Annotated in this window: 36 protein-coding genes; 2 read left to right on the forward strand and 34 right to left on the reverse strand. The window is 32.7% G+C overall.

Annotated features, from left to right (window positions below; genetic code table 11):
* The first annotated feature begins 4 nt into the window (after positions 1 to 4).
* Positions 5 to 85: a hypothetical protein gene (locus E3U55_RS18015; RefSeq protein ID WP_407644108.1), complete on the forward strand. Its 81-nt coding sequence runs from the start codon at positions 5 to 7 to the stop codon at positions 83 to 85.
* Positions 86 to 285: 200 nt separating this feature from the next.
* On the opposite strand, the gene E3U55_RS15680 is transcribed toward E3U55_RS18015, so the two are convergent.
* The 15 genes from E3U55_RS15680 to E3U55_RS15745 all read right to left on the reverse strand — a co-directional run bounded on the left by E3U55_RS15680 (position 286) and on the right by E3U55_RS15745 (position 20,917).
* The gene (locus E3U55_RS15680) at positions 286 to 1,395 is read right to left on the reverse strand and encodes a GGDEF domain-containing protein (protein WP_134341434.1); all 1,110 of its coding nucleotides are present in this window, start codon (positions 1,393 to 1,395) and stop codon (positions 286 to 288) included.
* 165 nt (positions 1,396 to 1,560) lie between these two features.
* On the reverse strand, positions 1,561 to 2,643 hold the full coding sequence (locus E3U55_RS15685) for an EcsC family protein (protein WP_134341435.1): 1,083 nt from the start codon (positions 2,641 to 2,643) through the stop codon (positions 1,561 to 1,563).
* 250 nt (positions 2,644 to 2,893) lie between these two features.
* Positions 2,894 to 5,572 (reverse strand): DEAD/DEAH box helicase, encoded by a 2,679-nt coding sequence (locus tag E3U55_RS15690; protein ID WP_134341436.1) that lies wholly within the window; start codon positions 5,570 to 5,572, stop codon positions 2,894 to 2,896.
* A gap of 12 nt (positions 5,573 to 5,584) precedes the next feature.
* Positions 5,585 to 6,772, reverse strand: a complete 1,188-nt coding sequence (locus E3U55_RS15695; RefSeq protein ID WP_194840953.1) for an EH signature domain-containing protein — start codon at positions 6,770 to 6,772, stop codon at positions 5,585 to 5,587.
* The gene (locus tag E3U55_RS15700) at positions 6,762 to 7,472 is read right to left on the reverse strand and encodes an OmpA family protein (protein WP_134341438.1); all 711 of its coding nucleotides are present in this window, start codon (positions 7,470 to 7,472) and stop codon (positions 6,762 to 6,764) included. Before E3U55_RS15700 ends, E3U55_RS15695 begins: the two co-directional genes overlap by 11 nt.
* Positions 7,473 to 7,485: 13 nt before the next feature.
* Positions 7,486 to 9,342 carry an anti-phage ZorAB system protein ZorA gene (gene zorA, locus E3U55_RS15705; protein WP_134341439.1) on the reverse strand — a complete coding sequence of 619 codons (1,857 nt, stop codon included), beginning with the start codon at positions 9,340 to 9,342 and terminating at the stop codon, positions 7,486 to 7,488.
* A 318-nt stretch (positions 9,343 to 9,660) separates the two neighbouring features.
* Complete coding sequence (locus E3U55_RS15710; RefSeq protein ID WP_134341440.1) at positions 9,661 to 10,581, reverse strand: hypothetical protein; 921 nt, start codon at positions 10,579 to 10,581, stop codon at positions 9,661 to 9,663.
* A gap of 113 nt (positions 10,582 to 10,694) precedes the next feature.
* A complete protein-coding gene (locus E3U55_RS15715) occupies positions 10,695 to 11,249 on the reverse strand; it encodes a TIR domain-containing protein (RefSeq protein WP_134341441.1) in 555 nt (184 codons plus the stop codon).
* A 25-nt stretch (positions 11,250 to 11,274) separates the two neighbouring features.
* Entirely contained in the window at positions 11,275 to 11,772 is a 498-nt protein-coding gene (locus tag E3U55_RS15720) for a TIR domain-containing protein (RefSeq protein WP_134341442.1), read from the reverse strand.
* A 30-nt stretch (positions 11,773 to 11,802) separates the two neighbouring features.
* The gene (locus E3U55_RS15725) at positions 11,803 to 13,698 is read right to left on the reverse strand and encodes an SLOG domain-containing protein (RefSeq protein ID WP_134341443.1); all 1,896 of its coding nucleotides are present in this window, start codon (positions 13,696 to 13,698) and stop codon (positions 11,803 to 11,805) included.
* 208 nt (positions 13,699 to 13,906) lie between these two features.
* Positions 13,907 to 14,056 carry a hypothetical protein gene (locus E3U55_RS17590; protein ID WP_194840954.1) on the reverse strand — a complete coding sequence of 50 codons (150 nt, stop codon included), beginning with the start codon at positions 14,054 to 14,056 and terminating at the stop codon, positions 13,907 to 13,909.
* A 184-nt stretch (positions 14,057 to 14,240) separates the two neighbouring features.
* On the reverse strand, positions 14,241 to 17,492 hold the full coding sequence (locus E3U55_RS15730) for a type I restriction endonuclease subunit R (RefSeq protein ID WP_134341444.1): 3,252 nt from the start codon (positions 17,490 to 17,492) through the stop codon (positions 14,241 to 14,243).
* A gap of 32 nt (positions 17,493 to 17,524) precedes the next feature.
* Positions 17,525 to 18,802, reverse strand: a complete 1,278-nt coding sequence (locus E3U55_RS15735) for a restriction endonuclease subunit S (RefSeq protein WP_194840955.1) — start codon at positions 18,800 to 18,802, stop codon at positions 17,525 to 17,527.
* Positions 18,792 to 20,309 carry a class I SAM-dependent DNA methyltransferase gene (locus tag E3U55_RS15740; RefSeq protein WP_134341446.1) on the reverse strand — a complete coding sequence of 506 codons (1,518 nt, stop codon included), beginning with the start codon at positions 20,307 to 20,309 and terminating at the stop codon, positions 18,792 to 18,794. Before E3U55_RS15740 ends, E3U55_RS15735 begins: the two co-directional genes overlap by 11 nt.
* Positions 20,310 to 20,323: 14 nt before the next feature.
* Positions 20,324 to 20,917, reverse strand: coding sequence for a helix-turn-helix domain-containing protein (locus E3U55_RS15745; protein ID WP_134341447.1), 594 nt, complete (start codon positions 20,915 to 20,917; stop codon positions 20,324 to 20,326).
* Between the two features lie 177 nt (positions 20,918 to 21,094).
* On the opposite strand from E3U55_RS15745, the gene E3U55_RS15750 reads away from it, so the two are divergent.
* Complete coding sequence (locus E3U55_RS15750; protein WP_134341448.1) at positions 21,095 to 23,530, forward strand: hypothetical protein; 2,436 nt, start codon at positions 21,095 to 21,097, stop codon at positions 23,528 to 23,530.
* A gap of 73 nt (positions 23,531 to 23,603) precedes the next feature.
* Here E3U55_RS15750 and E3U55_RS15755 read toward each other — a convergent pair whose 3' ends face one another.
* From E3U55_RS15755 to E3U55_RS15835, 19 genes are all read right to left on the reverse strand, one after another.
* Positions 23,604 to 24,032: a hypothetical protein gene (locus E3U55_RS15755; RefSeq protein WP_134341449.1), complete on the reverse strand. Its 429-nt coding sequence runs from the start codon at positions 24,030 to 24,032 to the stop codon at positions 23,604 to 23,606.
* A gap of 27 nt (positions 24,033 to 24,059) precedes the next feature.
* Complete coding sequence (locus E3U55_RS15760) at positions 24,060 to 25,097, reverse strand: 5-methylcytosine restriction system specificity protein McrC (protein WP_134341450.1); 1,038 nt, start codon at positions 25,095 to 25,097, stop codon at positions 24,060 to 24,062.
* Positions 25,072 to 27,537 carry an AAA family ATPase gene (locus tag E3U55_RS15765; protein WP_134341451.1) on the reverse strand — a complete coding sequence of 822 codons (2,466 nt, stop codon included), beginning with the start codon at positions 27,535 to 27,537 and terminating at the stop codon, positions 25,072 to 25,074. The genes E3U55_RS15760 and E3U55_RS15765 overlap by 26 nt, the downstream gene beginning before the upstream one ends.
* A gap of 106 nt (positions 27,538 to 27,643) precedes the next feature.
* Positions 27,644 to 27,847, reverse strand: coding sequence for a hypothetical protein (locus tag E3U55_RS15770; protein ID WP_134341452.1), 204 nt, complete (start codon positions 27,845 to 27,847; stop codon positions 27,644 to 27,646).
* A 121-nt stretch (positions 27,848 to 27,968) separates the two neighbouring features.
* Positions 27,969 to 29,519, reverse strand: a complete 1,551-nt coding sequence (locus E3U55_RS17595) for a DUF6946 family protein (protein WP_194840956.1) — start codon at positions 29,517 to 29,519, stop codon at positions 27,969 to 27,971.
* A gap of 26 nt (positions 29,520 to 29,545) precedes the next feature.
* The gene (locus E3U55_RS15780; RefSeq protein ID WP_134341453.1) at positions 29,546 to 30,370 is read right to left on the reverse strand and encodes a hypothetical protein; all 825 of its coding nucleotides are present in this window, start codon (positions 30,368 to 30,370) and stop codon (positions 29,546 to 29,548) included.
* Between the two features lie 486 nt (positions 30,371 to 30,856).
* Positions 30,857 to 31,048, reverse strand: a complete 192-nt coding sequence (locus E3U55_RS15785; protein WP_134341454.1) for a hypothetical protein — start codon at positions 31,046 to 31,048, stop codon at positions 30,857 to 30,859.
* 55 nt (positions 31,049 to 31,103) lie between these two features.
* Positions 31,104 to 31,280, reverse strand: coding sequence for a hypothetical protein (locus E3U55_RS17470; protein WP_153801968.1), 177 nt, complete (start codon positions 31,278 to 31,280; stop codon positions 31,104 to 31,106).
* A 255-nt stretch (positions 31,281 to 31,535) separates the two neighbouring features.
* Positions 31,536 to 33,224 (reverse strand): recombinase family protein, encoded by a 1,689-nt coding sequence (locus E3U55_RS15790; RefSeq protein WP_134341455.1) that lies wholly within the window; start codon positions 33,222 to 33,224, stop codon positions 31,536 to 31,538.
* On the reverse strand, positions 33,217 to 34,686 hold the full coding sequence (locus tag E3U55_RS15795; protein ID WP_134341456.1) for a recombinase family protein: 1,470 nt from the start codon (positions 34,684 to 34,686) through the stop codon (positions 33,217 to 33,219). The genes E3U55_RS15790 and E3U55_RS15795 overlap by 8 nt, the downstream gene beginning before the upstream one ends.
* Position 34,687: 1 nt before the next feature.
* The gene (locus E3U55_RS15800; RefSeq protein ID WP_134341457.1) at positions 34,688 to 34,879 is read right to left on the reverse strand and encodes a hypothetical protein; all 192 of its coding nucleotides are present in this window, start codon (positions 34,877 to 34,879) and stop codon (positions 34,688 to 34,690) included.
* Between the two features lie 202 nt (positions 34,880 to 35,081).
* The gene (locus E3U55_RS17865) at positions 35,082 to 35,204 is read right to left on the reverse strand and encodes a hypothetical protein (protein ID WP_267195394.1); all 123 of its coding nucleotides are present in this window, start codon (positions 35,202 to 35,204) and stop codon (positions 35,082 to 35,084) included.
* 105 nt (positions 35,205 to 35,309) lie between these two features.
* Positions 35,310 to 36,827, reverse strand: coding sequence for a recombinase family protein (locus tag E3U55_RS15805; RefSeq protein ID WP_134341458.1), 1,518 nt, complete (start codon positions 36,825 to 36,827; stop codon positions 35,310 to 35,312).
* Positions 36,805 to 36,987 carry a hypothetical protein gene (locus E3U55_RS15810; RefSeq protein WP_134341459.1) on the reverse strand — a complete coding sequence of 61 codons (183 nt, stop codon included), beginning with the start codon at positions 36,985 to 36,987 and terminating at the stop codon, positions 36,805 to 36,807. Before E3U55_RS15810 ends, E3U55_RS15805 begins: the two co-directional genes overlap by 23 nt.
* Positions 36,988 to 37,502: 515 nt before the next feature.
* Complete coding sequence (locus E3U55_RS15815; RefSeq protein WP_134341460.1) at positions 37,503 to 37,973, reverse strand: GNAT family N-acetyltransferase; 471 nt, start codon at positions 37,971 to 37,973, stop codon at positions 37,503 to 37,505.
* A gap of 136 nt (positions 37,974 to 38,109) precedes the next feature.
* Positions 38,110 to 38,526 (reverse strand): hypothetical protein, encoded by a 417-nt coding sequence (locus E3U55_RS15820; protein WP_134341461.1) that lies wholly within the window; start codon positions 38,524 to 38,526, stop codon positions 38,110 to 38,112.
* Between the two features lie 141 nt (positions 38,527 to 38,667).
* A complete protein-coding gene (locus E3U55_RS15825; protein WP_134341462.1) occupies positions 38,668 to 39,201 on the reverse strand; it encodes a hypothetical protein in 534 nt (177 codons plus the stop codon).
* A gap of 97 nt (positions 39,202 to 39,298) precedes the next feature.
* Positions 39,299 to 39,484 carry a hypothetical protein gene (locus tag E3U55_RS15830; protein ID WP_134341463.1) on the reverse strand — a complete coding sequence of 62 codons (186 nt, stop codon included), beginning with the start codon at positions 39,482 to 39,484 and terminating at the stop codon, positions 39,299 to 39,301.
* A 738-nt stretch (positions 39,485 to 40,222) separates the two neighbouring features.
* Positions 40,223 to 40,495, reverse strand: a complete 273-nt coding sequence (locus E3U55_RS15835) for a hypothetical protein (protein ID WP_134341464.1) — start codon at positions 40,493 to 40,495, stop codon at positions 40,223 to 40,225.
* Positions 40,496 to 40,815 lie beyond the last annotated feature (320 nt).

A 40,815-nucleotide genomic window follows, 5' to 3' on the forward strand; every position in this document is an offset into this window, starting at 1 on the left:
TTACATGTATTATTACAATTATATACGACCTTTTTCAAAATTAAATTGCCACAGCCCTGTTGAATACAGGACCGTGGCAGCATAGGTGTTTTTTCTTGTCTCATTTCCCTGGGTCAGTTCACCTTAATAGGAATACGGGGTTTGCTTTTGGGAATCGATGATGTCTAAGTTAAATACTTGAATGGATCATTAATTCATACATCTTCTATACTTTTCTAGTCTAATTGTTTAAATTAATCACTAATCTGGCATAATCAACATTTTAGTTTAGGTTTAGTTTTACTATTATTCACTATAGTTAGCACAGACTCTATTTCTCCCTGCCCATTTTGCCTTGTACAAACCTTCATCAGCAGTACCCACAACTTGGTTCATATCACTGACTGTGTCAGGATATGTGGCAACACCTATTGAAATAGTTAAGTTAATCGTTTGTTCTGATGATACATGGAATTGATGTATTTCCACCGTTTCCCTAATACGTTCTGCTATTTCTATCGCTTGATGATGTGGGCAATCAGGTAGGATTACTGAAAACTCCTCTCCCCCATTTCTAGATACGAAATCAATAGAGCGAGTGGTACTTTTTAAAATCTTTCCAAATTCTATTAGAATTTTATCTCCAATCGGGTGACCAAATGTATCATTTATATTTTTAAAATAATCAATATCAATAATTAATAACGACAATCTTTCCTTTTTATCATTAGCATTACTAATAAGCGAATTCCAAATGACATCAAATTGGCGTACATTATTTAAACCAGTAAGAAAATCTGTTTTAGATTCTTTTTCATATCTCAATATAAGGTATTGAGTTTTTCGAATATACTCCACAAAGAAAACAGCAGTAAGTCCGCCTATAATAGATATAATCCAATAGGGAGGAAGTAAACTTATTAGAATTCCGACGTCTTTAACAAGAAATGAAATGATAATACTAAATACTATACTCGAAAATATGATCATCACTAGACCTTGTTTATAAGAATTTAGAGCTAGATTATTTTTTTTAAATAATTTATGAATTAAGATAAAACCTATAATTAAAATGGACATTGAAATCATTGCTGCAACGGCAGAAGTAGTTACACCAAATACAAACCTGCCGATTATTATTAAGAATGCGCTAATTATTGCTTGAGGAATCCCTACAAACATTAAAATAAGCATAACTGGTATGAAACGTAAGTCAACAATTGTTTCAGTTGTTACTTGTATTGAGAAATTCATTAAAATATATCCTAAAACTCCCCCTGCAAGTCCATCTAGTATAATATAAATTTTTCGTTTTCCCTCTAATTTGAAGAACTTCCATCTTACTTGCAGATATATAAAAATTAACGAAATGAGTACACAAAGATTTATAAACAAATCATTTAATAATAAAAACAATAAAACACATCCCCCTTAAAAATCTAATCTTATCAGAATTTCTTTTGTTAATACAACACCTACTCTTTACTTTACCACTGTTTGTGATAAGGTTCACCGTGGTTATTTAAGAGGCAAAAAATGAACGGGCTTGGTTCAATTCCAGGCTCGTTTTAACTCACCTTGTCAGGGCCTAACTTTATTCATTATTTCATTGTAGTCCAGAATATCAGGTCTATGATTATCATGTGAATCAGAACTAATCTCACTTATTCTAATTTCTTTCTCAAATAAAAACCTCTTATGATAGATTAAGTTTGCTCCTTTTATTATCTTATTCATGGTATATGTGTCTGACATAGCCCCAATAAATCCCCCTATTACAGGCACCGCTTTTTTTCCAGTTTCTTTGCTCATTCTTTTACCAATCTGTTCGAGTAGATTTTTGAATATTCCTGCTTCTACTCCTTCTTTACCTGCCTTTTCAAGTGCTTTTTTGGCTTGGGCATTTGCTAATGCTCGTATCTGAACATATAGTAATTCAGCCCCACCTTTTTGGGCCATTTGTTTATATGATAATTTCGTTAATGACTCTTTTAAGACTGTAACGTTTGTAGCAAACATCATCTTACTAACTATTGACCCTAGGTTCTGTGCATCTGACGCTATATGGGGAGATAGACATTCTATTGTTACACTGGATGCAAATTCTAACTCTCTTGGATCATCAACAACATCATAGCCATAATATAATCCCACAGCTTGAACAGTTCTATAATACATAAAAAAGGTGTAGGCTAAGTTAAATGGGACTCCCCATAAACCAAAGAACCCTGTTACCCCTCCACCTACAAATGCCGTAGGTAAATCAAACATTTTCCTCCTGTTAATTACATTCTTTTCAATGTAATAACTTCTTAGTTTACATATTCCTTCAAATTGATCAATTTGGACATCTTCCATACTTAAAGATTTTATTACATGCTTTTTGCTTAAAGTATATCTTGCAGAATTTTCATTTACGACCCCAAAACCCTTACCAGAACTTTCCATCACCTTTTTTATTACCACCCAATCGCTCGCACTTTTTATAGAATCTGAAGTGATTTCCTTTACTTTTTCTGGTAAGAATTCAGATACTTTATCTTTTGTGTTTATTAAATGTGTTTGCAAAGGACTCGGCTGGATAAATTCCTCATATTTCTTTGTAAGAGTTACTAATAAATCTTTCTCTTTTTGATTTAATGATGTGGTTTTATCATTATACATTCCATTTACTCCTCCCAATCTTGAATACTACCAGCGTTAAGAAACGTAGTATTTTAAATCAAACTATGCCTTATAACACTTACATGTCTATCTACGGAAAAAGACCATTAATAAGTTAATACCCTTACTATTAGCCTATCCTTTGCTACACAAACATTTTTCTAAACAATATAGCATTCTACTTAGTTATACCCTCTAAAATCTGTTAACCCTATCTGGTTGCGTCTTCCGAATTGGTATGGACCACCCTTTAATGTATAAGCTCCTTTTGTAACTCTTCTTCAATATCAAGATTTTTACTTGGTACAATTACATTTTCTGCAAGTTCTTTCTTCTCACTAAGTACCTGATCGACTAGTTCTTCAAATCCTTTTCCAACATTAGTCTTTATAGTTGGATAATAAACGTGCACATCCTTCTCTTGCCCGATTCGATATGCGCGATCAGTTGCCTGGTTCTCAACTGCAGGGTTCCACCATCTTGTATAGTGGATGACGTGATTAGCACTCGTAATAGTTAAGCCTACACCTGCAGCTTTAGGGGATAGAATTAAAACATCAAAACCATCATTTTTATTAAACTGGTCAACTAAATCTTGTCTTGAATCGGTAGAACCATTAATGACCATAGCATTCAGTTTAAATTCTTCAACAATCGCTCTTTTTAAAATGGACTGCATTTCTCTATATTCAGTAAAAATTAACGCCTTCTCACCTTTTGAGTGAATATTCTTAAGAATATCCATCGTGACTTTTAATTTGGGTACTTTCTTAATCTTTAAATTAGAATATGAACGATCATATAATCCTGGATGAGAAGATATTTTTTTTAATTCTTGTATCCCCTGCAATGGCGCAATATCTTTTTGTTTAATCTGATGAATCACAGATTGATACATCTTTTCTTGCTCTGGCCCAAACTGAACTTCAAACTCACCTTGATGTTCGATTTTCTTTGGTAATTGATTCTCAAGTTCTCCCTTTTTGGTACGTCGTTTAAATACTAATTTCATTTCTTCCTCAAGACGACTTTGGATATGGTCATAACTTTCTCCATTTTTAATAGCACTTTCGTATTTCTTTTTAAATTCATTAAGGCTTCCTAACAAACCCGGTTGTACAAAATCCACAATTGACCATAGTTCAGTTAGATTGTTTTCAACTGGTGTTCCCGTTAAAGCAATACGGCCTTTATTTTTTAACGCCTTAATGACACGTGAAGTCGATGTAGAAGGGTTTTTGATTTTCTGTGCCTCGTCAGAAATAACCATTTCCCAGTCAATCTGCCCCAATACAATCTGATCTCTAACCAACGTATCATAGGTAGTTAATACAATATCAAAGTGAGATATTGTTTTAGGGTCTTTCAAACGATTAGCGCCGATGTGCACATATGGACTATGAGTTAACTCTGGGGCAAAATTATGCATTTCATTCTTCCAATTCTCAATTAATGATTTTGGCAATACTAACAATGTGGGTGTTAACTTACCAATATCTTTCAAATGAGATAGAAATGCAATAACTTGAACTGTCTTACCTAACCCCATATCATCAGCTAAAAGGCCACCATAACCAATGAAATGTAAATGCTTCATCCAGACAAAACCTTCCTCTTGGAAAGGATGTAAGTTAGCTTTAAATAGCTTAGGAGGTATTTTATTCTTAACATTCGAGTCTTCTAATTGTTGTCGAAACTCTTGTAACGGAGCATTAAATTCAACAGACTGGATGTTCTCAAATATTTCTATAACATAATTAGAATGTATTCCTTGATTCCTTTCATTTTTTATTTTGGAAGCATATTCTTCAAATTCATTTACATCATTAGGTACTGACACGTATGTATTATTATCAACCTTTTTATAATTGCCTTCCGTTTCAAAGTATCCTAAAGACTCCTGACTAATTTGTTCGCCCAATTCATTTTGAACGTTATAACCAACATTATAATCGAACCAACCACGCTCATTTTCATTGGCATACACAAATGGTTGAGCCTTATAAACCTGTATTCCTAATTTCTTAACTCGTTCACCAAAGTTTTCTAAAGAGATACCACCAATATCTTCCGGAATAAAAGATTCAGGATTCTCAATAAACCGAGGTATATCTTTCTCTTCGATTCGTTCAATTTGATTTAATCTCAGGGCAGTTTCCTTAGCCTTTTCATCAACAAAAACTCTTTTACCTTCTTGTTTTACATACCCACGACCAACTAATTGCTCATGATTCAATACTTCTTCATCTAATTCATCATGAGAATAACTTGGTATAATTTGGATTCCGTCAGAACCTCTTTCAACATCTGGCTCTACACCTTCAATAAATTCATAGTTTTCCCGAGTTAAATACTCATTTAACTCAACTTTTGAGCCTTTTGCTAGATGCTTAATCTTTGAAATCTGACGTAGTAACTCTTCACCTTGTTTATAAGGAACTTCATGTACAGCATTGATTAATTTTACATCATTTTCCGTCATTAAAACTAATTGACCATCGTTTAGTTGAATTAGGTTTTGATACCTTTTACCAACTAAATCTAACTTCGGATATTTTTCTGTTCGATAACTTAGGTTCAATTCAAAGTTTGATCGACCAATAATACCTTTATTATCAAGCTTGAAAAATAAAGAAGTCACTTCATCAGGCAGATTTAGTAATTCTCTCTCATCAGCTTCTAAATGGTAGAGTTCTTTATATTCTAATAAATAATTCAAGCGTTCCAATTCTATTAACCTTTGATCATAGAACAAGTCTTCCATTAACAATAATGTATCCAGATTTTTTACTTGCTTTATATCAGATACTGTTAACTGAACAGGCAAAGGAACCAATTCGTCGTTTTTTTGAATGCTAAAAATTATACCTGTACTTGTAAATTCTTTATTAATCTTAATAGAAGCTTTAAGTCTAGTAAAAATCGCCATTGATTATCATCCTTAATGAATAAAGTCATAACTACCTTTTAAGTATTGATTCATATATTGATCAAACCGCCAATCCCAACCTCCTGAGTGATTCAACTTGTTGATGAAATATGGAGCATATTGATTTTTTAAGTATTCCACTTTAGTACCTGTTTTCAAGTTCTTAGACAGAGTTCGGTCAAAGCCAACCGTTTCATAAAAATAAGCAGCATTTCCCTTATTAGCAAACTCAACAACAACAAACTCTCCAAAATACATAGCAGATATAGGTGGGTCATTGATTGTCTTTACATTATTAGTTAAATGAATATACTTTTTCCAATATTGAAATCGCTCGGAGTCTAAAAACTCCTCTAGTTTACGTTGAAATAGCCATTGTTTGACCTTGTTAATGGCATTGTTACTTACTCCATCCCACTTTGATAACGATTCAGCTGGATTACCTAAACGGTGTAGTAGTATTTGCATGATAAATTCATGAAAATCATCGACATTAAAGCTATGTAAGTAAAGTTCCATTACTTGCTTAAAATCTTTAAGAGGGTAATAATATAAAACTTCTTTCAATGTCTCTTGATTTTGCGTTCTAATAAACTGGTCGTTATCAATAAACTGAAAGATCATGTGATTCCATAATAAGTGGTGTAATTCTTTGCCTTCTTGAATCTTCCAAAGTTTTATGGCCTGATCCACACCAGCCGCTTCTTGACCAAGTTTAATTGACATAGATTCTATTACTTCATCACTCTGAAAAATTTCGTTATACATCTTTCTGACAGAACTACTTAATGATAAGAATTGTTCGTTTTCCTCTTTAAACGCTTTTGACAGAAGTGCAATAATAAAGGGGTCCTTGGGTCGTATTTGAAAATGATACCAAAATCGTTTACCTATAATACTGTTATAACGACGCTCTAAGATTAGACGAATTTTACTGTGCAATAGTTCATCTTCTATACCATAAGGATATTCACTCGCTAATAGATTCAAATGAAGTCTTTTTAACGTTTTTGAGTACTTAATAATCTCTTGTTCATCGTATGGTAATTCCTCTATTTCTTTTAGAATTAACGGTAAATCTCGTCTTATAATATAATCAGGGAGTGATTTTACACCTTTATATTGATTTTCTAGTTTCTTGGATATCTCCTTTAATTTTGTAGGCTTAAAGTGAAAGGAAAAATCAAACTTATGATTCATTATTAGCCACCAACTCTTGAATTTCTTCAAACATTTCCTCATCTTTTAATCTAAACTTAAATTCAACACGACGCGAAGCATCTTGATCAACTTCACCGTTATCCAAAATAGGATCACTATAAGATCTACCATTAGAAGTAAGAACATCTCTTAAATGACCGTCCTGATCCTCCATAGGAAAGTCTTCAGACAAAATTTCCTGCACTACTGCTAACGATCGATTATGGGATAGCTCTAAGTTATACAAGTAACTCCCTTGATTATCTGTGTGGCCCTCAATGATTATTTGCGAAATATGTGGCTTGAATTGTTCTGATAGTAAAACTTCCATATACAATGGAATGAACTTCGCTAAGTTTTCTTTACCTTCTTCCGAAATTTTTGAGCTACTATACTCAAAGAGCACACCGCTTGAGAGTGTTATAGCACCTGTTTGAGGATCTATAATCATCTCAACATCAGACCCCTTAAATGTTGCACTAAGTTCCTTTATAATTTCTGATTTTATACCTATGATGTCCTCTATAACTTCATTTTTAGCTTCAATTTCTTTTTGATTACTAAACATATTAACCATCAACAATAATGCAAACACAAATAGCAACGCACTCATCAAATCAGAATAAGACATCCAATAGTGATTACCTTCTTCTTCAACATGCTTATATTCTCTCGATCTCTCTAAACGTTTTCTTGCCATTTGATCTCACCCTTTAGCTTTGGCTATTCGAAGTTGTTTCAACAGTTTCTTTTAACGAACTAATGTATGTGTTAATACCACTTAAGTCTTTATCCATGGATTCCACAATATCCCTTAATCCATCTACACCAGTTGCCAGGTATTGAACGGCTTGTTGTAACTCTCGGTCAAATTGCTCAAATGTAAATTGAATGCCTTGGTGCATCTGTTCCGCAAAGGACTCAATTGATGAATCTAATGAATTATTTAATCTTTCAATATTCTCATTACTATGATTCATAGCTAGGCTGTTTGCTTCCCATTGACGTTTCAAATCTTGGACATTGTTTTCCAGTATTTCCTCATAAGATCCTCTAATATTTTCAATTCGTTCCCGTTCTTCCATCACTTTATTTAAAATTTCATTAAGATGACTTGTTGATTGCTCTTGTACTTGTGCTTGTTCAACCACATCTTCTAAGAGACTCTGAGTTTTATCACTCCATTGGTTAGTAACCTCATGTTGCTTTCTCAATGATTCTCCTTGTTCAGCTAACTGATTCGTCATACCATGTAAACTACTCGCCGTTGATTGAATATCGCTTTGAACCTGGGTCAACATATTACTTTGATCTTTAAATAACTCAATGCTTTGATTCATCTCATCAATTCGCGCTTTTAATTGATCTTCCACTTCAGTATATCTTTCTCCTAAAGAATGTAAGACGGTATCCATACGTTCTAAAATTGAATCAAATGATGAGGAAGTGCTTTCCAATTTATTGGATAAATCAAAAAGGTTTTCTTGGTAATTAGCATAGGAATCTGTAAATTGATTTAATGTATTTGTTAAACCTTTCGTTTCTTCCACCATTTCAGATTGATTTTCAGCAGCTTTCATCACATTTTCAACTAATATCTCCATTCGTGAGTGGACATGCTCCTGCCATTCAATTGATTTACCAAAAGCTTCTAAAATATTATCCATATGATTGTTTGTCGTTTCATTAAGAGAGTCAATAAAATTATCTACCATTTGATCCATTGACTCATGTTGTTTTTCAGTAGTTTTTTCAACTAACTCTTGCATGGTCTGCTGTGTTTGTTCAAGGTGAGGTTGAATGGATTGATTAAAAGATTCTGTAATACCTGATGTTAGTCGATTAATAAACTCATCTGTGAAAAACTCTTTGAGATCGTTCATCTGTTCTTTTTGTGTTTCTACGAGATTTTGTAACAAACTACCTTCAGATTCAACTGGAATTACTTCATCTAAAGAATCTCGTAATTTATCAATTTTCTTCAGGAGTAATAGTGGATAAAAAAGTAACCTGTCAATTATTTGAAAAGCTAAGGATCCTAATATACCTACTATAGAAGACATAAATGCTACATCCATACCTTCCAGTAAAGTATTAATACCTATTTGTATTTGTTCAGAACTTCCCCCTTGAAGATCTTGAATACCTAAAAATATCCCAATAAAAGTACCCAAAATTCCTAAAGATACAAGCATAGCAGGGATAGTTTCAACAAATTTCCTTTGACCAACCTTATATACTAAATCTTCTCTTTTAAAATATTCGTATGGATCTGGAATAAAGTCATCAGACTGATTATAATAAAAATAATATTGATTCCACTTCTTATCATATACACTTTTCCACATATATTTTTTATTGTTGATTCGATCATTCATATTGTTTATAGTTTGGTGGACATTTTCAGCTCTAGAATTTTTTAAGGTTTTAATAAATGAATTTGTCCGCCAACTGACATATATATAAGCAATAAAAACTATCACCAAAACAGAGACAATTACTTTTATTAATAAATTTGCGTACTCTTCTGTAGTAAAGAATTCCTTATTATTTAATAATATATCGACCACTTAAATTCCCCCATTATTAACAACAATCAACTGATTAACCTAATATTTCTATTTTATAACTACTAACGTATCAATACAATACTTTCCACACTAGTTAAATTAGTCTCATTCATAAAAAAGAATAACACCTATTATAAAGTGTTATTCTTATAATCAATCTCTAAATTTAATACATAATTGTATTTTTGCTGTAGTTTTTAATAATATTTCTTTATCTTTTGCCCCTTTAACGTTTTCTCATTTGTAAAAAATTATTAGAGTCATCATAATCCATATAAAAATCGATAAAGAGATCATGTATAGATGTCACCTATAGTTTTATACAGTTACTTTACTTCTTATATTTAGATACTTTATAAATTTATCTATATCATCAATAACTTCAAAATCACTCAAAAAACTACTATTTTTAATCGATCCAATTCTGGTTCTCTTATATTGAATTAACATCCTATATATTGGCTTATTTTCATAAGCCATGGCATAACCTAATTCAAAAGGCATCCACTTAGAATACCTGGAATTTCTACTATCAACATATAAAACACAACCTGAACTACGTAGGGAATCTAATATTTTATTAGTAATTTCTTTATTAGTGTATTCTTTAAGCATGGCCTCACCAGAATAAAATTCTTCTAAATATCTAAATAATATATTAGTATTATGGTTAGTGAAATCCAATATTAAAGAAATGATTTTTTGTGTTGCTCTTAAATAATTAAGCTGAAAATCGTCTAACCAATCAATGTATGTTGACAAGTTGTGCTCAAATAAAAACAGAAGTTTAAGCCCCAGCACTTCTCTTGAATCAATACTACTATGAGAAAGAAAGATATCATAATCTGTTCTATCAAAGTACTCAAATTGTGAAATTAACATCAATAATAAACGAGATTTGTAAAAGGTTATTATTTGGTAAATGATTTCAGGTTCTATTTTATCATATGCCCCTATTTCCTTACTTACTTCATTAAAAATCTCTTCCCCAAATCTTTGAGAAGCTCTCATTACTACCTCTTCAATTGGTATTTGATCTAAACTTAATATAGCTTCTAGAGTATTAATTATGTAAGTGTTTTCAGACATATTGCTTAAATCGTTATCATTAACAAATTTTTCAAATCTTTCATTAATATTATCTTTCCATTCTTCTCCATCTTTATAGTTCTCAATAACATCATATATATATTCATTTAAATATTTATACAGACTTTTTTCTATTATATCTATTTTCATTTGAACCCCCCTAATAGAATTACATTATCTAATAATAAGTCTTGCAATTGCTGTTTATTTAGAATTTTTTCTAGTGAAAAGGGACTAATTATAGTAATCCTATTAATAATCTTTTAAGGATTCACGCCTTTAATCCACCTTTCAAATCCAACAAAATTTTTCTCATCGCTATGAATGAATATTGAAGTTCCAGTCCTAACAGCGTATTCATACAAACCTAAATACTCTTGCCCCTTATATTCATCTATTGAATTACTACGAATAGTTAACGGGAGAATAGCTACTTTTCCTTTAAGAGCATCAAAATATCCTAATTCCCAAGGCATCCACACTGATTCAGTTGAATGCTCAGAGGTTGCAAAAAGCAAAGATGCACTTTGTCCCATCCTTTTTCTTAATGTATTTGCTGTTAGTTTAGTAACTTGTCCTCTATTCATTTGGGGGTCTTCTTTCCAATCCAAATAAACTGTGTAACCTAATGATTCTATAAAGTAACATAAACCAAGTATTACTTCAGCATCACTATAGGAATGAGATAAAAATACATCATAATTTTTATTTTCATTAAAATTAGCAAATGACTTTTGAATAGTTTGTTGTGAACTTTCATATAATGGCTTTTTATTTTTAGCAATTAATCTTAGATCATCTACATTAAAAAGACTCATGACTATTCCCACTTTCCCAATACTATCAATATTTTTTTCTAATCTCTATTGCTTCTTCAATCCAGTCCAGTAAATTGTCTTGTATATAAGCATATACTTTCTTACTGTCTTTACTAGGAGGATTTATTGCTTTTACAATTGATGAAAGTTTTGCGTTATTTCGTTTCATAGTAAAATTATCAAATGGATTATCTCCTTTTTCTTCTTTATTACCCTGTAAATTCTTTAAATTATGCACATAAATACCAAGAAGACCTTTTCCGTCATTCCATGATTTTTCTATCTCATAGTTAATCCATTTCCGGCCAGCAGTGTTACTTCCGATTAAAACAACTGTACAGGATTTTCCGTGTAATTGACTATCAATCCAATTTTGGATAGCTTTGTCACCACCTCTTTTTATCTTTTCCCAATTATTATCGGTAACAGTTCGATTACCTTCTATTACCCCCATATTCCGTATTTGTGACGCCCTATTATTATCAGCTTTATAATGAAAACTATAGAATGCTTTTCTTGCCATACTTTTTGTCTCCTTTAATTTTAAATTAATTTAGATATCTAGATGTTTAAATATTTTATTAGCTACCATTCTTAAATCACTACTTAACATCAATTCTTTATTTTCTGTATTTGATAAATGATTTAAAGTATTTACCCAGTCACTTTCTTGCATTTTCTTTGCTATTTGCGCTGTATGACCGCCAACTGATCCAATTACAAAAACTGGTATACCTGCTGCTCTTGCTAATTCAATTTCTTCCTCTACTCCAGGTGAATGACCTTGAGCGTCAGTTTTTCCTCCAAGGGCAATAAGTGCTGAAGCCTTTTTATCTGAAATCATACTTTTACGCATTAAAGTAAGACTTTTCTGCCTGTCATTTTCCACATTATCAGTGGGGAAAACTGTTGCATTCTTCTTGTGTTCTTCGATAATTGATTCAGTTACAAAATACTTCGATATATACATATGAATAATTTCCGCATATTTTTTAGGGTATTTCATTTTAGCCATATCAAAAATCAAATGTTGAAATGTTGGATGTGCACCAAATATTATAGTTAAACCTTTTTTCAAAGCCATTTGGATGAAAATATGAATTGCATTTGTTAACACTTGCTGATGTTCTGGTTCACAATCTGGAAATGCACCCGATATTATTATCCCTTTATCAGTTACATTGTTGCTATAACTACTATTCTTTAGTTCCTCAATATTTCCAATATACTCATCGAATGAGTCTATAAAACACTTTTCCTGCCCACTTACTGTAGATTGAAAAACAGAACCTGACATTGGACCTAACAGAATTGATGCATCATAATAAGGTCCCATTTGTGGATGGGGTTCATAACCTAGTTCATTTAATGCTGGTACAAAGTCATCTATATCTTGGTTTTTAGGTACTCTCCCGTAGAATTGTACTAGATGAGTCATTGGGCGCTGTTGGTATTTAAATCCTTCCCTTGGCACTTTAACCTGATATATCATCCTCCTCTGGTCTAACTCAGTAAAAGAGAATCCTGCTTCTGTTGTCAATGATTTTAGTTGTAGTAATTTGTCAAATGTATTACTTGCAAATTCCCTTGAAATGCTAAAAGCTTTATGAATTATGTTGTCAATAATATCAAGATTAATATTCGTTTCCTGCGGGTTTAACCCCTCTAAGTTAAAGTGCGGCTTATCCGACGGTCTAGTTTTTAAATTATGATCTGGAGAGTGTTCACCTAGTTTAATCCAAACTATTGGTATATTAATAGATAAGGCCATTCTTATCTCTCTATCAATCCAATCTGATTCCCAAGTTTTAGGGGTATCTAGTAGTATTACAGCATCACTTTGTCTTAAGTTCTCTTCTATTACCTCTTGTGCATTTTCCCCAACTTTTATATCAATTAAATCTCTAAATGCGCTCTCAGCTCGTAATCTTAGTTCTTTACAAAACGATGCTGCAATTTCTTCACCATCTAATCGACGGTGACTAATAAATAAGTTCATACTATCTTGTGCCAGTGTAGGTTGCATACGTGTAACTATTGTTCTAGCTAGATTAACAGCTATTGTATCTATGTAGTTTTCATTTAAAGCTCTTTGTCTAAGTTGTTCTGTTATATCGAAACTTTGCAAATGACCTAAAAGGTTATGAGGTGATCGTGTTTCACTATTAATAGCTATTGGGAAAAGGTCAGATTTTTGTTCTTCATTGTTTTTAACAGCGATTATATTTTTAAAGAACCCTGTTACGTGTTCTGAGTAATTTTGATCCTGTCTATTAAAAAACAAAAAGATATCATTTTTAGATATTTTTATAGAATTCAACGCCATAATGTTGTTAATAACGGAAATATTTATATGCTCCTGTAATTCATTCGAACAAGCTTCTAAAAAATCAATAGCTTTTCTTTCTTGTCCAATTGTTAATTTTGGATGCAATAAGAAAACTGTCATTCTAACACCTTCTTTCAATATTATCTATTTCTAAATACGTTTTTGTCAGTCTACCTTTTTATTGATAATTATAGCTTTTAATATTAAAAATTGTATAAACCAGTTAACTGATTTATTTTGCAGTTATTGAGGCAAATGGACTATAACCGGCAAGCTCCCCTTGCCTTCATCTTCTCTTTGATCTTTTGTTACCCACTTTTTAAAAAGTTTAATTTTTACAACCATTTTTATCACAAGTTATTCTAGAACTTGTATTTGCCCAGTGACTAGGGCTTTCATTTGTATTAAATCCACAACCAGTTGTTCCACCTTTACTCCCACTATGCACAATTTCAGTTGGCACGTGTTTAACAGACATATAGATCACCTCCTTTAATTTCAATAGTTTTTAGATAAGCTGTCTTTGCGAGATAGATAGAAAATAGTTTGTTGAAACAGTTACTTTACATATATCAGCAAACATTCATTTCCATAAAATATAAAAAAGTCAGCCATCCTAAAAAGTTCTTTAACCAAACTTTTTATAATGACTGACCTAGTTGTTATAATTTATATTCACCTTTAGACTCTGCAGCTTGTTCGTAATTCCATTCTCTAACTTCTGTATGTTCCGCCATTAATTCAGCTTGGTGCATCACGGTGTTTAATGCATTTTTCGCTTGATCTGGTGGATAATCATACTTCTTTAATAACCTTTTAACAATACGTCTCATACCAGCACGAGCACTCTTCCTGACGTGCCAATCAATGGTCATATTACGTCTAATTGCTTGTGTTAATTCATTGGCAATTTGCCGTAACACTTCATCCTCCATTAATTCTTTAACAACATCCTCTGAAGTTAAAGCATCATAGAAAGCAATCTCATCTTCGTTTAAGCCTAAGTCTTGCTCTTTTTGACGATCTTCTTTCATTTCATTCGCCATTTGGATTAATTCTTCCATAACTTCAGCATTTGTAATTGCTTGGTTTTTGTACTTGTTGAGAGACTTCTTCAGTTTCTCTGAGTATTTCTGAGATTTAACGAGATTACTTCTTTCCATTGATTTAATGTTACCTTCAAGTAACTTTCTCAACATCTCAACTGCAAGGTTTTTATGTTCATAATCTCGAACTTCATCTAGAAATTCTTCAGATAAAATTGACACATCTGGATGTTCTAATCCCATAACATCAAATACATCGACGGCTTCTTCTGAGATTATAGATCGTTCAAGTAGTTGACTTACTCTTGCTTCAACTTCTTTTTTGGATTGACGCTTAGGCTGTTTTTCTTGCAGTTTATTCAAACTGGCTTTAACAGCTTTAAAGTAGCTAACTTCTAGTGCAACTTCTTTACCTTCGTTGGTGGCAGCACAAAGTGAATGAGCTTTGGCAAGTTCAGTTGCCTTCTGTTTAAATTCTTTCTGTTCCTGTTCACTCTTACCAAAAATTAAGTTCATACCACCTGTTATGGCACGGATTCTACCAGATTGTGATGATTCCATATAAGCTGAATAATCAAAACCATGCATCATATTCTGCAAAATCTCAAGTTTTTCTTTCATGATTGCGATAGCTGCTGAGGTATCAATACCAGTTGTCTTTTTATCACTATCTGTATATTGATTTAAAGCTTTTTTCAAGCTCTCTAAAATTCCGATATAGTCAACAACAACTCCACCCGATTTGTCTTTAAAAACTCGGTTTACACGAGCAATAGCCTGCATAAGATTGTGACCCTGCATTGGTTTATCAATATACATCGTGTGCATGGATGGTACATCAAAACCTGTTAGCCACATGTCACGAACGATGACAATCTTTAGCTCATCACTGTTATCTTTCATTCGTTTGGCTAGTAAATCTCGTCGTTTTTTACCACCAATGTGACGCTGTAGAGATTCTTCATCAGCGGCACTGCCTGTCATAACAACTTTAATCTTACCTTTATCATCATCATCTGAATGCCAGTCAGGACGAAGTTTGATGATTTCATCATAGAGATCTACACAAATACGACGACTCATAGCCACTACCATTGCTTTTCCTTCGATTGTTTTGGACTTTTCTTCATAGTGATTCACAATATCCTTAGCAAGCTTCTCAATACGACTAGGTGATCCAACAATCGCTTCGAGCTTTGACCATTTCGATTTATATTTTTCTCGTGATGATTCTTCGTGATCCTCTGTAATCTCTTCGAACTCTTGGTCAATTTGAGCTAATTCTTCCTCATTTGCCTCAAGTCGAATTATTCGGTTTTCATAATAGATTTTGACCGTCGCTTCATCCTCTACAGCACGTGTCATGTCATAAATGTCGATATAATTACCGAATACGGCTGGAGTTGATTTGTCCTCTAGCTCTATTGGTGTCCCTGTAAAACCGATAAATGAAGCATTTGGTAAAGCATCGCGCAGATATTTTGCATAACCATATTTAACATCACCAGTTTTACGGTCTGTCTTAGCGGATAAACCATATTGACTACGATGGGCTTCATCAGCGATGATAATCACATTTTTTCGATCAGTTAAAACGGGCATCTCTTCTTCTTCGGGTTTAAACTTTTGAATGGTCGTAAAAATAATACCACCAGACTGACGTTCATTTAAAAGGTCATATAAGCCATTAACTTCTTGAGAGTTTTCGTTCGCTTGTTGCTTCTTCTGTTCATCAGTCAATTTACGAATATGTGCTTGTTTAGGTGACTGCATTAAAATATCTTGTGATTTCGCGAATGTATTATACAACTGATCATCCAAATCATTGCGGTCAGTAATGACAACAATAGTTGGATTGTTCTTAAGTTGATTAATTAACTGTCCTGTATAAAAGACCATTGAAAAACTCTTACCCGAACCTTGTGTATGCCAAATTACACCGATTTTACGGTCGCCTTCCTCACTCGTCGCCTTTTTAGTATGGTCAAGGGCTTTCTTAACAGCAAAATACTGATGATACGCTGCCAAAATCTTAGCAATCGACTTCTTATCACCTATTTTTTTACCAGTTTCATCCCGTTCTTCTTCGTGCGACTCCTGAAAAAGTATAAAGTTTTGAATAATATCAATTAGACGATTTTTAGATAACATTCCTCTTAATAGCACTTCATACTGGGGAACCTCTAATGGTTCAACATTTTCACCATCTACTGTACGCCAATTCATGAAACGTTCTTGACTAGCAGTGATTGTTCCAGCTTTTGCATTTATACCATCTGATAAAATGCAGAACGCGTTATAATTAAATAGAGTTGGAATATCACGTTTGTACGTTTGAATCTGTGCATAAGCATGATCAATACTAGCATTTTCATCAGATGCTGATTTTAACTCGATCACCACAAAAGGGATTCCATTAATAAATAGAACAAGGTCAGGACGACGTTCTTCTTTTTCAATGATTGTAAACTGATTAACCACAACGAATTCATTGTTTGAAGGCCCTTCAAAATCAATTAAGAAAGCTTTCTTTGTTTGGTTTTGACCATCCTGGTGAAAAGACACATCAATTCCTTCTGTCACGAGCCTATGAAAATAACGGTTATTTTCTTCTAAACTCGGACTATTGAATGCAACGATTTGTCGATAAGCTTCATCAATTGCTTCTTGAGGTAGATGGCGATTATTTCTAAACAGAGCATCCTTTAACCTATCTTCTAATATAACATCACGGTAATCTTTACGTTCGGGCCTTTCTCCATCTGAACTTATATCTGGACCAAATAAATATTCATATCCAAGCTCTTGAATAATTTCAATAGCCGCTTCTTCTAATTTATCTTCAGTGAAATTTTCTAAGAAGCCCATTTTACTCCTCCTTTCCTAATAAAGATTTAACACTAATTATTGACTTGTTCTTCCACAATGTTATCGTCAATTGGGACACGAATTTCGCCGGACATGAGTTTCGGAAGAAGTAAGTCCCTTATTTTTTCCATTCTTACATTTTCTTTATTGTTTAAAGCAATTTCATCTAAAATACTATCTACTATACATTTATACTTATTAAGGATTTTAGATTGAGGTATAACCATTTCTATATCAACAACTGCGTTTTTTGAAATCGCTAATACCGTTGTACCTGTAGCAAAACTCTCTGCTCTTTCTCTAAAATCATCTGACTTAATATAATAATATAAAAATGATTTAGGTAGTTTTACCTGTCTTAATGCGAATAAGTGATGTGTAAAAATTATATCTCTTTTATTAAACTCAGGCACGATAATTGGACTTCCAAGTATTAACCTATCTTGGGTCATATCTGTATTAGCTATAATAATATCACCTGGTTTTACTTTGTGCCTATCTTTGTGTTCTCCATCATAATACTTCATTTTTTCTCTTCTAAATCCACCACCAGGATTAATATTGCCTAAATTCAACATAGGCGTTCCATCTTCAACTAAATGTTTTCCTTTATAAGATAGGCCCTTTTGAACATCACAATGTTCATTTAGTTTACTGACTTCCCAGCCCTTAGGTATCATTCCCAACTCACTTTCAATCATTTCTCCACCACTTGATTTATAAGACTCACCATTATCATTTGGAAATTCAAAATCAACAAACCATCGTTTAAACAATACTTGAGCCATTTCTTCTAATCTTTCATTCATTTGGTTGTTTATTTCTATCTTTTTATCTATGGTTGACAGGATGTTTGCTATGGCTTTTTGCTCAAATATCGGCCTTTTTTCAATTTCTAAATTTTCTAAAACCGACACATACAAGTTTCTTTGTACACTACCAACTGCTAAATCCTTAATATAATTTTGATTGTTTAATAACCAATAAAAAATATACTCCATATTCATTATTTCACTATTAACATCAATATTTATTACTGCCCTATTCCCACACATATAGTCCTTCAAAATGCCCAGTCTACCAACTGTGCCTGATTTACTTATCGAAATAGTATTAGGTTTAAACATTAAAGCACTTTTCCGAGCACTTTTAAATCCTTCTTCAGTTAAAGTTCTTGTTGTAGTATAAACATAGGAATTATTTAAATCAGTTGCTCTTAACCATTTAATAGGGCCATCAAAATACTTAGGTTCTTTTTGTGAAGGGTTGACATAACCTTCTTTGAAAGTACAAAATTCCTTAAATTTCAAACCCAATCCCCCCTAAGTTCTTCTTGATTTCTTTTTCTAATTGTTGGGATTTATCGAATAGTTCTCTTAATTCGCTAGTTAGTGATTCCATTTTTTCTTCAAATGGAATCACATCATCTTCTATTTCTCCTAACCCTACATAACGTCCGGGTGTTAAAGCATATTCATTTACACGAACTTCATCTAACGTTGAGGACTTACAAAATCCTTTGACATCCTCATAACCTTCGCCTGGTTTACGCCAATTTTGATAAGTAGTAGAGATTTTTTGAATATCTTCCTCAGTTAATTCACGAAGACGACGATTAACCATTTCTCCTAAATTACGAGCATCGATAAATAAAATCTCATTTTCACGACCTCGATATTTAGGGTGGTCCTTCTTGTTTCGGTTTAGGATCCACAAGGAAACAGGAATACCAGTTGAATAAAATAATTTATCCGGTAAAGCCACAATTGCATCAACCAGATCTGATTCAAGTAAGTTTCTGCGAATTTCACCTTCATTAGAAGTGTTTGAACTTAATGAACCATTTGCTAAAACAATACCAGCAGTTCCGTTTGGTGCAAGATGATAAACCATGTGTTGTAACCAGGCATAGTTCGCATTACCATTTGGTGGGGTACCATGTTTCCATCGAACATCATCAACTAACTCATTTCCACCCCAATCACTAATATTGAATGGTGGATTAGCTAAAATGTAATCTGCTTTTAGATTTTTGTGTAAATCGTTATGGAAGCTATCTGCATGTTGATCGCCAATATTCCCTTCAAGTCCACGAATGGATAAATTCATTTTGCATAGTTTCCAAGTAGTCGAATTTAATTCTTGACCATAAATAGATAGGTTTTCAATTTTCCCTTGGTGACGTTCAAGGAATTTTTCACTTTGAACAAACATGCCACCACTACCACAACAAGGGTCATAAATTCTTCCCTCATATGGTTCAATCATTTCAACTAACGTTTTAACAACACTTTGAGGTGTATAGAACTCACCGCCACCTTTCCCTTCAGCACTCGCAAACTTGCCTAAGAAGTATTCATAAATACGGCCGAGTAAGTCCTTCTCTTCTTTACTGTGAAGTTTAATAGTTGAAATTAAATCGATTAACTCACCTAAACGACGTTTATCAAGTTCTGGACGAGCATAACGCTTATCAAGTACACCACGTAAAGAAGGGTTTTCCTTTTCAATTTCAATCATAGCCTCATCAATATATTGGCCGATCTTTGGGTCTTTAGCATAGTCCTTTATAAAACTCCAACGGGATTGTTTTGGTACCCAGAAAATATTTTCTGCTTCATATTCATCACGGTCTTCTTCAAATCCATCTCCTTCTTCAACCAATTCGTTATATTTCATTTCGAATTTGTCGGATATGTATTTTAAGAAGATTAAACCTAGTGTGACGTGTTTATATTCAGAAGCATCCATACTTCCGCGTAATTTATCCGCTGCTTTCCAAAGTGTTTCCTCAAATCCAATCTTTGCTGTTTCCATTTTAGTTGTCCCCCTTAATAGTTATGATCATCTAATATCTCAAATAATTCACTTTCAAATTCGTCCTGTTCTGGGCCAGTTGACACCCAATCAGGCAACACTTCTAAATAATGTGCCAATCCTTCAATTGTTTTATGAAATACTGGTTCATTCTGTGTTTTATCTAGCAACTCAAGCATTAGTTTGAATGTATCTAGATAAGGTTGGTGTTCTGCCCTGCTAAGAATGGTCTGAAATTTTTCTTTTAGTTTTGCTTTCTCAATATCATGCTCAATTTGATTCAATTCTTCTTTGTCATATACAGGTACCTCAACCAAATCATCATTTTCACCGATTAAAAATTGTTGTTCGTGGTCTGTTATGACAGGTTGTAAATCACTTTTTAATTTTTCCTTTTGAATTTCTAATTTCTCTAGATCTGTTAACTCTTTTGAGAAATACATAGCTTCTATCCCAAAGATTTCTTCCAAAGTTGGAAGATGTTTTTTTGAGATGTTTTGCTTACCTTTAATCCACAGGTTAATGTTCTGTTTTTTAATTCCAAGTTTCTCGGCTAGCTCTATATGCTGCATACCGTAAAGATCAAGGATGTACTCTAGACCTATCAATCCATCACCGCCAGCTTATTGACCAAAATATTGTCTGAGTCAATATAATTATATTCTATTAGGAAATTAATTTCCAGTCAAGGTGTATTTAAAATATTATAGCACCCATTGTATGTATTTTTAAGACAACTCACACATAGAATTTATTGAATACTTACTTAGATGAGGTGTACAACTATGTATGAACAACTAAGGTTAGCTCTAAATGAGAAAGATGTTGAAAATACATATAGATCAGAAATTAAAAAGTTAATTCCTGACGCCAAAATCACTTCTCCATTAAATATCGATGGACTCCTGGAGTATAAAAATGTTAGATCCCTACTGGAATTCAAGTTTGATGTTGATTTAAAATCTAAAAATGTGCAAGCAAATATATTCACTCAAATGATTTACTACTTTAAACGTTTTGAACTCAATGGTAAGAAATTACCAACAACCTTGTTTGTCGGTGATAATAATGAATGTTTTGCTCTTGAAGCTAAACATATTTATAAATTCTTAAATCGTGATATTAATTGGAACTTACCACCTAGTAAAGCCCATCAAGATAATCAAGAATTAATACGTGCCCTTGTCCAAGACGTAGATATAGCTCCTATGGTCTTTGATATAAATAATACATTAAAACTAAGAGACATTATTAATCAGTTACAGGATTTATCTGAAGGTAGAGTTAGTAAAGTAATCATTAATCAACAAAACATAGTAGAAGCTTTTAAATATTGGAAAGAATATGTTTTGTTAGACGACTCACTATCTGTACAAGAAGAAGCTTCACTATTCATTTACTGCTTAGTCGACCTTAGGAATACTTATTTACACCCTCATAAACCAAATACTTTAGTGAGTAACTTTCAACAAACCTTCACAGAAGTGCATATAAATAGTGATGTCCACCGTTCGTTTTTTTCACACTTTGAGCAAGATTATAAAACCTCGGAAATAGATCTTATAATCAGTTCAAAAGATCGATTAGTTGAAGAAGTACTCAGAAGGAGAGAGGGTGAATTTTATACTCCAACGATATGGACTTATGAATCAGAGAAAATTATATCAAATGCGTTAGGGCTTGACTGGAAAGAAAAATATATTGTTTGGGACTGTTGCAGTGGACTTAATAACCTAACAAGAGATTTTAAGTTTTCCAACTTATACTGTTCTACCATTAATATTGAAGATATTAGAACCGTAAATAAGATGCGATATAACCCTGAAGCAACCATTTTCCAATTCGACTTTTTGAACGACTCATTTAATAAACTTCCTCAAGAATTATTAAACCAATTAAAAGAAAATAAGCCTATTGTATTCTACATTAACCCTCCATTTGCAACAGCTGGTGAAAGAAAATCTAAATCAAAAACAAACAAAATAGGGACATCAGACACGATTGCAAGAGAAATAATGAGAGAGTTTGGTTTTGGAAGATCATCGGAACAGCTTTATGCCCAGTTTTTATTTCAAATCTTTTATATTAAGAAGTTTTTTAAATTATCTAATGTCTACTTATGCTTCTATTCAAAACCAACATTCTTGGTTAGTCCTTCTTTTAAAAGTTTCAGAGAAAAGTTTTTTAAAGAATTTAAATTCATTGATGGAATGTTGTTAAGAGCAAATAATTTCTCAGATGTAAGTGATTCATGGGGTGTTTCATTCACAGTATGGTCTAGTGGGAAAACTACAACAAATGAATTCAACTTAATTATTAAATCCATTAATCAAAATAACATGACGATCGCTGACTACGGAGAAAAGACTATGTTTAACTCAGATAATAACTCTGCATCACAGTGGGCTAGAGAACCCATAAACAAACTAGAAAAAGTAGATAGCCCACAGTTAAGTAATCCAATCAACGTAAAACAAAAAGGGTACGGAAAAGTTATTCAAGGTGGATTAGGTTACATGCATAATAACAGTAACAACATCATGCAAAGTGATCGATACGTAGGTTTATATAGTTCGGCTTTCTCAGACGGCCATGGGATACCAATTACAAAAGATAATCTAATGAGAATAGTTGCTTTATTTGCAGCGAGGAAATCAGTAAGAAGAACTTGGATTAATGATAAAGATGAGTTCTTAATTCCAAACACCCAGACTGAAGCTTATCAATTATGGAATAACGATGCCTTGATTTATTCCTTATTTAATAGCTCATCAAATCAATCCTCACTTAGAAAAGTATTGTATAAGGGTAAAGAGCATGATATTTACAATCAATTCTTCTTCTTATCAAAGGAAGAAATGTTAACTTTATCAGATGACTATCACTTTCATGAAATGTATAGAGATACCAAGCATTATAACAAAAATAGTTATGTATATTATTTGATTCAACAGCTTTCATTCTCAGATAAAGCTAATAAGGTTCTCAATGAAGCGCGTGAATTAATAATCGCCTCCATGCAATACAGAGAAGAATGCCATTACAAGGATATAAGATTTAATTTAGATGCTTGGGATGCGGGCTGGTATCAACTGCGATTAGGAATTTTTAATCAGGTAGAAAGCTTAAAAGATAAGTACTCGGAATTCACAAGGTTATATAAAGAACTTGAAACAGACATTCAAATAGGAGTTTATGAACACGGTTTTCTAAAAAAGTAAGGTAACAACTCAATCCAAGTTGTTACCTTATTTCCTCCTTTTTGTAATTATCATAAGAATAACACACTTCTCTTTAATGATAAGCTACACTAATCTCTCGCTTATCACACACCCACTCTAAAGCAGGATCTCCTTCAGTACAAATGATTTTCGGTATGATATTTTCAAAACTATACTCATACTCAAACATATCGACACCAGCTATAACTTGACCTATAATATAACGGCTTAGTTTCTGTTTAATTTCAATTAATTCAATCGAACCGGTTAAGGATAAGTAATCTAGCATATTTTCATTATTGCTGAGTTTGTAAATACCATCAGGAATTGAACTACTAGTAATCCTGATGGCATCAATTCGTCTTCTTTTAGAGCCTTTTGGCCATTTCCCAACACCATAAGGTGAGCCAATAGGTACTTCAACAAAGATTACGCCTTTATGTTCATCCCAATATTTCTGTAACAACAAATCTTCTGGAGTTTTAGCCGTCCACTCTAGCAAATAACCACCCTTTTTAGCTTGAGCTAATTAAATTATTTCTAATAACCTACTCTCGACCTTTCTCCAATTTACTGCCAAATCAATACTACAAACTTTTATATTAAAACCTTGCATCTCGTAATCCAAGTAGAAGCTTTGATTAACTCTTGGATATAATAATACTCCTACCGATTTTCTACCGTTTCGGATACGTCTGTCGTTTTCCAAATAAGAATATAGTTGATACAAGTGCCCGCTTCGAACAATCTCTTTACTTTTAAATTCTACTAAACCATGATGATAGAATTTCGTATCAATAATGTACTTCTGATCATCAATTTCTAATGAAATATCCGTATGCATTAATGGTAAGTGGTGAGTCTCATTACCAACAGCTCCCCAGTCCAATGTTTCACTGCGTGCTTTAGAACCAACAATTTCTGTCTTATAAAAGTTCTTAACGAAATTCTCAAAGAGTCTTGCCATCTTCATATGGTCACGCGAAAAATCATTAAAAGCGGCAGAGCCCGCCCCTTCATGTAACAGCACATTTTCAGATATGAATTGGCAAATGTTTAAGATAAATTGATAGTGCTGGTTATTTCGATGTAACGTCACTTGATGAAACAACTTCGGATGAAGATGAATTCTAGAAACACTTTGAAAATACATCAATAGTCTTTTAATTTCGTCATAATATTGTTTCTCAAGACTCTCATACATGCTTAAACGAAGCATCGCTGCCTTAATGATTTGGTTATGAGGGATATCGTAAGTTAAATTCTCATGTTGAATGTGCATTTTCCCTCGTTTAAATGAAAACCGTTCAATCGATTCTTTAAACAGCACCTTCCCTCGAATCACACCTGATTCTTCTTGGTAGGGTTGGTACTCTCTATAAAAGCCTTTCTTTATCAAAGATTTCACTTTCGATATAAAGACCTTACTTAATAGATTAATAATGTCTTTCTCATCTTCGCCATGTACATCAATCATTCGCTTCTCATGTGGATGATCCCAGGCATAAGCCAGCATATAGAATATGTTTTTAACTGGAATTCTACTGATGTCGGCTGAGGAGTTCATCTACTTTTTCCTCCTGATCAAACCAATATTCTTTTAAGAGTGGTTCTACTTCAAGTCGAATCACTCGTTCAAGCCACGTTTGTTCATCCTCAATATTCCCTTGTGGCGTAAAATAACTATGGCCAACCTCAAATCCTTTACCAAGGTTCACCTTGTCTCTCACTATCTCATTATTAATATCTGTCATCAACGAGATAATGTTTTCTATAAATCCCTGGCTAATTCCTTTCGCTTGAAGGAACTCTTTAAACGATTCTGTGTGAAAGCCAGGTTCTAAATCAATAAAGGCAAAACGACGACGTAAAGCATAGTCAACTAAAGCTAATGATCTATCTGCCGTATTCATGGCACCTATGAGATACACATTTTCTGGTATAAAGAATCTTTCCTGATCTTGACTATAAGTTGTTTTAATCGCGAATTCTTTACCTCGTTTATCCGCTTCTATTAACATCATGACTTCCCCAAAGATTTTAGATAAATTTCCGCGGTTAATCTCATCGATTATAAAGTAGAATTTCTCATCAGGATTTTCTTGTGCTTTTTTACAGAACTTATGGAATAACCCATCCTGCAGCACAAATTGACCCTCTCTATTCGGTTTAAAACCACGAATAAACTCTTCATAAGAGTAAGACTGGTGAAACTGGACCATTTCAATATTTTCTGGTTTTTTCGCTTCCATGTGATAATAAGCAAGACGTTTGGCAACAAAAGTTTTCCCTACACCTGGTGGGCCTTGTAGAATAATATTTTTCTTATATTCTAACGATCCAATGGCATCCTCTAGTTTATCAAGATCAATGAATAAATCTCGGGTAATGTCTTCGGTTGTATACTCTGCTAATTCTTCTTTTACCACACCAGTTTCACTTGGTTCTTCTTTTACTTCGAGCTTATAAAGAATGTCATCTAAGAAATCTTCATAACCTGTTACATCCGTTAATGTCTTTTGATTAATTGGATGACTTGATATATCCCATTCGCCCTCCTTTAACCAATCTACGTTTCTATAAGAATGATGTGGGCCATTTTCTGGATCGTATTGATATTGTGATGTCACCTGGCCCAAAGCAATGACTTTGCTTTTACCATGTTTAACAATCACGTTGTCCCCTTCTTTCATTTCTCTAACGAACTGTTCATTGGCAAGTGCATCATTAGTCGGGGAGTAATCTAATTCGTTGACTTCTTTCAGTGTTTCCAATATATCTTTTTTGTCTTTATATTGTCTAAGATCTCCAAGTTCATTCCAACCAATAGAGACTTGTTCCTTATCCTTAAAATATCTCCAATATTTACTGTTTTCACCTGCTGCTATTAACCAATACTTTGGAGATTCACTTTCAATTGTGTGTTGGTCCTTGCTTTTATCAAATATAAAGCTAAAGAATTGATCCACTTCATAATAGATTGGTAAATCAGTCTGACGTCCAATTAGTTCTTGATACTTCTCAGCGATTTGGTGATCCTTAATAGCATTTTGGAATTTCATGAATCGTTTAGAAAATGTATCACCCCTGATATAGCCAGGGTCTATTTCTAATTCGTTCTCAACCGCTACTCGATCTCGTTGATTAAAGAAGCAATACTCTTCAGGAAAGATATTACCAATCATTTCACTAAGTGCATTGGCGCCAATACCAAATAGTTTATATTGGTCATTATTTAAAAACTGATCCATACGACGTTCTAATGAATCATCACCATGAACGAGATATAAAAAGCTTTCTCTATATTTGTCTAGGGACGCATTCATATTTCCAAAAGCACGACTTCTCGCAATAGCCATTCGGTATGCATTCACATGTTGCCCAATTTTTTGGAAGTCTTCCCATTCCATCGTTTTTATGTATTCAGGATCTCTAAATTGTTGGAAGAACTTATAACTCTCTTCAAGATAATTAAACTCTTGCGGAAAGTTATTAAGCTCATCCTTGTAATAAAGCAAGTACTTCTCAACTATTGTTTTATTAACCTTCTCATCTAGTATTTCTGGATTGTTCCAGAATTTAAGAAGCTTCTTAAACTCTTCGTCTGTCAATTTATAATTGGTTAGCTGCGCTAATCTCATGATTAATAGATTACGAGTTTCTGGCAGTTCCTTTAGTTTGGAACGTAAAACCATCCCATCAGCTTCATCTAATCTAGCTTCCTTAACCTTTAACTGAGCTTGAGGGTAAACATGCTCTCCGACTTCCGGATCTGTTATTACTTCTGCCAAAGCAATAACACCCCCTGTACCTTTTTCGCCACCATCAGATCGCCATATAAATACTTCATCCCCTGCTTTAATCTCATTCATATGATACTTCTGACGAATAGACCAATCAATAATTTTGCCGTCTTTCACGTATTGATTTAAATCATGTAAATCTGGAAACTTGTCTTTGTTAATCGTAAATTGTTTAGGATTCCCTTGAAAAATCCATTTTGGCATAGTGTCTAACTCCTTTTAACTTCGTAGTTTTTGCTAAACTCACTAAATTGACTTTCAGTAAAGCCATCTTTGTACAATTCATTTACTTGCCATAACCCACTGTCTCTTATTTTATCTTTTGTTGAGGATATTCCCAACCAATTTGGTCTAGAAGAACATTCATTTCGACAGGTACCTGGCGCCTGTCGATTTGTAAAAAATAAACTAATTCTAATGCTGAAAACTGCAACATTTCAATAGACTGTTTAAGTTCTTTTGTCAGTGACAGTTTTAATGATTGTGTCTGATTTATATTTACTTGAAGATGCATGTAATCATCCTCCCTAATCTGAATACGCTTTCATTTATTATATTTAGTATATTTTATTTGGATCTACTAATTTTTAATAGTTTATTTCTTTTCGCCCAATCATAATTGTTTGCATCACTTTTTAACACGACTTCAATGTGTAGATCTCACCATTTATTTTGAAATTTGTTTCATTAGAATCAAAAGTTTTTATAGCTATTTGAAAGCAAAAATCATCAGCTGGATTCCATTGTATTCCTTTTTGAAATCTACGAACTACATTGTGAGATCCCAGAATTGCATTATATTCTTCCAACAACATTTCAGCTATGTGAGATTCGGCTATATCTAATTGAACCCCTAAACGCTTAGAAACTTCATCAATGTCTTCTCCAGAATAACAATGAAGTGAGCTTACTATTCCATCTATCAGGGGTTTACAAACACTTGTTAGATTTACGTTTTTCCCAATAGGAACCCCAATGTTAAGTTTAAGACCAAATTTAGAATTCTTATTTAATGATTTAGCATATGTTTCGATATTTGATAGTTTCATCTGATACCAATACTCATGAGGTTTATCTTTTAAAGATGATAACTTCATATCTCTCCATGTCGCTAAGACATCATCTTTTTGCCAGTAAAGATCAAAGTCTTTCCCATAATTGTATTGGTGATAATGATTGAACTTTGGGGAATTATTTAGGTGTGGCACGTTTTCTAATGATTGTTCAATTATGAAGTTGTTATCACCAATTTGCGAAAATGCCCCAACTCCGACGTTATACAATAAAACATTTTCCACATCAAACCATGATTTATTATCATTTGTACAAAACATAGCATATAGTGTCCCATTTTCAGTAGAAGTAATTTGTTTAAGTTCATTCTTTAAATCATTCCGCATGTCTTTCATCCAGTTCTTTGGTTCAAATTGTAATCGTTTAGTTGACCATAACTCTACCTTTTGATTATGACTGTTAGATGTATTTTTAATATAGTAGTTATCATCACGTACCTCGGATTTCTTTCCAGTTACCCAACCAAAATATAGATTTACTCCATCCAGTAAAACTGGCCCAACAATCTCGCCTTTTTTCGGTGACAATTGAAATAATTTAACAAACGCCTCATAATCTTCAAACCATTTTCCAGCCTCACTAAAAGAATGAACAAGCATCATTGCGTTCTTTGCCCTTACCTGTTTAGCTTCTATGAGTGCAGATGCTGTACGATGTAATAACTGATATCTTTTATCTAGAACACTTTCTTCATTTAGACCCAACTGTTCCAATAAAAAATCTAGTCTAGATTTTTTTCCTTTGCTATATTCTTTACCTAACCATGATTCAACCGTCTCTCCAAAAGGCTCTGAAACTTTTCCTTCAACCATAATGGTCAATAACTCATCATTGGCTTTAGCTAATACATAAAGGTCATTTTGTGAGCTTGCAGAACCTCCTGGTAGAGGCACCTTATATTCTGGAAATCCATATAATAGTTCAACTTCTTGAATCAATGGAATTTGACTTTGTTCAAATACCCTTTTAACACTAGGCGGGAAGTTTTCAGCCGCTTCCCATTTATAAGCCAACTCAAAAGCTGAGTAACCAGGTTTCCATTGTTTTTTAGAATCAGCTAAAAATTCTCTCCATGAACCCACTCCATTAGTAGGTACGTAATAATTCCCCATCTAACTTCCTCCAATCAATTAATGTATTATTTTAACACCTTCGTAACATACTCATCCCAATAACCTTCTTCATCACCCGAAATCTCATTTACCCAAAAATACATAAGGAGAATTTCTAAGTATTGCTTCTTGCCTTTTAAAAATGGCTTACTAGAAACACGTCTGTAAAAGTAATTCATATTAAACAAATTACTTTTCTGTTTAATATCATATTCATATTCGATGTAGTCTTCCTTATTTTTACTCTTGTGTTTTGCTGGCCATAGATCTTCGTTATCATAAAATCTAATGATCCAATCAAACGCAAAAGCGACTAAACTTACTTTATATTTCATCCATGTTTTTTCTACCCAATTATTTACTTCTTCCGTTATAAATACAGAACTCAAGTCCATGATGCGCTGACTTTCTAATAGATGATACTCCTTGATAAACTTAAATATGTTTTCCGCATTTCCTTTAATAAATGGACTCCTTTTAATTAAATCAGCATAACAATCATAGGATAATGACCTGAACTCATATTCCGTATGGTATAGAAAAAACAACTCATCCTTCTTTAAAAAGTTGATGATTGATTTATTGAGATGTTGTTCATATTCGTCATAAATATTTACTAACCAATCCTGGATCTCTGGGGAGAAATTATTCAATTGATTTTTGTATTTGCGTAATCTCTCATCATTTAGAACAGTTCTTTCGTCTACATCAATGCTTTCTAAATACTGATTAAAAAATTCAAACACATAATTATTACATATTCGTAGATTTTCTAACCTACTGTCCATATCAAATTCATTTAACCCATCTTCTTTTTTTCGTTTTGCAACATATTCTTCAAGCGTTAGCATAAATAAACCTCCTTTATAAGCCTCAAAATAATAGGATTAATAAACAAATTTAGACAAATGAAGAATAAAATCCTTCATATTGTCTGCAACGATTGATGTATAATCACTTATCAAGACTAATATACATATTGTGAGATCATCTTAATGAGGAGGGCTAACATTGAAGTTAAATAGAGACGAACGTTCTAAAGGTGATAAAGATGTGGAAAGGGCGATTCGAGGAGGTAAGAAATTATAATTATTTATAATCAACTTTTTTGGTTAGCGAATGCTAGTAGCTTTTTATAAGATTTGAAATATCACATTAAAGTCTACCTAAAAGAGGGCTAATAAATTACATTACATTTGTTTATATACCTCTCTTCTCTTTGCAATAAAAAATGCCCAAGTAATTCTTATACTTGGGCATCAATTGTGTAATTTGCTTGAAGGTCCATCTCTAAAATTAACAATACAATACTAAATGAGTGATTTAATAGTATCTGTTTATTCTAGCAAGTGACTGAATAATACACTACCTTTATTCATTACTAATCTAAAGAAAAGTTCAGCATCTTCTAGTGTATCGAACTCCTTTTTTATGAGAATTCCGTTTTTAACTCCAATTTCACTTCCCACTTTATAAGTCACGATATACTGCTTGGTATCTCCTTTAATAAGTTCAAATAATTTAGGCATTTTTATTCCTCCATATATTTATTATTTTGCTTTTTAATAAGTGTTTGATATGCCTTTACTTATCTAAAAGCTCAAGCTCACTATTAAGTTGATTTACTTCTTTTTCAGAGACCATGTACCGGTGGCTATTACCATAATTCGTAAGGATATTTTCCTCTACAAGTAATCGGACCTCTTGCTTTGTCTTATTTAAAATTTCCCCTGCTTCTGTACAGGAATATAACTTAAACATAGAGCACCTCCTATTATTTTCAACACTTTGCATTTTAGGTTTAATCTGAAAATTTTAAACGTCAATGTCATGTATACAACTACGGTAATTTGTCTACAATGTATATTAGAACTACGGTTGAATAAGTAGCTAGGTATACCGCGCTATCTGTATAACCGAAACTATTTCTTGAAAAAGCCTTGATATCAAGGCCTTTTCAAAATTGTGTTTTTGTTTGTTTCATTCAGACAAGTATTTATACGGTAACCTGAACACTTACATGGCTAAATCTGCGGTAGCTTGACTAATCCACTTTTCTATGTCAACAAACGGAGTTATTCTATAATTTATAGACACATTGTTGGTCGCGAGATTCAAATCAATCTTCTCGATTAGAAATAAGAATAAGCTTCGTAACTCAAGTTTGGATAATGGATTGCTCTTATCGTTTTTAAAGAAACTTGTAAAGAGTATTTCCAACTTTGTTGGATCGAGTAGCTGTTCAATTTTCTTAATGATTTCTGCCAGTTCTTCTACTTTTTTAGTAAGTTTATCAAGTGTTGAAGCAATAGAATTTGCAAATTCAATTTCTTCAGGGGTGTTTCGATTTACAACAAAGCGTTCCTGTTCTTTTACATGCTGTATTGTCTTTAAAACGTCACTCTGTTTTTGAGTCACTGATTTGTTCCATCTTTTCAACATAGTCAATGCTTCTTTTTTCATACCAACACTGTTTTTTGACAAGTGATCGAAGACCTTTTTAAATACAATATCATGTACTTTTTCAACCTCAACGAAGTTTTTACAACTTGTACATCGATATACGTACTTTTGGTTGTTACTTTTACCGGATGTGAAATTCTTTGAAGTAAGCGGAACATGGCAATTCTTGCACTCAAGTAAATCTTTCAGAGTAAATGGTGTATCCATGTTTCTACCAAATTGATTCTTAAAGCTTTTCATTTGTTTTACCGCTTCTGCTAAATGCGGAGGTATGATTGGTTCATGGGAGCTTTTAAAAATATCAATTTGGTCTAATTTCTTTCTAGCACTATTGGTACGACTTTCACGTACATTCCATGTCAAATAACCTTGATAAAAAAGATTCTGTATGATTTTATCAATCATCGATGCTACCCAAGATTTACCCTTTGGCGAGGGTATTTCACAGTCATTTAATAACGTAGCGATGAACTTATTACTATAACCCACACTAGATAAATAATTAATCAAGTAAACAATATCAGCCTTATTGTCAGTATTGTCGATGATTATTTCACCATTATTATCCTTTGTATAACCATATGGAAGTGCCGAACCAGGACGTTTAGGTTTTTGATTATCTGAAGGGTACAGGCAATTGTTTTGATAACGCACTGTCCTATCTTTCTTATATTCCGATTCATTTCTATAGATTAGCAACTTCGCTTGAATATGTGGTTTAGTAGGGTCCCACTCATCTGGTTCTGTCGTACTAAAAAACTTAAGTGTTGGCTTTTCTTCTTTTAATGGGTCATGGACATCTCTAACAAAATCATTTACTCGACGACTTACTCTAGACTCTTCACAAAAGAAAATCGCTCCTATGAATTGTTCGATTGACGCACAGTTAAATAGAACTTTCATCCATGGACGGTTAATAGCATCTTTATGCGTGGCTGAAACAGCTTTGTCCATAGACCATAGGATGATATGGTAGCCTTCTAGACTAGCCTTATTTTCTATTTGTCTTTTTTGCATTTCAACCGAATTGTTATCATCTTGTTTCTTATCGGAATAGCGAATATATCCAATTGCCGGCTTAATATCTTTTTCCAAAGATACAGTTTTTAACGGTGGCAAGAAACTTTCATCTTGAATTGGACCAACAACATCATTGATGATTTCTTTAAATTTTTCTTGTAGCGACATCATATTTTGAATAGTATTATCTTGGTGATTTTTTTCCACTCTTTCTTTAGGCAAGTTTTTTCACTCCTTTAAATTCTGACAAATACATTTCAAGTTCAACAGCTTCTTCGGAAACAATTACCTGCTTGATCATAAAGTTTACAAACAGATGTAACTTATCTAAACTTATTTCATTAATAAGTCCAACCCTAATAACATTTATTAAATCATTTACTAGCGATTGTGTATTAGATAGGTCTACAATTTGACTATTTAAATTTTCAACTTCCGTTTGGATGTTGTTAACTTTGTCCATATGATCTGTTATTCCCTTGTGATTATTGGGATCATAATTCAAAACATATTTTTCACGTATGCCAATCAGTTGATTACCTAACTCTTTTTTCTTTTTCTCCAATGCTTTGATAGAGCTATTTATAGCCCTTCTACAAACAAACTTTATGTCTTTCTCACAAAGAGAACCAATTAATTCAATTATGGACTCCTTTAAATGTTGATTTACTTCCGTTGTTGTTATGATAATATTTTTATGTTTAGAGCACTTGTAATAAGCTGATTTTCCTACAATTGTATTTTTATGTGCCATTTTACTACCACACTCTTTACATATTGGAGTAACAAAAGATTGTTCCCTAGAAGTAATTATGCTATCAATTAATTTTTGTTCAAATTGTTCAAGTACACGTTGAACTTCATGGAATAACTCCAAGTCAATCATTGGTTGGACATGTTCCAATAGGTAATAATGTGGTCCTTTTTGGTAATGACCCGCATAGAATGGGGAACGGAATATCTTCCAAGTATCTTCTACACTATTTCTTTTCATTTCCTTTTTATTCCTTAAAATAAGACTTAGAAGCTCATCATAACTTTTAACCGATGCAATGTTTTCAAAAGCTTTAATGATTTTGTAATGATACCTTTCATCAACACAGTATCTCTTCTGTTCAATTTCTGGCTCTTCACTTTTTTGTTTTTCTCTTTTAACATATCCAAACTTTTGTGGTGGATTGATTTTATGGACATCCTGAAGCCTAGCTTTAATATTTGCTCCTTCACTCTGAATCTGTATGCCATAAATCCCTTCAATGAGATAATCTTTGCTAAAAGGAGCAGTTTCATTACAAGTAAAGAACACATCAATATTAGCTGCGTAAAATATGTCGAGAATCTCATTGTACTCAAAAAAGTTCCTTGCCAAACGACATCGTGTAAATACTAGTACACATGTAATTTCCCCAGATTTAACAGCATCTAATAGCCTCATTAATTGTGGTCTATTTTCCATAACCACTTTATTAGCTGAAAGAGCATGCTCATTAAAAAACTCTACTTCACTAATTGGAATGCCATTCGCTTCCATCCACTTTTTTGCTGCTTCAATTTGAAGATTTTCACTTTGTGAATTTCCGCTGACACGGATATATACGCCATACTTTTTTTTAAGTCTAATTCCATTGACTTTGTAGTGCTTAGTAGAATATTTCAAAGTTTTATCGAGCATTTCATTCTCCAAGTTAATCCCCCCCTGAAATAAGTCTTTTTATACGACTTTGATTTGTACGTAATAGGTCAGCCTTTATAGTAGCGTCTATATTCAGTTGTTCTAATATGATTTTTTCCATCATTCTATACATCCACAAATCTGTTTGTTGACTGTTCTCTTCTGAATAAGTAACCCTTACAACTTTTCCTTTTTGAGTCATCAAGCTAATCACCTCCCGTCAATGTATTAAGATGATTGACGGGAAAGGCAATTTTCATACTATTTTTTATGATTTATCAGAATTACTAAAATTCAAATCTAGCTGAAGCTGGTGTGTTATACCCTTAGTACTCGGGCGTTTTATTACCACTTTTTTTGTTTTACTTCCTGGTAGACCTAGCTTAATAAAGGTATTATGCACTTACTTATTTCACCTCGAATCTACTTGTTACTTGATCTATATAAATCTGAATAACCCTTTTTGAAATACCTATCTCTTCAGATTTATCTAGTAAAACTTTGTAAAACCCTTTATGTTTATCTTTCATTGTGTTCCTCCCTTTCAATCTAGTAGAATTTACTAGAGTATAATTGTTTGAGCATGAAGTTAAAGTTCTTTGAACGACAATGCTTTATCAATACATAATTTCATGCTACTTTTTTGTATTAACAAGATTAGAAATGTCATCTAAATCAAAGAAATATTCAATATCTGTAATTAATCTATCTTTAGGCTTCTCACCTTGATTTATGTGAATTTGTCTAATAACACTGTGAAAGAATTTCTTTTTCTCTTCATCTGCTAAAGTTGAATAGAAATCTTTAAAGTTTTCGATTGAGTACCTAATAATCTCCATGAAAGAGTTACTACGTTTAAACTCCACTTGTTTAGTAAGTTCCTTTACAATAGATTTTTTCTCATTGATTGCATTTTGCTTAGTAACTAATCTATTTTTTAACAAGTCTGGATCAATATTTACAGAATTATCGTCAAACAAATCAAGTGTTGTTTCTATTCCTTTTTGTAGTTCCTCTATCTCTTTATTTAAGTACCTAATTTCTTCTTCTAAAGGTTTTAACTCATAATCTAAATTAGCTTTTGTAATATCATGTAGTAATAATGGTAAGATCTCATTTTGAAGATGATTTAGGAAATCTCTAAGAACATAATCTTCTGCATATTCCTTATTTATAAGGTTAGAAGTGCACGCAACTCTACCACTGTTTTTGTTTTTTGAGCATTGATAATACTTATACTTTTGACTACAGTTCCCTTGCACCATAGATGAACCACACCTTGGACACTTTATTAATCCAGAAAGAGGGTAAGAACCAGAATGGATTTTTACAGGAGTATAACTTCTTGTTTGCATAACCTCTTGTGTCTTTTCCCATAATGACTTTTCAATTATTGGAGTATGGTTTCCTTTGGTATACTCCCCGCGCCATTTAGTACTACCAATATAAATCTGATTCTCTAAAACAGTCTTAACAGCATTGATTGTCCAATCTTTTTTGTTTTTTGTCTTAATTCCTTGCATGTTAAGACTTGAAGCTATTTTTTTATATCCCCACATGTCAACAGCATATTTTTCAAAAATATATTTCACAACTCTTGCTTCTCTGGGAAGAACCCTTAGTTTTTTGTTAAACGATTTATAACCAAAAACCTGTCCTCCTAAGAAGAATCCATCTTCGGCTTTTTTCTCCATTCCTGATCTTGTACGGTAATTAATAAAATCCCGTTCTAGTTGAGCGACTAAAGACATTACATGGACGAGTATCTCGGCGTTGCGATCGTTTGTATTTATATTATCTGCAATCGAAATAAGGTTAACTCCGGCTTCATTTAATCGCTTCATAATAAATAGCGTATCAAGAGTATCCCTTGACAACCGATCTTGTTTTAAAACAATCACGTAATCTATTTCTTCTTCTGTTTTAAGGGCTCTATGGTACATTTCCTTAAATTCGTCTCTTCCTTCGAATGATTTCCCAGACTTAAGGTTATCGGTATAAACATCTACTACTTCGATGTTATTTCGTTGACAATACTTCATCATATCTTCAAGTTGTTTTTCCAATGAAGTATTACCAAAGTCTTGTTCTGGTCTTGGACTTATTCTTCTGTAAAGTAATGCTCTTTTTCTATTCGTTAGATGTACTACCATAATTACCACCCACTTTAGTTTCAAGTGAATCAGAGTACTTTATGATTAAATCAGAATAGTAACTCAAAAAATCTGCAGCTTTAATCTTATGTAAATCTTCCTTTTTAGCCAACATGCTTTCGTAGTACTCGTTGTAGTCATGTTTAATGTTTTTTGCCATTTACAACATCCTTTTCTATTGTTTTGTAATCAAAATAACTAGTCTTGTTTTTTTCATTAATCAAAATTCTTTATCACATATTCACCTCTCATTTGATCAAAAAGAAAAACCCCACAGATATGGCTTGAGACACACTCCTACCAAGGTAGTAAGATCATTATTTAAGCAAAATGATCTTACTCTTGATTGGAGGGTGCTTCCTCAGCCAATCTGTGGGGTTTTAGCCCAATGATTCTATAATAATATTTAATTTAATGATAATTAAAGTGTAAACAGATTTATGAATCTATTAAGTTAGACAAAAGGCAAATCAATTTACGCTTTCTATATTAAATTAACGAACGAGTGTTTGTCAATAACTTTCTGTAAAAAAATTAAAAAATTAAAATGTTTTTTCTAAATAAAGATATTTCTTCATGAATAGTATGGTTGTACTACACAGTAAAATACTCACTTAAATCATATGCCTTCTTCAACTAACGCCCCCAGTTACTTTAAGTACATTTATTCACAAATTATATGTTTTTAACAAATAAAACTCGTTCATTACCTTTGCAGTCATAGTTTGTATGTACTGGAATATTATCAACCAACTTATCACCTTCAACAATACTAAACCCTATATTAGTGTGGTAATAAATTGAATTCTTGTTTACTGGTGATGTAATACAACGAACCCTCTTCACGTTGGACTTTTTAACAATTTTAAAGAATTCATTATAAAGAGCGCTTCCAACACCTTCTCTTCGATTATTTGGATTAACTCCTACTAAATGAATATACGCTTCTTCTTTATTACTTTGAGATAAGAATCCAATTAAAAAACCAATTATATTATCATTTTTTTCTATTACAAAACTTGTATCATTAAAATTATCAAATAAAAATCGAGGTAATAAATGTGTCATTTCTCTGCCACCCCACCACTCATTCATAACTGGTATTATTCGCTGGCAATCCTCAACTTTTAACTGTCGCATGTTCATTGTAATCCCCCAGAATATCCTAATATCTAATAATTACATCTTAAACAATCCTGCCCCGAGAGTTGATCAACACGTGATTTACTTCTTCAACTAAAGACCTCAGTTTGTTTAAGTGCATTAGTTCACAACTTCTTAATTATTCACCCTCCAAAGAATGTGGACCACCATCATAATCAACAGCAAATGAGGTTCCTCCGATTACTTCTTTTTCGTAAAGAAAAACCCTAACACGTATTTCGCCGTGATATTTATCATTTAAGGGATGATCTTCTACTACAAACATAACTATGTCAATGGTTTTACCTATATATTTATCTGGTGCTATTGGTTGTACGTTCCATTCCTGTTGCCCAGGTATTGTTTCAAGGTATTCTTGAGTTATAACTTGACTACTATCACTAACCAATGATATTACATCATATCCCTTTTCTTCGAGATAACTTTTAGCAATTTTCACATTTTCACTTAATTGTTCTTTGTCCAAAACCTGTTCTGTTTCACTACACCCTACTAATGCAAATAAAAACAAGAAGAAAAGAACGAATTTTTTCAATAATCTTTTACCTCCTTTATTTTATTACATAGATTATTCACTAAAAAGTTCTAAAAGCTCTTGCACTAATCTGTCCCTTTAGCACAATAAGTGACTATTCTTCTTAAACTAACTGCCCCATATAGTTTAAGAATAAAATTCTTAGTCAGTTATCCATTTTTCTTTATCTGATAAAGCCCTAAAAATATCTTCCTTAAAACTGTCTTTCAATTCATAAAAATGAACACCTGCAATTTCAAAAACCTTACTATTTTCGTAAAAGGAGAACTGAATTAATATTCGACCACGAGCTAAGTTATTTTCATCCCAGCTTTCCACACGTCTAAATATAATCTCATATTTCGCTCCACGTTTATTTGGAGGATTCTCAGATAAATATTGTTCCCCGTCATAGTTTTCAAGCTTATTTGCCTTATCAAAATGATTGAGTAAATTTTTAATTTGTTCTTTGTTAGTTACATAATGATAAAAACTTCGATTACCATCTGACTCCCTTTTAACTGCTTGTAACACCATAGGGTTTTTAAAAGTTTTAAATGAATAATGGGGGTACTCTGCAATATTTCCTTCTGGATATGTAAAAGGATTATACAAAAAATTGTTGTTAATATAAATAAAGGAACCAATAATTAATGTTACAAACAATACGATGATTATTATTAACCACTTCTTCATCTAATCCCCCCTAAAAAAACATATCGCTTGTTGTAGACGTGTTACGTATTATCGACGCAACTTGTTAAACTAACGCCCCATTTAGCTGAATAAGTTTCTATTCCCCGTATCTATTTTTCCACTCTTCTAACCAAGTTGAATAGTTTCCTTTTACCTCTTCTGCTGTTTTACCATCCAAAGAATAAGGAGCACCAACTACATCATCGTTTTTAGAAATTGGATAGGACCAACCTCCAATTACTTCCTTTTCGATAACCCATGCAGTGACACTTGTTTTCCCCATTTTAAATAATTCATCTAACGGGTGATTACTAATTGTAAATTTTACTGTTTCAATTCTCTTATTCAGATATTCATCAGGTTCAATATATTGAACCGACCAAACTTGTTGGTCAGGCAGAGTGTGTAAATCGCTTTTACTAAATTCTTGCCAGCTATCACCTTGATAAGAAATAACTTCGTACCCGTTCTGTTCGAGGTGTTTTTTTACGATTTTAGCATTATCACTTAATTCTACCTCTTTTTCGTTACAACCCGTGAAAATTAGAACTGAAGTTAAGATTAAAATAAATATTTTTTCAAATAATATTCCCCCTTTTTAATCTTGTGCTAAACTGCCCCAATAGTTGAGAAACGCGTGATTTGCTTCTTTAACTATTGCCCCCTTTTGTTTAAGAAGCATTTTGATTAACCCAAGATTTTAGCAATGTTCTTTGCAATATAAATCAAGAGTATAATTGCAAATGGGAATAGAACAACAACAAAGATTGTAAAAGTAATCTTACTCTTAGATTTCTTCATTTCTTGCAGTTGCTTCCTGATATTATTCTTATCACTAAAATATATAGAAGAAAATACAATAAGCCCTATTACAAGTAGAGGCAAAATAAATTCATAAAATGCTGTTAAAATCTCTTTCACCACACTTCATTTGTTCTTTAAACTCTTGATCGACACGTCGAGTTGCTTATTCAACTAAAGCCCCATTAGCACAATAAGAAACAGGTTACTATTATCTGAATTAGTTAAAATTTTTACTGAGTTGATAAGCAGAAACACAAAAAAATGTAAGTCCTACCAAGAACAAAATTCCACCTAATGTGATATTAGATAGAATATATCCATCCGTTATAATTCGGAAATCATCTGAGTTCATACTTCCACCCATTGATGTACGTAAAAATTCATTTGCAGAATCTCTTCCATTTTCAACACTATTTATTAGTTTTGAAAATCCTACTATGGTAAGGATTATTGTAAATATAAGAAATCCGTAACGATATAAATACTTCATAATTCCCCTCCAAATTTTTTATTCAACTCTTCTGCACCTTCAATTGATCAACGCGAAAATTCCTTCTTCAACTATTGCCCCCATTTAGTTGAATAAAAATATACTAGAGAGAGATTAAAAACCTTCACTGTTTTATTATAGTAACTTGCACCTAAAACACCTAGAAAAATTACAAATATCGCCACAAATATACTTATATTATAAATGCTAGTTTATAAATGTACATAAATGATCATTTAAGAATGTACAACTCTGACCGATAAATGCATACTTAATTCGAGGTGAGGAGAATGCATTTATCGATTAATTTAACAACTGAC

Origin of the sequence: Filobacillus milosensis (genome assembly GCF_004402015.1) — a bacterium.
Classification (GTDB): Bacteria; Bacillota; Bacilli; order Bacillales; family Alkalibacillaceae; genus Filobacillus; species Filobacillus milosensis.

What these genes read in the sequence shown, in the direction of transcription:
- E3U55_RS15810 (WP_134341459.1), bottom strand. Translation starts at nt 36,987, where the DNA reads ATGGCAAAAAACATTAAACATGACTACAACGAGTACTACGAAAGCATG.
- E3U55_RS17865 (WP_267195394.1), bottom strand. Translation starts at nt 35,204, where the DNA reads ATGAAAGATAAACATAAAGGGTTTTACAAAGTTTTACTAGATAAATCT.
- E3U55_RS15730 (WP_134341444.1), bottom strand. Translation starts at nt 17,492, where the DNA reads ATGGGCTTCTTAGAAAATTTCACTGAAGATAAATTAGAAGAAGCGGCT.
- E3U55_RS15690 (WP_134341436.1), bottom strand. Translation starts at nt 5,572, where the DNA reads ATGGCGATTTTTACTAGACTTAAAGCTTCTATTAAGATTAATAAAGAA.
- E3U55_RS18015 (WP_407644108.1), top strand. Translation starts at nt 5, where the DNA reads ATGTATTATTACAATTATATACGACCTTTTTCAAAATTAAATTGCCAC.
- E3U55_RS15830 (WP_134341463.1), bottom strand. Translation starts at nt 39,484, where the DNA reads ATGGGGAAAACAAGTGTCACTGCATGGGTTATCGAAAAGGAAGTAATT.
- E3U55_RS15835 (WP_134341464.1), bottom strand. Translation starts at nt 40,495, where the DNA reads ATGAAGTATTTATATCGTTACGGATTTCTTATATTTACAATAATCCTT.
- E3U55_RS15805 (WP_134341458.1), bottom strand. Translation starts at nt 36,827, where the DNA reads ATGGTAGTACATCTAACGAATAGAAAAAGAGCATTACTTTACAGAAGA.
- E3U55_RS15725 (WP_134341443.1), bottom strand. Translation starts at nt 13,698, where the DNA reads ATGACAGTTTTCTTATTGCATCCAAAATTAACAATTGGACAAGAAAGA.
- E3U55_RS15695 (WP_194840953.1), bottom strand. Translation starts at nt 6,772, where the DNA reads ATGAATCATAAGTTTGATTTTTCCTTTCACTTTAAGCCTACAAAATTA.
- E3U55_RS15715 (WP_134341441.1), bottom strand. Translation starts at nt 11,249, where the DNA reads ATGAGTCTTTTTAATGTAGATGATCTAAGATTAATTGCTAAAAATAAA.
- E3U55_RS17590 (WP_194840954.1), bottom strand. Translation starts at nt 14,056, where the DNA reads ATGTCTGTTAAACACGTGCCAACTGAAATTGTGCATAGTGGGAGTAAA.
- E3U55_RS15815 (WP_134341460.1), bottom strand. Translation starts at nt 37,973, where the DNA reads ATGAACATGCGACAGTTAAAAGTTGAGGATTGCCAGCGAATAATACCA.
- E3U55_RS15825 (WP_134341462.1), bottom strand. Translation starts at nt 39,201, where the DNA reads ATGAAGAAGTGGTTAATAATAATCATCGTATTGTTTGTAACATTAATT.
- E3U55_RS15780 (WP_134341453.1), bottom strand. Translation starts at nt 30,370, where the DNA reads ATGCTAACGCTTGAAGAATATGTTGCAAAACGAAAAAAAGAAGATGGG.
- E3U55_RS15750 (WP_134341448.1), top strand. Translation starts at nt 21,095, where the DNA reads ATGTATGAACAACTAAGGTTAGCTCTAAATGAGAAAGATGTTGAAAAT.
- E3U55_RS15765 (WP_134341451.1), bottom strand. Translation starts at nt 27,537, where the DNA reads ATGCCAAAATGGATTTTTCAAGGGAATCCTAAACAATTTACGATTAAC.
- E3U55_RS15720 (WP_134341442.1), bottom strand. Translation starts at nt 11,772, where the DNA reads ATGGCAAGAAAAGCATTCTATAGTTTTCATTATAAAGCTGATAATAAT.
- E3U55_RS15740 (WP_134341446.1), bottom strand. Translation starts at nt 20,309, where the DNA reads ATGGAAACAGCAAAGATTGGATTTGAGGAAACACTTTGGAAAGCAGCG.
- E3U55_RS15770 (WP_134341452.1), bottom strand. Translation starts at nt 27,847, where the DNA reads ATGCATCTTCAAGTAAATATAAATCAGACACAATCATTAAAACTGTCA.
- E3U55_RS15700 (WP_134341438.1), bottom strand. Translation starts at nt 7,472, where the DNA reads ATGGCAAGAAAACGTTTAGAGAGATCGAGAGAATATAAGCATGTTGAA.
- E3U55_RS15785 (WP_134341454.1), bottom strand. Translation starts at nt 31,048, where the DNA reads ATGCCTAAATTATTTGAACTTATTAAAGGAGATACCAAGCAGTATATC.
- E3U55_RS15710 (WP_134341440.1), bottom strand. Translation starts at nt 10,581, where the DNA reads ATGAAAATAGATATAATAGAAAAAAGTCTGTATAAATATTTAAATGAA.
- E3U55_RS15760 (WP_134341450.1), bottom strand. Translation starts at nt 25,097, where the DNA reads ATGAACTCCTCAGCCGACATCAGTAGAATTCCAGTTAAAAACATATTC.
- E3U55_RS15685 (WP_134341435.1), bottom strand. Translation starts at nt 2,643, where the DNA reads ATGTATAATGATAAAACCACATCATTAAATCAAAAAGAGAAAGATTTA.
- E3U55_RS17595 (WP_194840956.1), bottom strand. Translation starts at nt 29,519, where the DNA reads ATGGGGAATTATTACGTACCTACTAATGGAGTGGGTTCATGGAGAGAA.
- E3U55_RS17470 (WP_153801968.1), bottom strand. Translation starts at nt 31,280, where the DNA reads ATGTTTAAGTTATATTCCTGTACAGAAGCAGGGGAAATTTTAAATAAG.